Below are 56,733 nucleotides of genomic sequence, written 5' to 3' on the forward strand. Positions count from 1 at the left end.
TGTTCAAATGGCTATTCTACGTTTGATTGGTTTTGGAAAAAAAGAAGAATTTAAGAAAGTGCTAGCAATTTTAAGAAAGAAAAAGCCTGATAGGACAAGGATCCTATGAAATTTGTCGTGTACAGAGGTGTGATTTATAGAATTTTCACTGATTTATCTGCCTGACAAGTATAAAGCAAACTTCTATATAAAAATGAAAAATACAGGCTCACATTTAGTTTTTCGATCTTTCTAGGTAAATCAGAGATGTTGTGAAGCGTTTATTAATAACTCAATTTTATTCGTTTTATAAATTAAAATTAACAATCAAATCGTTTATACGACTAAAAATGATAATTTACCGATCAAACAGTTTGGTTTTGATCAAAATCGTTGGCTGTATTCTCATATAAACTGCAAAATATTATCGTATTTATCTCCCAAATTATTCAGAACTTTTTGTCATGGCGGATTCAGTCTGTCTGCAACATTTGTTCGTGGATGACTGTGGGCTTTTTTCTCCCAAATCTGACATAAGAGCTGATGTATGAAAAAGATTAAGGTGAGCCTTGCCTGGCAAATCGTGATTGCTCTCATTCTAGGTATACTTGTTGGTGCTTTCCTACACTATTCTCCTGAATATCGTGATGCTTTAGTTAATAACTTTTTGACGCCTTTGGGCTCAATTTTTATTAACCTCATTAAGATGATCGTTATTCCGCTTGTTGTGTCGATGCTTATTTTAGGTATTGCCAATACAAGTCACGATAGTAACTTAGGTAAACTAGGTTTCAAAACAATTATTTATTTTGAAATCATTACCACCGTTGCTATTTTAGTCGGTTTAGTTGCAGCCAACGTATTCCAACCTGGTGCCGGCATTGATATGTCTGCATTGACGCAAGTCGATATTTCAAAGTATCAAGAAACAACACATGAAGTCAGTGAACATTCTCATGGTTTGATTCAAACAATACTTTCACTTATTCCATCTAACTTTTTTGCAGCTTTGACTAGTGGTCAAATGCTCCCAATCATCTTTTTCTCTGTGATGTTTGGCGTAGGTTTAGGTGCGCTTGATCAGGAAGTAAAACAACCTTTAATTAAAGTGTTGACCGCTGTTTCTGAAACGATGTTTAAAGTTACGCATATGATCATGATGTTTGCACCTATTGGTGTATTCGGCTTGATTGCTGCAACTGTTGCGAATTTCGGCTTCAGCTCTCTTGTGCCACTGCTTAAGCTCGCAGTTTTAGTTTATGGTGCAATCTTCTTCTTTATTTTCATTGTATTAGGTGCAGTTGCTAAATTCAGTGGCTTCAGTGTTTGGGCCATTATCAAGATCTTAAAAGATGAATTGATTCTCGCGTATTCAACTGCAAGTTCTGAAACTGCCCTACCCCGTATTATGGAAAAAATGGAAGCTTATGGTGCTCCGAAACCGATTACCAGTTTCGTAATTCCAATTGGCTATTCATTTAACCTCGATGGTTCGACCCTATATCAAAGTATTGCGGCTATCTTTATTGCTCAGCTTTACGGGATCGATCTGACAATCACCCAACAAGTGATTCTAGTACTGACCTTGATGATTACCTCTAAAGGGATTGCAGGTGTACCTGGCGTTTCTTTCGTGGTCTTGCTGGCGACTCTTGGCAGTGTCGGTATTCCTCTTGAAGGTCTGGCATTTATTGCGGGTATTGACCGTATTTTAGATATGGCACGTACTGTACTGAATGTAATTGGTAACGCGCTTGCGGTACTGGTGATCAGTAAATGGGAAGGCCAATTTGATACTGAAAAACAAAAAAATTATGCTGCTAATCTAAAAGATGCCGCTTAATTTTATGTCATAAAAAAGGACGCTTAGGCGTCCTTTTTTACAGCTTTTTTTTATTTTTTACCTAATTTTATTTATTTTTTTCACCAAAAACTGAAATATTAAAATCTCGAATTTTGTTACTTCCTGCGGGTTTATCAAAACTTACATCATACTGTACTAGGTTTTTATTGGTATAACCGTACTCATAAGTGACCGTATATAAAGACGGTTTTTCAGTCGATTTTTCAATGTGCTTAGCCACTATATTTTTGCGTGAGTAATCTTGTTTCGGAATACCTCGTGCAAATTTACGCAGCTCTTTTTCATTCTGTTCAAACTTCGCTTTGAGTTCTGGTTCAAAGTAAGTGTACAGCTTATCAAAATTGCCTTCACGTAATTGATCATAGGCAGCTTGGGCAACTTCAGTCTGTTCAGCACTTGGGTCTGGTATTGCATTTAATGCTTTTTGGCCAATTTGGTCACAACCTGACAACGCTATGACACAACCTAGTAACAAAAAATTTGCCTTCATAACCACACTTATTCCTAATTTAAGCTTTTGAGTATATATAAAACTTCAAAGTTGATATTAAAATTAAGATATCTCTTTAACTTTTCTCTTTCCAACTTGTTGACAGTACATTAAATTAAACTCTGTTCACTTACGCAAGGTAAATGAGCTTCACTTTTTATGTATTTAAATAAAGTACCACTGAAAATTCTAAGGGTTTATTTAAGTACCAACTTTAGATGACTACCGATAATTTTAGCCAAAGGATCATCTTGTTTAAATAATACGGTGTAAAATACAGTTTGCTGCTCGTATTCATACTTAAGGTTTGCTTCAATTAGTTCACCATGCACACTATTTTTAATACTTTTATATTCCAACATTTTATAATCTAAAACTTTTTCAAAATATGGAATATATGAAGATATTTCTGGCAATAATGTTGGATCTTCTAACAAAGCTTGATAAAACTTCTCATCTGTTATTTTCTGGATTTGATCTAAATCTTTATCACGTATAGCAACATACAATTGCTCAATGTGTTTAAGTTGCAAAGGTGTCAGCTTATAAGGAATAGATGATTCTTTTTTATACCTTCATTAAACTCTACAGACGTCGGCTCACTACATCCCATTAATGCAAAACAAATGACTATTCCTTTGGTTCTAATTAATTTTTTGAAATACATTTAAGTCACTATTCTTGTTTATATAAATTTTTGTTAATACTATTCATCTATCAAAAAGGACGCCGTAGCGCCCTCTTTTCTCAATCTTCAATTAGTCTTCTTCAGGCTCATTGAAATCTGATTCATTGTCATTTTGATCAATAATCGTTGAGTCATCTACAAGTTGCTCAGTTTCGATTGCTTCCACTTCTTCAAAAGTTTCGTCTTCTTCAACTGCTTCGATCGCCACAACACCGACTAAGATTTCGCTTTCACCTAAACGGATCAAACGAACACCTTGAGCATTACGACCTGTTTGTGCCACTTCAGACGCACGTGTACGAACCAACGTACCGCCATCTGAAATTAACATTAGCTCTTTAGACGCATCAATCGCTACCGCACCAACAAGTTCACCGTTACGTTCAGATGTTTTGATTGCAATAACACCTTTACCGCCACGTTTCTTGGTTGGGAAGTCATCTACTGGTGTACGCTTACCATAACCATTGGCTGAAGCACAAAGCACTTCACCTGTTTCTGGAACAACCACCAATGACACAATACGGCTAATGAGAGCTGAATCAGAGGTATCTTCATCATCAGACTCCACATCCGCATCCTCAGCGTCTTCTGCTTGAGCAGCGGCACCAATGGTCACGCGCATACCACGAACACCTTTGGCAGAACGACCCATTGAACGCACGTCAGTTTCTGCAAAACGAATGGCTTTACCTTCGTTTGAGAACAACATGATTTGTTGTTCGCCGTCGGTAATGGCAACACCGATTAAGGTGTCATCACCATTAAGTTCAATCGCGCGTAGACCGTTTGAACGAACATTCGAGAATTGTTCTAACTCAACACGTTTAATCGTACCGTATTCTGTTGCCATAAATACGTAGAAGTTTTTACGAACGGCTTCCGCTTGCTGTGCAAAGTCATTGATGATTTCATCATCAAGATCAGTCGTAGATAACTCTAGACCCAATTGTTTCAACTGAATACGAAGTGCGTCAGATAAATCATCTGCGCCGTCTTCAGTCTCAGCAAGCGCAGCTTCTAAGCCAGCAAAATGACTATTAATCACTTCATTGGTTTGTAGCTGTGCACTATTGGCTTTAACAAATGCTTTAAAGTCCGCCAAACGTTCTTTAAATTTCTTCGGCGCATCGACCACAGGTAAAATAGCGGTGATGGTTTCGTTTTCATCTAATGGCAATAGGTTAACCATTGGACGACCTTTCGCACCACGAGATGCTTGAGGTACTTCATAGACTTTCAGACGATAAACTTTACCTACATTGGTAAAGCAAAGCACTGTTGCGTGGTTTGAAGTCACGATCAAATGTTGGATGTAATCGTCTTCTTTCATTGAAGTTGCAGACTTACCACGTCCACCACGACGCTGTGCAGCGTAGTCTGACAATGGTTGAGTTTTTGCATAACCTGATTTAGAAACAGTCAGTACCATTTGCTCTTCAGGGATTAAATCTTCACGAGAGAAGTCGATACGTGATTCCACGATATCGGTACGACGTGCATCGCCATATTGTTGAAGGATTAAAGCCAATTCTTCTTTAATCACGTTCATCAACAAGTTGAAATCGTTCAAAATTGCAGTATATTCAGCAATTTGACCAAGAATTTCTGTATATTCAGCTTGTAACTTGTCTTGTTCTAGACCGGTTAAGCGATGTAAACGAAGTTCTAAGATCGCACCTACTTGGGTTGGAGACAGACGATAAATATCACCTGTTAAACCAAATGGACGTGCTGGATCTTCGCCTTCAATTTCATCTGGTCGGACAGATACCGCGCCTGCTTTTTCAAGCAAGGCAACAACACCACCGCCTGCCCACTCGCCCGCTTGTAAACGTTCACGTGCTTCGCTAGGGTTTGCAGATGTTTTGATGGTTTCAATGATCGCATCGATATTTGCGAGTGCAACCGTCAAACCTTCTAAGATATGTCCACGTTCACGTGCTTTACGCAGTTCGAACATGGTACGGCGTGTAACCACTTCCTGACGGTGACGGATAAACGCTGCAATAATATCTTTCAAGTTCATTAACTTAGGCTGACCATTATCGAGGCAGACCATGTTAATGCTGAATGAATTTTCTAATTGGGTATTTTGGAATAAGTTATTTACAATCACTTCAGCGTTTTCACCACGCTTCAAGTCAATTGCAATACGCATCCCTTCTTTATCTGATTCATCACGAAGTTCAGAAATACCTTCAAGTTTTTTCTCTTTGACCAACTCAGCAATACGTTCAATGGTTTTTGCTTTGTTGACTTGATAAGGAATTTCAGTGAAGACAATCGTGCTACGACCCGATTTTTGGTCTTCTTCAATGTGATATTTACCACGGATATGCAAACGGCCTTTACCAGTACGGTACGCATCGACAATGCCAGATTTACCGTAAATGATACCGCCTGTAGGGAAGTCTGGACCAGAAATGTGTTCCATTAACCCTTCAATACTGATGTGCGGATCGTTGGCATAAGCAAGACATGCATTAATAACTTCTGTCATATTATGCGGAGCCATGTTGGTTGCCATACCTACAGCAATACCAGCTACACCGTTAATCAACAAGTTAGGCACACGTGTTGGCATGACTTGTGGAATACGCTCAGAACCGTCGTAGTTGTCTTCCCACTCTACGGTATCTTTCTCAAGATCCGCTAAAAGTTCGTGGGTCAATTTACGCATACGAACTTCGGTATAACGCATTGCTGCTGCACTGTCACCATCGACAGAACCGAAGTTACCCTGACCATCAACCAATTGATAGCGTAAGCTGAAATCTTGAGCCATACGAACAATAGTTTCGTATACAGCTAAGTCACCATGTGGGTGATATTTACCGATGACGTCACCGACTACACGGGCAGACTTTTTGTAAGCTTTGTTGTAGTCATTGCCCAATTCGTGCATTGCAAAAAGCACACGACGGTGAACAGGTTTGAGACCATCTCGGACATCTGGCAACGCACGTGACACAATCACGCTCATTGCATAATCGAGATATGAGCTCTTCAGTTCATCCTCAATGGCAATCGGTCTAATTTCCGATACGCTCATGCATACTCCTTGTTATACAAGCAGAATTCTGCCCGCATTTATATATCGTAAATCTGTAAAAATTAGTTCAAAAAACACTGAACCAATATCAAAAATCAAGTCGGACAGTATAGCATAAAAACCCTGATTTTTGTGCCAATCATCTTGCACTAGAACCATGATTTTTTGTATTTATTTTAAGCATTTTGATTTTATTTGCTGTGAAAAAAACCTCTACGAATAGAGGTTGTTTAATGTTCAAAATATTTCTTTTCGAAGCTTCAAATTTAGCCCTATAAATGTGATAAAAATCACACTTTATGATATTGCATGACTTCTAATTCTTGAGGTACATGATCCTGCTGCATCCATGGGTATGCTGTTAAAAACAAACCTAAAATAAGCGGAAACTCATAAACTTCTTCGATGAAATCTTTATAAGCCAAATCGTACAAAAATAAAAAACTAAGACTTCGACTATGCTCAACTGCATCAGAAATAAGTAAGCCCAATATCACCAAGCCTAATGGACAAATTGGCAAAGCCAAGGTTTTTAGTTTATGTACAATTTCTTGACGCAAATAAGGCGAAAATAGCATAAAGACGACTGGTGCAATCATGAATACCGAAATTAAACGAAAATACGGTTTAGGCGCATCAGGGAAATAGTCACGCCCCCCAGCTAATGCTACGACCAAATAGCAACAACCACCATGCGACAGCCCACAACCAAAATTGTTTCTTTCCATCTTGCATTTCAAGTGGTCGAATATAGAAAAAAGTAAAAATCGCAAAAAACAGCAATAACAATGCTTGGACCGATTCAACTGCTGTAACAGTCATTCCATCAAATAAAGGAAAAGAGATACTTTGTAAAACAGGAAAAAGTAAACAGCAGATCATCAGCACCAATACACTGACTGGTAACTGAAAATCAAATTTCAAAGGGAGACTCAGCCTAAAGGGCAAGTTCAATAAAAAAGCAATGTTAACACAAAATATACAATCCTTTAAGCTTGCTTTAAGTTTAAGATTCAAACTTGAAGGATAAATTTTTATTATTTTATTTTAAATCTTTGTATTTTTTATAATTTATTAATTTCCATCCTATTACCAAGCGATTGCGCCTGCTTACTTACCATTTAAGTTTTAACATACAAATACCTTACGCTACAGTAGTGTCTAATACCAATAATAAGAAACACTATATGAATTTTGAACTACTAAACTAAGAATCCACTACCCTCATAAGCATGAAACATCTAAGTGCAATTTATATATGTACATTTACGTATAATTAATCGATTAAACATTGCCAAGAAGACCTACTAATTCTTCAAACAATAAAAACGCCCCTAAACCATAAGCTTAGGAGCGTTTTGAACTGCGTTCAGAAATTAGATTTTAGATACTAATTCTGGAACTACAGTGTTCAAGTCACCCACTAACCAGTAGTCAGCTACTGAGTTAATTGGCGCTTCTTCGTCTTTGTTGATCGCAACGATCACTTTAGATTCCTTCATACCTGCCAAGTGCTGAATCGCACCTGAGATACCTACAGCGATGTACAAGTCAGGAGCAACGATTTTACCTGTTTGACCCACTTGCATATCGTTTGGTACGAAACCAGCATCAACTGCTGCACGAGATGCGCCTTGCGCAGCACCAAGCTTGTCCGCTAATGGATCAAGAACAGTGTGATAGTTTTCACCTGAACCAACACCACGACCGCCTGAAACAACAATACGCGCAGCTGTTAATTCTGGACGTTCAGATTTCACGATTTCTTCAGAAACGAACTTAGAAATACCAGCATCACCAGTAGATGCAACAGCTTCAACTGCAGCAGAGCCGCCTTCGCTTGCAACAGCATCAAATGCAGTACCACGAACAGTCGCAACTACAACAGACTCGCCAGACTCTACAGTTGCAATCGCGTTGCCTGCATAGATTGGACGTTTGAAAGTTTTAGGACCTTCAACAGCAATGATGTCAGTGATCATGCTTACGTCAAGTAGCGCAGCAGCACGTGGAAGTACGTTTTTTCCTGTTGTCGTAGAAGCAGCAAGGATGTGAGAATATCCCGCACCGATAGAAGCAACTAATTTAGCAACGTTTTCAGCCAATTGATTAGCATAAGCTGCGTCGTCAGCAAGCAATACTTTGCTTACACCCGCAACTTTAGCTGCTTGGTCTGCAACTGCTTGAGCGCCTGAACCAGCTACTAATACAGTGATATCACCACCGATTTTTTGCGCTGCAGCAACAACGTTAAGAGTTGCACCATTTAGTGCTTTGTTGTCGTGCTCAGCGATAACTAAAATACTCATGATTTTTATCCTTCTGTATTAGATCACTTTCGCTTCGTTTTTCAATTTATCTACAAGCTCGTCTACAGACTTCACTTGTACGCCCGCTTTACGTTCTGCAGGAGCTTCAACTTTAACAGTTTTAAGCTTAGTCGCAGGTGAAACGCCATAATCAGCAGGTGACTTAGTATCAAGCGGTTTTTTACGCGCTTTCATGATGTTTGGAAGAGCAGCATAACGTGGCTCATTCAAACGCAAGTCAGTGGTGATAATTGCAGGAAGTGCAAGTTCAACAGTTTGTAAACCACCGTCAATTTCACGAGTCACTTGTACTTTGTCGCCTTCAACTTTAACTTCTGAAGCGAAAGTACCTTGGCCAGCACCTAAAAGCGCGCCAAGCATCTGACCAACTTGGTTAGAGTCGTCATCAATTGCTTGTTTACCAAGAAGGATTAATTGAGGTTGTTCAGCGTCTACAACACCTTTTAGGATTTTTGCAACTTCAAGTGCACCTAACTGGCTGTCGTCAGCTTCAACAAGGATACCGCGGTCTGCACCAAGCGCCATAGAAGAACGGATTTGTTCTTGAGCTTCTTTAGGACCAATAGAAACAACAACGATTTCTGAAACAGTTCCTTTTTCTTTTAAACGAACCGCTTCTTCCACTGCGATTTCACAGAACGGGTTAATTGACATTTTAACGTTCGTTAAGTCAACACCACTGTTGTCCGGCTTAACGCGAACTTTAACGTTGGCATCAACCACACGTTTTACAGCAACAAGAGCCTTCATGTAATCCTCGGCTGTTTTAGCAAATGTAAATGTTGAGAAAAGTTATATTAACTCTTCACTTTAAATTTTTTAGGTGCCCTATCTTGCAATGTGTACGGCATTTCGGTCAAGTCACAATTATCGAAAGACCTGTAAAAAAGCGTAATTTCCTTGAACTTATCGTTCACATTTTTTAAAGAATGCTTCAGTTATTCAAAAAAACGCATTATTCAGTTATTTTTTAAGCATTGATTTTTATTATTTTTTTACTTGATTTAGCTCATCAAAAGATCTGATTTAATATCAATTTTCGATCAATCTTTCTGAAATAGAGCTTTCCCTCTACACATTCGGCAACATATCTAAACTTGTCATTTAAGATAGAAGCATAATGAATTTAGTGCTGATTTCACTTTTCTGAAGCTAATTGGCGTGTTTTTCTCCATTTATCATTCTTAATATCTGTCAAAAGTCAGCACATATAAAAAACCTTCGCTTTCACGAAGGTTTTAGTTAAGGCATTTATTTCTATTTACATTTGCTGTTTTTAATTGGCAATTAACCACGTCGCAGCAAGAGCCAATAAACCGCCTGATGTACCATCGATCCACTTTTGTTTGCGTTCATCAATTTCAGTTTTTTGTGTAATACGTGCAAAGACTACACTCAAACTACAATACACTACAAAAATTAGCCCAATAAAAATGAAGGACAAAATCAAACCTTGACTCACGGTACTCGCTGATTTATCGATAAATTGCGGCAAAATTGCAAAATATATCAACATTCCTTTCGGGTTCAGTAAAGCCGTAAAAAAGCCTTTTTTAATCGGGTTGGACGCTGACTTTTTCTCAATACTTAATTTTTTACTGCTAAATACTGAACGTAGCAAATGCGTTGCCAAATATAAAAGATAAGCAATCCCCAACCAGCGGATTATTTCAAAGAGTAGTGGAAATGACACGATAATCGCAGCAATACCCAATGCCACCAAAATCGAGTGAACCAAGTAACCTGAGCATACCCCCACTGTTGCCATCATGCCTGCTTTTGCATCCTTACCCATCACTTGTGACAGGATAAAAAGCATATCGGGTCCTGGTGTGAAAATAAGGGGAATTACCGTTAAGGCAAACAAAGCAAATACAGACATTTCAATTTTCCCTTTCTATGTCCTGAAAGTGAAATTAGTATGTTTGAATCGCTTTAAAATAGGATATCAAATATTCTATAATAGATATTATTTTTAGAATTATATTCTATTTTATGAAGACATCTTCTAAGTCAATTCTAGTTAAACTAGATCGTATTGATAAAAATATCATTCGCGCACTTCAAAATAATGGCCGCATGCAAAATAATGACTTAGCCAAGGAAATTGGACTCTCGCCTTCTTCTTGTTTACGTCGGGTCAAATTACTCGAAGAAGCAGGTGTGATTCAGAATTACACCACCGTGGTCGATCCACAAAAGATTGGCTTTCAATTGATTTTATTCTCTCGTATTTGGTTGACTGGGCAAGATGCTGAAACCATCGATACTTTTATCGAAGCGATGAAAGAACTTCCTCAAGTCATGGAGTGCTACATTATTTTGGGTGAGTGCGATGCAATGCTCAAAGTTGTAGTTCCTGACCTAGAAAGTTACCGTAAATTTCAGTCTACTCACTTAACCAAGAAAAATGGCATCACTAGTGTAAAGACTGATTTACCTAGCCAAATCATCAAACAAAGCTTCCAGTTACCGTTAGAAGATTTGTAACCAAACAATTGATCTGCCAACGAGCAACTCAAGCATTAGAAACGACGAGGCTGATACTACAAGAATGACAACGTAGTAACGCAGTTATTCACAGCCTCGAATGCAAAAACCTAGCTATGCGGTATTTCATTATATTTTAAGCAAAGAAAAATAATGATTTGCGGCAAATGAACGAACACAATCTAAGGAGCCTTTGAGCTTAATTTCTTAAACAAGAATACGACTGATTGGATTTACAGGCTCTCGCTATCAAAACTGAGCGAATTGATTACTAAGCAGCGAAACGGATTGGCATTTAGAAATTTTTGTTTAGGCAACTAAGCTATGCAAAGAAGATCAATACTCTAACGCGCTGCACAAAAGCAAATCAAGATGTCATGCTGTAAGTAATATAAGGGCTAAACATCCAAATCCAATGAAGATAGCCCATGAGTTGTATATTTTCCGGATAGTTTAGGCTGGCTGATTTTCCAAAAAGTCACGATGGATGTGGCTTAGGTCAATAAGTTCATATTGTGCCAAATCAAAAATACGCCAAATGGTGAGGGCATCTTCTTTACTGTCAAATTTAGCAGTTGCTTTATTGGTAAGCTGCCATTGTTTATCCGAAATCCAAATAAAGTATTGGCCCGTCGCCGCATTAAACGCCTGAACTTTACCATCGGCATTAATCCCTTGTAGCTGCGCACCTTCAGGCAATACAGCTTCTACTTCAGGCAAACTGATTTCAACAAAGTGTTTGATCTGGCGTAAGCCGTATCCTGCAAAAATTTCTTTTTGCTGACCATTTAACTGGTCATATTTTTCTTGAATATCTGAAATCATGGTATGGCCTATATATTTTTAACGGTACAGCAATTTAGTAAATGGCGAATTTCACTTCGGCACTTACGTCAATTCAATAATGGACAATTTTTATACCCGATAATTTGAATTTTTATAATGCGACAATAGTTCAAAATGTCGGTCAATTTTACCAATATTTTTTCACATCCTTGTTTAATTTTCATGAAGTAGACCACTTTAGGATGCAAAATGTGAAATCTAGCCTGTGAATTTAAGCAAAATTTAGACCACTGAGTACCAAAGTCGTTTTTGCAATTGTTACGAATCTTTATGCTGTGCCCTTGGATGGGCCTGATCATACACTTGTGCCAATCGATCAAAATCCACATGGGTATAAATTTGTGTAGTGGTTAAATTACTATGACCCAACATTTCTTGTACAGCACGCAAGTCACCGCTATTGGACAACATATGGCTAGCGAAGCAATGTCGTAATAAATGCGGATGTAAATCGACATTTACACCTGCACGTCGAGCTTGAAATTTAACTCGATTTTCTATTTGTCTTACCCCCAGTGGATTACCTTTTTGAGTGATAAAAACTTGGGCTTCTGGGACAAAATCACCATGCCATGCAGGATATAATTGCAACCAATGCATCACAGCCTCTTTGGCTTTAGAACCAAAAGGTACAATGCGCGTTTTATTCCCTTTACCCGTAATACGTAACAGTTGGCGATTAAAATCAATATCTCGAATGGTTAAGCCCTGCACTTCAGCCAAACGTAAACCACTTGAATAGAGCAGCTCCAAAATCGCTTTATCACGTATCCAAAGCTGCCGTTGAGTTTCACTTTCCGGCTCAGGCTGTTCCATTATTTGTTTAATGGTTTCAATATCGACCAATCCAGGTAAAGGACGTGATTGGCGTTTGAGCTGAAAATCATCTGCAGGATTAAAATTGAGATAATTTCCTTGTTCTGCCCATTTCATAAATTGGCGTATCGAAGATAACATGCGCTGCAAACTACTTGGACTGAGCTGAAACTGTTCCACTTTATGAGCAACAAATTCACGCAGATCTGACTTTTCGACATCATGCAGTGGCAAGTTGCGTATTGTACAAAATTGGAGAAAATCACTGACATCGCGCTCATACGCTTGCAAGGTATGTTTAGACTGATTTTGAATTTCACGTTCCTTCAACCACATAGCCAGTAGTTGACTCTGATCCATCGTCACCTGTCTTCTCCCATTTCAACATGTGCTTTAGCGTTGTGGTACGTTCTCTAAAGCGATCTTACATATCTGTTTTATGAAAAGAGTCTAGCAAAGAACCCCTTAGGCTTACCATCAACACGTTGGTAAAAAGCTTGCGTTTCATTAAGCAAATACCCTTCTACACCATCGACACTGTGCGGATTGACATGGATTAAATCCACTGGGCATTGCTCTTTTAAACTGTCCTGTGTGATACGATCAATTTTACTGTGCAATTCTTGAATTTGTTGTTCAGATAATCCTGCTTCTAAATCTAATCCGATCAACAAAGTCGGTGAATCATCTCGAGCTTGATTCAGCATTTGCGCTAAATAAGCAGCTTTTACCACACGCTCTGTGCCGAAAAAAATGCTTAATTGATCAATCATAAACTGCGGATATTCCGCCGGCTGACCAATTAAAACTTCCGTATCTTCCGTAACTTCATAGTTTTCTGAGGGCTGAATATACTGCCCGTTCAGCAAATGTTGAATTTCTTCTGGTACAAAGTCCTTCGTCGCATCAGGTGATTGTGGATTCAATACAAGCCTTGCTCCTAAAGTCATTTCAAATAATGCCTTGGTTGGTAGCCGGATATACGACTCCTCTTCAGATATTGCTAAACGCATTTTTTCCAAGGACGTAAAAAATGGAATGACGCAATCATATGTTTCATCTTCCCATGATTTCAATTGAATACGGTCGCCTTCATCCAAGATCAAATCTTCGGCAATACGTGAATCACGTCCCCCTGTTGTTCCCACACAATACACATTGGCTGCCAATAACTGAGCTAAAAATTCGGGTCGATACGCGGGTTCATGTAAGGCTTTATGAAAAAGTTGTTCTAAGATTTCTTCTTTTATTTCTTCGTTTATTTGTTCCATGTTGATTCCAATCCCATTGAATTATAATTTTTTATTCACTTTTTATTTTATGAAAAAAGCCCTGAATGAATCAGGGCTTTGATTTTAACCTTGGAAGTAACTTAAATCTAAGCGTCCTTCGTAAACTGTTGCAGTTGGTCCAGTCATCCAGACTACACCACCTTCTTGCCACTCAATCTGTAGCTTACCACCTGCCAACTCAATTTCGACTGAATTGGCTAATAAACCACGACGCATACCTGATACTGCCGCTGCACAAGCACCTGTACCACAGGCCATCGTTTCACCGACACCACGTTCAAATACACGTAAGCGTGCATGTTTCTCATCCACAATTTGCATAAAACCAGCATTTACACGCTGTGGAAAACGCTCATGCGATTCGACTTGTGGACCAATTTTAGCGACGTCTGCAGTAATGACATCAGGAACGATCGTCACTGCATGCGGATTACCCATACTCACTACATCAATGGTGAGCTGTTCATTATTCGCCAATGTAATGTCGTATAAGTTTTCAGGCTCTTCCGCAATAAATGGAATTTCATGCGGCAAAAAGCGTGGATAACCCATATTGACGCGCACCCAACCATTTACACCTAATTCAGGCTCTACGATACCTGACTTGGTTTGTACTTTGATTTTGGTTTTGCTGGTCAACTTACGTTCATGCACAAAGCGCGCAAAACAACGTACGCCATTTCCGCATTGTTCAACTTCCGAACCATCTGCATTAAAAATACGATATTTAAAATCGACATTGGGTAAATCAGGTGGTTCTACAATCAAAAGCTGATCAAAACCAATACCAAAATGACGGTCGGCCAAACGCTGAATCGTCACTGTATCTAAATAAGCTCGTTGGCTAATCAGATCGACCACCATAAAGTCATTGCCAAGGCCATGCATTTTGGTAAATTCTAATAACATCTCGAATTTCTCCTTAAGGCAATAAACGTTCACGTTCCCATAATGATTCGATGGTTTCACGCTCACGAATCAAATGAGACTGATCACCGTCAACCATTACTTCAGCAGCACGTCCGCGGCTGTTGTAGTTTGAACTCATGACAAAACCATAAGCACCTGCACCCAATACTGCAAGCACGTCATTTTCTTGAATCGCCAACTGACGTTGCTTTCCTAGGAAATCGCCAGTTTCGCAAATCGCGCCAACAACATCCCAGTCTTTCTTTTCTGTATCAGTACGAGGCGTTACTTCCTGAATATCCATCCATGCTTCATATAAAGCAGGTCGGATTAAGTCGTTCATAGCAGCATCAATAATGGCAAAATTACGATGATTGGTCGGTTTGAGTAAATCAACTTTAGTTAACAACACACCTGCATTTGCAGAAATACTACGCCCCGGTTCCATATACACCTTAAGCCCTAATTTTTCTAAAGCCGGACGCATTGCCTGAGCATATTCTTCAACGGTTGGCGGAACTTCGTCTTTGTACGTTACGCCTAAGCCACCACCAATATCAATGTGTTTCAGCTGAATCCCCATCTCTTTCAGTTGATTAATCATCACAATGACACGATCAAGTGCATCAACAAAAGGCTGAGTTTCAGTCAACTGTGAGCCGATATGACAATCAATCCCGATAATCTCAAGATTTGGCAATGATGCCGCATACGCATAAGTTTCAAAAACGCTGTCTGAAGGAATACCGAATTTATTTTCTTTTAAACCCGTAGAGATATAAGGATGGGTTTTAGCATCCACATCTGGATTTACACGCAATGAAATCGGTGCTTTCTTACCCATTGCAGCAGCAACTTTTTGGATTCGATCCAACTCTGCATGTGATTCAACGTTAAAACATGCAATACCCACGTCCAATGCTTTTTGGATATCGGCTTCAGTTTTACCCAAACCTGAGAATACAATTTTAGAAGCTTCACCACCGGCTTTTAACACACGTGCGAGTTCTCCACCCGTCACGATATCAAAACCAGCGCCCTGCTTGGCAAGTACGTTTAACACCGCAAGATTAGAGTTTGACTTTACCGCAAAACAAATTTGATGGTCGATAAAGCTAAATGCACGATCCATATCTGAATAATGCTTTTCAAAAGTAGCTTTTGAATAAACATAAAGCGGTGTGCCATATTGCTGTGCAAGCTGTTGTAAAGAACATTGCTCTGCATGCAATACCCCATTCGTACGGGTGAAACTCATGAAAGTATCCTTTCTATAAAAGCATTAAGGTGTAGGGTTAGAATTTGATGATTCCGATTCAGTTGCAACAGGAGCCGCTTGTTTTTCCTGCTTTTGCTGTGCAGGCGTATCTGGATAAATCAGATATTTTGCGCGCTTATCTGCATTTGCATCTGAAGGTAAATGCAATGCACCAGACTGACCACAAGCGGTCAGCAGCACAGCACTTGCTAATACAATAATTTTATAATTCATAAAACGATACATAAACGTACCTAATGAAAAGATTTTTCCGAGTATAACGTGATCAACCCGCGGATAAAAGAAAAGCCCTGTAATTCCAAGTGAGCTTTTTGCCATTCTGCACTAAATTTAAGCAAATTTTGATGGTGCTATTTTCAATCCTTATTTGTCTTTATTTCTAGCTCGATCAGGCTATTGATTTCACTGAAATAGCATATCAATTTGAATGCTATTTAATACAAATCGAAACGCTAATAAACAGTCTGTTTTAACTTAAAATAAGTCCATATCCAAATAAAAAAGCTGCCCCCTCAGGAACAGCTATTTATGTTTTTACATCAGATCAAAAATGTAAATTAATGGTGCTTTTTCTTATAAAAACCCAAATAACCAATAATCAAAATGATGAACCAAATTGGGCTCACCATGAGCGCTTTCATGGTATCTGCTTCTAGCGACAAGACATAAATCATGCCGATGAAGAAGATAATCACAAGCCAGCAAGTATATAAGCCACCTGGTAATTTAAAGGTTGATTTCGCATGCAGCTCAGGACGAGTTTTATAGTAAACGATATAGCTCCAGATAATCATGAGCCATACGCAGATAAATAAAATCGTAGAAAGTGTGGTTGCTAATGTAAAGGCTTCAACAGTGTTCGGTACGAAATACTGTAATGCAGCACCTAACAACAAACAAACTGCCGAGAAATATAACGCATTTGCCGGAACTGCACGTGAGTTTAGACGGCCAAACGCTTTTGGACCTTGCTCTTCACGAGATAAACCAAACAACATACGTGAAGTCGAGAACACACCACTATTCATCGATGACATAACTGATGACAACACAACCAAGTTCATAATAATCGCAGCAGCAGCAATACCGGCTTGGCTAAACAAGTTCACGAATGGTGAAATGCTTGGGTCAATGGCATTCCATGGCGTAACGGACATCACAATCACAAGTGCCAGCACATAGAAAATAATGATACGAATCGGAATCGAGTTCACAGCTTTAGGCAAGTTGTGTTCTGGATCTTTGGTTTCTGCTGCCGTAGTACCCACGAGTTCTACGCCGACAAAGGCAAAAATGGCGATTTGGAAACCTGCCAAGAAGCCAGTTACTCCTGTTGGGAATAGACCACCATGTGACCATAAATGTGTGAATGATGCGATTTCACCTGTCGATGAGGTAAAACCGGTAAGGATCATCCAAAGACCGACACCAATGAGCACCACGATTGCAATAATCTTAATCAGTGCAAACCAGAACTCTAATTCACCAAAAAGTTTAACCGTAACAAGGTTTAACCCCATGATAAATACAATGGCGGCAACACTGATCATCACCCCTTCTTCGGGCGAGAACGGGTTACCTCCATTAAAGAATTGCAGGTAATAAATGATGGCCGATAAATCAGCAATCCCTATAGTGATCCAGCACAGCCAATAGGTCCAACCCACAAAATAACCTGCCCACGGCCCGATTAAGTCGGTTGCAAAATCGATAAAAGATTTATATTCAAGATTTGATAGTAATAACTCGCCTAATGCACGCATGACGAGGAAAACCATAAAACCAATAATCATATAGATAATAAGGATGGACGGACCAGCTAAACTGATGGTCTTTCCTGACCCCATAAATAAACCTGTACCAATCGCACCACCAATCGCAATCAATTGCAGGTGTCGGTTGGACAAGCTTCGTTTCAAATCGCCGCTATCAGCGTGCGATCCATGAATTTCATTTGACATTATTTAATTCAACTTCGCGTTCCAATTGCGACAAATTAACGTAAAAATTTCAGAAAATACAAAATTATTTCTCATCATCTATATTTTCGGATTAAGTGACAAAGTTAATTTATTTTTCTTATATATAAAAATCTTAGCGCCAGTTCACATTTTAAAGCGACCAATAAAACAACAATTTACTTGTAATAACTTAAATTTTATGCAAAAAATATTTTACCAACGATAAAAATTTATGCCAAAAATCATGGAAGTTTCTAACAATGGCATATCAATTGCTACAGATATCAAAAATGTAGCATTCACTCACTCAGGGCCGATAAGAAGAAGATACTATGCAAGAAATTCAAAATATCATGGAAACACTCAGTGGATGGGTCTGGGGCCCATACATGTTGGTCCTCATTGTTGGAACAGGTGTATTCCTCACCTTCCGACTGCTTTTCTGGCAATTTCGCATGTTGCCTTTCGCATTCAAACAAGTCTTTGGCAAGCATCCTAAAGCAGATCAACATGATGGCGATATTTCACATTTTGCCTCACTCATGACCGCACTTTCAGCCACCATTGGTACAGGTAATATTGCCGGTGTAGCCACCGCTTGTGTGCTCGGTGGTCCGGGCGCAGTGTTTTGGATGTGGATAACCGCGCTCTTTGGTATGGCAACCAAATATGGTGAAGGTGTACTCGCTGTAAAGTTTCGTCATAAAAATGAAAGTGGCGAAATGAACGGTGGTCCGATGTATTACATCGAACGTGGACTTGGGCCTAAGTGGAAATGGTTGGCAGTGGTATTTGCCCTATTTGGTACTTTGGCATCCTTTGGTATTGGTAGCTCAGTACAGTCCAATACTGTCGCGCTTGCTGTGCAAAACAGCTTAGGGATCAGCACACTCACCACTGCAATCGTCATCACCATATTCTCTGCACTCGTTATTTTAGGCGGCATCAAATCCATTTCTAAAGCCTCTTCATTTATTGTTCCAATTATGGCTGTAGGTTATGTATTGGGTGGCTTAATCATTATTTTCACCAACCTTGAATTGGTGATCCCTGCACTAAAAATGATCTTTAGCTATGCATTTACGGGCGAAGCTGCTGCGGGTGGTGCGATTGGTGCTGCGATTCGTTATGGTGTGGCACGTGGTGTATTCTCTAATGAAGCAGGTATGGGCTCAGCACCCATTGCCGCTGCGGCTGCAAAAACTGACCACCCAGCACGTCAAGGTCTTGTCTCTATGACAGGTACGTTCTTAGACACCATCATTGTTTGCTCTATTACAGGTATCGTACTTGTGATGGGCTTCATCATGGCGGGACAAAGCTTTGGTGATCAAACCGGTGCAGTTTTGACGATTAGTGTTTTTGACAAACTACTTCCGGGCTTCGGTGGTTGGGTCGTAACTTTCGGTATTATTTTCTTCGCTTATTCAACCATTCTGGGTTGGAGCTATTATGGTGAAAAATGCTGTACATACCTCTTAGGTGAAAAGTCAGTACTGATTTATCGCTTAATTTACATCGCATCAGTCTTTGTTGGCTGTGTCGTAACACTCGATCTCGTTTGGTTATTTGCCGATACCTTTAACGGTTTGATGGCTGCACCAAACTGTATTGCACTGTTATTGCTCTCAGGCATCATTGTGAAAGAATCGAAAGATTTTATTGAACGTCGTAAATCAGGTGAGTTGTACTAATCCCTCCATCCTGCTCAACAAAAAGCCACGTGAATTCACGTGGCTTTTTTAATTCGGACTGAAAATCGATATTTACTTATTGAATCGTACCGACTTGACCATCATCGAATTTGTCGTTTTTCGTCTTGCTTTCATTGGCTGCATCATCTTTTGGATCTGATTCAGCATCTTCAATAAAGCCTTCACCAAATTGGTCACCAAACTCATTTTCAGCATATTCAGAATCTACAGCACTGGCTTCCATCAGATCAGCTTCGATTTCTAGGGCAATTTCCAAAGATAAAGAAAAGAACAATACCCCCTGAATTTTCATGTTCCCTTGTTCATCTTCAAGGTATTCACTGAGGGTTTTATATGCAGGGCTGCTTTCATCAAAAGGCACGTCAAGGTATAAATCACCTGTATAACTATCGATTAAAGACTCACCTTCTAGCCCCATACAAGGGAAATAGTCGATATTTTGCAGGTCAAACCAGTGCATAACATCATTACGCACCGTATTTTTTTCAGGATGTTGATGATCATATTCTTCAAAATGCACAAATAACACATCACGATTTTTTTCACGTGCGATGGCATCGATATGTCGTAATAGTTCAGTCATGTGGTGACCCATTTCAAAAAATATAATGCGCTATTATAAAGTGCTTACTATGTAAAAGTGCAGCTATTGAAAATAAAACGACATCAATTGACCTTCATCAGTCATTTCATGCGATAAAAACTTGGTTTTTCGATGTATTCACCGCTATGCTGTGACTCAATTTGAGTTTGTGCACAGTAAATATTATGGCGAAAGCAAAAAATGTCTATCGATGTGAACAATGTGGTGCTGATCATCCCAAATGGGCCGGTCAATGTACCGAATGTGGTGAATGGAATTCATTAGTCGAAGTCAATATTGCACCCGCCGTTACACACCGTGCACAGCCTAAAATGGGCGGTGGCTATGCAGGTCAAGCCGCTGCTGTGACCACCTTAAATCAAGTTTCTGTTTCGCATGAAACCCGAATGGCAACAGGTATTGGTGAATTTGACCGTGTGCTTGGCGGTGGACTTGTCACAGGTTCAGTTGTGCTGATTGGTGGTGACCCCGGCATTGGTAAATCCACTATTTTGCTACAAACTGCAACCTATATGGCGGCGAGTAAAAGTTCTGCCTTATATGTCACTGGTGAAGAATCCTTGTCTCAAGTGGCGCTACGTGCCCAGCGCCTAGATTTGCCGACCGATCAACTCAAAGTCATGGCAGAAACCTGTGTCGAGCGCATTTGTGAAGTATTGGCACATGAACGCCCTGCCGTGGCCATTTTAGATTCGATCCAAACCTTATACACCGAGACACTCCAGTCTGCGCCGGGGGGTGTTTCGCAAATTCGTGAATCGGCTGCACTCCTGACCCGCTTTGCCAAAAATAGTGGCACAGCATTGTTTATTGTCGGTCACGTAACGAAAGAAGGTTCTTTGGCAGGCCCTCGCGTGCTTGAGCACATGGTCGATTGTGTTTTGTATTTTGAAGGTCAGTCTGACTCGCGCTTCCGTATGATTCGTGCAGTGAAAAACCGTTTTGGTGCAGTCAACGAGCTTGGTGTATTTGGCATGACCGATAAAGGTCTGCGCGAGGTATCAAACCCATCCGCTATTTTCCTGAGTCGTTATGATGAAGCCATTCCGGGTTCCATTGTCATGATTAGCCGTGAAGGTACACGTCCACTTTTGGTTGAAGTTCAGGCTTTGGTAGATGATGCGCACGGACAACCTCGACGCGTGGCCTTAGGTTTAGAACAAAACCGTTTAAACATGCTTTTAGCCGTTATGCACCGTCATGGTGGCGTACAAACTGCAGGACAAGATGTCTATGTCAATGTCGTGGGTGGTTTAAAAATCACAGAAACCGGTTCTGACCTTGCGGTACTTTTAGCCTGCGCCTCTAGCTTAAGAGCTAAAGCCCTGCCACAGCATTTGGCAGTATTTGGTGAAGTCGGCCTTTCAGGCGAAATCCGTCCTGTACCCAATGGACAGGAACGACTCAAAGAAGCCATTAAGCATGGGTTTAAAACCATTATTTTGCCGCGTGGTAATGCACCGCAAAAACCCATTTCAGGTGTAGAAATTATTTCTGTCGCACGTTTACATGAGGCGTTGAGTCAGGCAATTACGCTGACCGATGAATCTTAGTCACGCTGAATCGTTTATTTTGAATGAATTTTCAATTTTTTACCGATGTTCTATTGAAATTCAGTACAAATGGCGGCATAACTAGATGGCTATTTTAACTTTATATAGATATAGGAAAATTTGATGGAAGTTCGACAGCGTGGTTTGATGACTGCTCTTTTAACAGCAGCCCTTTTGGTAGCGCCGATTGCAGAAGCGAAACGTGCCGGTGGTGGTAAAAGCCATGGTATGAGCCGTCAAGCTGCTCCAACTCAGTCTTATCAGCAACCTCGTCAATCTGCTCCTGTTCAACAGCATGCAACTGCTGGCGCTCCAGCAAAATCTGGCTCGAATGTGGGCGGAATGGTTGCTGCTGGTGTGGCTGGTGCTGCAATTGGTGCTGTCGCTGCAAATGCGATGGCCGATGACAATAACGGTCAAGCAGCTTCTGAAGCGCAAGCTCAACAACAGGAAGAGAAAGGTGGTATTCCAGGCTGGATCTGGATTTTACTTGCCGCTGCTGTTGCCTTCTTCATTTTCCGTAAGATGGGCGCAAAAAAAAAACTAGCCACTAACAATCCGTATGCGCCAAACAGCGGTGCAAACAATGCACCGTTTGGCCAGCAAAATGCTGCACCTCGTGCAGGTAATGACAATACGAATATTTTTGGTAATTCTGTAGGCGGTAATTCAGCAGCTTCAAATGCTCCATTTGGTGCAGCTGCAGCAACGAACGCGCCTTTTGGTGCTGCCTATACCAACAGCGGCAATCAATTGCCTGATGGTACAGAGCCAGCAACATTTTTACGTGTTGCACGTCAGCGTTTTAACCACATTCAATCGATGAATACGGCAAGCAACATTTCTGAAATTCAGCGTTACTTAACGCCTGATCTTTACCAGTCTATGTATAACGACATTATGGCGAATAAAGATGAAGACGTTGCTGAGTTTTCTAACTTAAATGCTATGGTGGTCGATTCTGCTAACGAAAATGTTCAATACGTTGTAAGTGTGCGTTTTACAGGTACGGTAAGTGAAGACTTAAATAGTTTGCCACAGCCATTTGCTGAAGTATGGCATTTTGTTAAACCTGCGGGTTCTGATCAAGACTGGTTAGTTGCAGGCATTCAACAAGAGCAATAATGTAGAAAATTAAGCATTCTTGCATTCTAAAATAGCGACTCCGGTCGCTATTTTTTCGCCTTTAATTCCCCTCTTTTTAAATCAATTTCTACTCAGCATGCTGAAAAATCAATAAATTTGTGAATATATTATTCTAATTATTAATAATAATTGTTATCATTTAGATTAACTTTAATACAATTTCCAAGCGCTTAAGTATTTTATGAATAGCTCACCACCTGAGGCACTCGTGACACCCCTCACATCTGCGCTGCCTAAAGCACGTAAAGATACCCCCTCTCTATTGACCTATCGCTTGATGATTTTCTATCGCTTTGCCCTCGCTTTAGTGGGCGGATATGTTGTCGCGATGCTATCTGCCATCGTAATCGCAGATGTGTTTAGCGAAGACCGTGGAAGTGCAGCCATGAGTGCAACTTTAATTGCATTTATCCTGTGGAGCTGTGCATTTATTTGGGTCTTTATGGTGAATAAAACCCTCAAAGCAACTTTAGGTATTGTGATCCCTGCGGTGTGTTTGTATGCCATTTACATGATGATGGGAAGCTAAAATGCGTGTTGATGCAAAAGTAGAGGGACCTCGCCAGTCCATGTCTTGGCTGCATACATGGGCCAGCCTAATCTTAGGTTGGTTGCTGTATGCAATTTTCCTGACCGGGACCCTAAGCTTCTTTAAAAATGAAATCAATGTTTGGATGACACCTGAGCTGCATCAATCTGTTCCAGCCAGTTCACAAGTCCAACAAACTGAAGTCGCACTGAATTATTTACAGCAAAATCATCCGAATGCAGGTGCTTGGAATATTTTGCTGCCAAATACGCGTCAAAATGCCACATTAATTACCGTTCGTGAACAAGGTGAAGACCCTCGCGCACGCCGTGGTGGTAAACAAATCTACATTGATAGTGCTACAGGTGAAGTGCTTGAGCCGCGCGATACGCGTGGTGGTAATTTTCTCTATCGTTTCCATTTCGAACTTTATGGTATGCCACGTATGTGGACGCGATGGTTTGTCGGGATAGCGACACTGTTGATGTTAGTTGCCATCATTAGTGGTGTGATTACTCATAAAAAAATCTTTAAAGATTTCTTTACCTTCCGTTCAGGTAAAGGACAACGTTCTTGGCTCGATGCACATAATGCAACCGCAGTATTTGCGCTTCCCTTCCACATCATGATCACCTTTAGTGGCCTGTTGCTGCTGTTATTTACGATCATGCCTTGGGGGATTGAGCGTATTTATGAAAACCGGGGACAATTTTTACAAGAACAAAATCGTGCCCTAGTTCAAGAAAATAAACCTGAAGGACGTGAATCTGCCCAAGGACGCGAAGAACGTGGCGAACGCCCACAGCAAGCCCGTGCCAATTCTGCGCAAAACCAAGGCGAAAATCGTGCTGAGGGCCGTGGTGAAGGTCGAGGAGATCGTCGCTCTAAACGTGAAGAGCAACCTGTCGTTGCTGCGCCGTTGACCAACTTAGCGCCAATCGTGACTGCGGTTCAGACTGAATGGAAAAACAATCCGATTAGTACCGTTAGCATCATTGCACCGAATACAGACCAAGCTAAAATTGAGCTACGTGCCTTACATGGTGAAAGTGTCGCGTATCGAAATGTCTATGCAAGCAAACAATTTGATGGCGTAACTGGCAAAGACTTAACTGACGAAAGTGCCAAGTTAAAGCACCCTTCTGTACCGATGGGTATTTACAATGTAGTGACCACGCTACATGAAGCACGCGGTGTAGATTTAGCACTACGTTGGCTGCTGTTTATTTCAGGGATTGTAGGCACACTGATGGTCGCTACAGGTCTCATTCTGTGGTGTGTAAAACGTGCGCCGCAACAGCAAAAACAAGGCTTTAAATCATTTGGCTACCGCACGGTTGAAGTGACCAATATTGCAGCGATTATTGGTTTGCCGATTGCCTGCGCAGCATTTTTCTATGCCAACCGTTTTATTCCCGCACAACTTGAAAACCGTTCGGAATTAGAAATTCGTAGTTTCTTTATTGTTTGGCTACTGACGCTCGTTTATGCGATGTTCCGTACGCATCGTCAAGCGTGGCTAGAACTTTTAGCTTTTGCCACAGCAATTTTTGCCTTACTGCCGATTGTAAACTTCATGACTGGTGGTCAACCGCTTTGGAATACCATGGCAAATGGCCAATGGATGATTGCATCCTTTGATCTTGCAATGTGGCTTTTGGCTATCTTGTTTGCCTATTCATTTTACAAAGTGAAAAAGCATAAAGGGCTGCCTGTTAAAAAAGCACGTGGCACAAAGGAGGTTGAAGCATGATGTTCTTTCTCCTGATTTGGACACTGAGTAGCTTAGGTTTTTTTGCCTTGGCAAGCAGCATGTCAAAACATCAAAAGCAGTTCTACAGCAAAGAGTTAAGTGTGGGCCAAACACGGTTAGCCACGTTAGTCGGCTGGGTGCTATTGATCATCGCCTTACTACTTTGCCTCTCACTTGGCACGCCGAGCAATAACATCAGTTATTGGTTTGGCGCGCTGACCATTGCGGCTTTATTTGTCGGGCTATGTATTAGTTACATCGCTGAGTATTTTTGGAAAATTATTGGTGCATTAGTTGTCATATTTGTATTGTCTGCAGTGTTATTGAAATTTTAATTCTTTAGACAACGATCTCTAAACATTGAAAGCCAATCTTCGGATTGGCTTTTTTCATGCCAACCGATTAGGCTATGCCTATTCTGCTCTTTTGGATTACACATGTCTGAACTTTCAATCTCTCCTGCTTTATATAACCGCGCTATGGCAGGCAATAAAGATGCTCAATTTAAACTGGCTGAAATTTATATGCAAAGTGAAAATGATGAGCATGTTGAACTTGCTGAAGAATGGGCACTCAAAGCAGCTCAGTTAGGTCATGTAGAAGCAATGTATTGGCTGGGTGAAGGCTATGCAGTCTATGCCAAAGATATGCTCGAAGAAGATCCGGAAGAATCTAAAACCTATTTTGAACATGCGCACCGCTGGTTAGAACAAGCGGCGAAGCATGACCATCCTGCTGCTATTTTAGAATTGGCCAATTTTTACCGTCGCGGCGATGTGGTGGAAAAAGATGTCGCTAAATCCATTGAACTGGTTGAACAATCTGCAAAATTAGGTGAAGTTCAGGCCATGCGTGATTTGGCTTTTATTTATGCCAATGGATTAGGCATCGACGCCGATGAAGAAAAAGCAGATTTTTGGAATGAAAAAGCCAATGTGGCTGAGCAGTAATCCAATTATTTTCTAAAAAATAAAGCCCATCTCATGATGGGCTTTTTGCTTTTAACAAAATGGCTCAGCTCGCTACATAGCTATTTACGTCAACAGTAATGACTTGTCGGCAAATGCCTTCCGCACCACGCTGCTGTTCAAATACGTCTGCTGGCATGGCATCAAAGCTGTCAAAGAAACTGATCTCTGTCTCATCAATGTCATACACCAAGGAATGATTCCCCACTCCGTCTAGGGTGTCGTAATAGACAATCACAAACTGATTTTGTTCAAAAGCCTGCTGGATTTGTGCATAGCCAATTGCAGGTAATATAGGCAGTTCCAATTGATCCGCTTCTGCATAGCTGCGTTTTTCACTGTCTTGCAGCTCAGGATCATGCTCTGTGTAAAACTTTACTAGAAAGCCAAACTTTTTCAGTCCTACAGCCAAACCAATGGTTGTTGTGCCATGGCCAGCTTCATAAGCGCAAACTTCGATGAGCTGCTGAATGTCTGCATCTATACCTAAGTGCTGCAACAGCATCCATACTGCAAAAATGCCGCCATTGGCTTCAAGATTGGCTAATTCTTCAGGCATTTCCAAAGACATAATAAGAACTCACAACTTAAATCTGCAGTGATAATAAACAAATCAGCGCGATTTGTACGGCAATTTTTATAAACATAGTTATGCCGCATCAAAAAAAATTTATCCCTAGTGCAGAAGTTTTTTAGGACGAAGATGTTTACTCCATATCAGGTTTAGCTTTTTACACCTTTGCCTTAGGCTTAGTCTTACTTTTTTAGCGGTCTTAGATTCTTTCGAATCAGAAAAGGCATCCCACAGCAAAATGACAACGATAAGAACTAAAACCAAGGACAGCATTTGAAGGCCGTAAATCAGCCATGCAAACCCTGAATTACGAAGTTCAAAATAGTCTTGGTTAAGAAAAAATTGTGATTGATTCGGATTTTGAGTATTTACATACACTGAATACTGCTGCTGATGTATTGCATGCTCAGTTTTGAGTGCTGCTCTGACTCTTAAATCCTGCGACGTTTCAAGAAACCAAAGCATATATTGCGGGTCAAGTTTATCTGCAACACCTGTACTTATTTGCTCATTCAGCATGTATTGGTATTGCACTCGCGTATACGCATATTGCAGTGAACGCCTTTGCCTATAATCATCAATTTCAACTTGATTAATATGAACCTGATCTGCCAAAATCCAGTTGGGATGAGTCAGTTGAAATTCTTTAATTTGTAAAAAACTTGAACTAAAAAATATGGCTAAAACAGTGCTATACAAAACAATAAAACTGAGGCCATGACACAACCAGCTCCATGATTTTTTGCTGATAAATCTAAATACTGCATACAGCAAGCCGTACAACATTATTGAAAACAGCAACAAATGCCATTTGTCATTTTCATAGAAAAAAGTATAACAACCATATAAACAGGCACACATTCCCAAGAAATATGCAGCATATGATTTAAATTTTTCTAGGCTCATTACTTTGGTTATATCTCTTGCTGGATTGTGTCTTATGACGGACGTTTACTCACAAAAATAATGTCCAAATCTTGTTTGGGCACAAAATTCTTTTCAACCATTTGAAACTGCGTAGCGCTGATTTTCTTCACTTTTCCTGCCCAGCAAAAAGAAACCAGTTCGTTAGCATCCCGCTCAATAGTCAGCTTAAAATCTTGAATAGGCTTTGCCCAATTGGCGCCTGTTTTTAAGATATAGCCCAGCGCTTGAAATGGTGCATGCTGTGATTTGGCCTTTCTGAGTCCTGCCTTAAACTTTTGATCCATACAATAACTTTGATTATATTCATCAGGATATAAAGCCACAGACCCGCCCACCAGCGGTGCATATTGATGCTGTACACGTGTGAGCGCATTGGCTTTAAAGGTTTGCTTCCAGCTGTAAATCACCTGAGATGACCATGAAATTTCTTCACTCGAATCATTGGGCAATACTTTTTGCAGCGCTGCATTTTTACAGTTTCTGAGCTTTGTCTCGAATGTTTCATATTCATCATCTTGCCTGCTCCACGGATTCAGCATGTCTTTTTCCGTAAACCCGCATTGCTTAAAACTCTCCGTCATATCAATCGGGGCTGTTTTTTCATCTTTTTGAATAAAAGTGCGCACATGCATTTCAGGCTGAATCGTTTTTCCATTCACCTGAACTTTAAAACTTTTTAGCAATTTTTCAGTATTGGCAAAATCAGATTCAAAGAAGTTTTCAACTTTTGGCAGCGGAAATAAGACCGTTTCAGTCACATCTTTATTGCTTAAATTTTTGAACTGGTAATCGACCTTGATGATTTTTTTACTAATAAACAGGTCTTCACTGAACATTTGAATATCTTTATTTTTCAGGTATTGCACACCGCCTGTTGCCACGTAGCCTGTTGAATCGTTGGCATATGTTAGTGCTGAAAAACACAAGCATATGAATGCAGTTAATTTTTTCATTATTAGCTTCCAATTTTTTATATTTAAAATTGCACTAGAATATCATCGACCATTTTTCAGGAATATACTCAGAAATTAGCCCTATCCCGATAATTATAAGGGCAATGATGCCAATCAAAATAATAAAACTCACTGCTTTTATGACTACTCTAAGGGTTAAATTTAAGCCTTTCGTATAATTTTCAATAAAGCCTGAAAATTTAAATAAGGATAAAACCCCAATCAAAATTAAAGGCAGAAAAAAAAATATCTTGTGGTGAAAAGTCGCCTCGCCTTGCTGAGACAGCTTGTGAAGATACGAGTAAAACTAGGAAAATATTAAATTTTAATATATTCATGATATGTACGTTATTATCTTTTTATTATCAGATTATTCATCTACATATTAACCAATTTTTGATTGGAACTCACTCTATTTCCAAGTACAATACACCGCTAGTCGAGGGATGCTGCGACTTTCTTATAGGCACTAAATATAAGATCGCTAGGCTCGACGATTCGGTTGGACACTCGTTCCAATCAACAACGGCATCCGCGAACTGAATGATCAATTGTTTTTATTAAGGAGATCGTGATGAACGCGGTTAATGCTTCATTTACAGATTACAAAGTTGCCGATATTTCACTAGCTGACTACGGCCGTAAAGAAATCAAACTTGCTGAAGCAGAAATGCCAGCGCTTATTGGCCTTCGTAAACGCTATGCAGCTGCTAAACCGCTTGCTGGCGCGAAAATCCTAGGCTGTATCCACATGACCATTCAAACTGCAGTTTTAATTGAAACTCTAGTTGAATTGGGCGCAGAAGTTCGCTGGACTTCGTGCAACATCTTCTCTACTCAAGACCACGCTGCTGCTGCAATCGCTGCTGCGGGTATTCCAGTATTTGCTTGGAAAGGCGAAACTGAAGAAGAATACATGTGGTGTCTTGAACAGCAAATCAATGTGAACGGTACACCTTGGGATGCCAACATGATTCTGGACGATGGCGGTGACTTAACTGCACTTGTTCACGAAAAATACCCAGAAGTAATTGCTAAAATCCACGGTATTACTGAAGAAACCACTACAGGTGTTCAACGTCTTTACGAAATGCACCGCGACGGTACTTTAAAAGTTCCAGCGATTAACGTAAACGACTCTGTAACTAAGTCTAAAAACGACAACAAATACGGTTGCCGTCACTCTCTAAATGATGCCATCAAACGTGGTACAGATATGCTTTTATCTGGCCGCCGTGCGCTTGTGATCGGTTATGGCGACGTAGGTAAAGGTTCTGCTCAATCACTTCGTCAAGAAGGCATGATTGTACGTGTAACTGAAGTTGACCCAATCTGCGCAATGCAAGCATGCATGGACGGTTTCGAAGTTGTTGCTCCGTATAAAAATGGCATTCAAACTGGCAAGAAAGAAGACATCAACCTTGACCTTCTTCAAAATACTGACTTGATCGTAACAACGACTGGTAACTACCACGTATGTGACGCAGCAATGCTTGATTCATTAAAAGCTGGCGCTGTAGTTTGTAACATCGGTCACTTCGACACTGAAATCGATACAAACTACCTACGCGGTTACAAGTGGGTTGAAGTGAAGCCACAAGTTCACCAAGTGTATCGTACAGAAAATGAAAACGATTACTTAATCCTTCTTTCGGAAGGTCGTTTGGTGAACCTTGGTAACGCAACTGGTCACCCATCGCGTATTATGGATGGTTCTTTTGCTAACCAAGTATTGGGTCAAATGCACTTGTTCGCTGAAAAATTTGCTGATCTTCCAGAAGATCAAAAACAAGCTGCAATCCGCGTAGAACTTATTCCTAAGAAATTAGACGAAGAAGTTGCTGCTGCAATGGTTGCAGGTTTCGGTGGCGTATTGACGACTTTGACTCAAGAACAAGCGGATTACCTCGGTGTTCAAGTTGAAGGCCCGTTCAAAGCTGAGGCTTATAAATACTAAGTTTTATAAATACCTCTTCCTAACCCTCTCCTGAGCGTGCTTCAAGCACTGCTTTGAAGCTCAGCGCAAGAGAGGGAACTCTTCATTGTGAAAGCAAATTTGATGTTAACTCCAAATCACTATTACTTTCATAATGGAAGTCCCTTCTCCCTCTGGGAGAAGGTTAGGATGAGGGGATTTTTTTTAAATAAAAGTATTTATAAAAAAGGATTTGAACATGTCAAAACAGATTCCTATTTCCTTTGAGTTCTTCCCGACCAAAACTGATGCGGGCGCGGAAAAACTTAAAGTTGTACACCAAGAACTACAATTATTAAATCCTGAATTTTTCTCTGTGACTTATGGTGCAGGCGGTTCTACCCGTGAACGTACTTTGTCTACATTGAACGATTTCAACGGCAAAGGCACGCCAGTTGCTCCTCACCTGTCTTGTATCGGTGACAGCAAAGAACGTATTGCTAAATTGCTAGATTTGTATAAATCACAAGGTATTGACCGCATTGTTGCGCTGCGCGGTGACTTGCCGTCTGGTCAGGTGGGCTTGGGCGAATTGCCTTATGCAACTGATCTTGTAAGTTTCATTCGTGAGCACACTGGCGATCACTTCAAAATTGAAGTGGCTGCTTACCCTGAAATGCATCCGCAAGCAGACAGCTTTGATCTCGACATCAAACGTTTCTGTGATAAAGCCAATGCGGGCGCTAACGCAGCACTCACACAGTTCTTCTTCAATCCAGATGCCTACTTCTACTTTGTAGAACGCATTCAAAAAGAAGGCGTGAACATTCCTGTCGCTCCAGGCATCATGCCTATTACCAATGCAAGTAATTTAATTCGCTTTGCTGATGGTACAGGTGCAGAAATTCCACGTTGGATTCGCAAACAGCTTGCGACTTATGGCGACGATACAGCGTCAATCAAAGCCTTTGGTCATGAAGTGATTGTAAAACTTTGCGAACGCCTGATTGCTGGCGGTGCGCCAAGCTTGCACTTCTATACCATGAACACCACTGACCCTACACGCCAACTTGTGAAAGACCTCGGTCTAGCATAAGACATTTCGACCTATTTGAGAGTAAAACTTTAATGCCACGTTTTTATATTGAAGCTGATTTAACTGTTGATACGACTGTTGAATTAACGGAAACAGTGTTTCATCACTGGGTAAAAGTTTTACGTGCTCAAGTGGGCGAAACCGCCACTTTGTTCAATGGGCAAGGTGGCGAATACCATGTTGAATTGGTTGAAATCGCTAAAAAGTCGGCTGCCGTCCAAGTTTTGCAATTCAATCCAAGCAATCGCACACCACATTTTACGGCACTATTGGGTCAAGTGATGAGCAAAGGCGACCGCATGGATTATGCGATTCAAAAAGCGGTGGAACTCGGTGTTTCTGAAATTCAACTACTCACTTCAGAACGTTGTGAGATGCGTTTGAAGTACGATCGTGATCAAAAGAAACTTGACCATTGGCAAGGCATTGCTATTGCTGCTTGCGAACAGTGTGGACTCAACATTGTTCCTAAAGTACTTCCGCCTCTTTCCCTTGAAAAATGGTTGGAAAGTGACCTACCGACAACAAAATTGGTACTCGCACCCAATAAAGATGAAGTTGATGTATTAGCTGATGCTGACCCACAATTTGCCTTACTGATAGGCCCTGAAGGTGGCTTGAGCGAAGCCGAGATCAGCGCCGCAAATGAGAAAGGTTTTGTGAACTGGTGTATCGGTGAACGTGTCCTTCGCACAGAAACTGCACCTGTAGTTGCACTTTCAATTTTAAATTATAAATTTATTTAATTTTTACTCGATGGTTCATCTGAAAGCATCAATGATGGCATCCTTGATATTGCTTTTTATTTGTAACGCAATTACCCTAGAGTCAATAAAAACAAATGATTTGTTACTAAGAATAAACAAATGCTCTCAGGAACAATACAAATACAACGATCTAAATTTGGTTAAGGCAGGGTTTTTATATTCATGACGTATAAACAAGATGAATATATCAAGCAGTACAATCATACTGCTCAAATTGCGAACACGATTCGCCATAGCCGCTATTTTTTAGTCAGTATTCTGATTATTTGCTTATATATTTTTTCGATATATCAAATTTTTTATAAATCACCATCTTTATATTTCAATATTTGGTTTATTTTTACCGAAGTTTTTGTCAGTTTATGCTGGCTGATTAGCACCGTTTATTTTAAACCTGAACAATATTCACTGATGATTGCGCATCGTTGGCTACAATTTCAGTGTTTTTCAGTCGGTACGCTTATTGCGAGCGGTATCTTTTTAATTTTTTACTATTTACCTGCGACCAATCAAAGCTTTGAACCGATTCAGGCCTTAACGCTCTCCGCCTTACTATTGATCGTGACGCAAACCTTTGGTTTGACCTATTTAACGCAAAAACTCAATTATTTTTGTTTAGCCTTTATCCCGTCTATCGTGCCCTATCTGATTGCACAGTTCTTTTTCTTAGATAGTTCAAATCACTTATTTAGCCTGAGTATTAATTTTGGGCTCATTGTGATTCTAATGTGCGCCATGACGTCATATCGGATTCACCGTCGTGTGTCGACCTTACATGCAAAAAACAACCTACTGGTTGATAGTGCCAAGCAACAAGTCAAATGGACTGATGAACTGTGTCAGCAGCTCCAAGATGAAGTCAACAAATCACGTGACATCGAATTACAATTACAACTAGGTAACCAAATCCTTGAACAAAAAGTCAAAGAACGGACCTTCGACATTGAGCAAATGAACAAGGATTTAGAAAACCAACAGGCCAATTTAGTCCTTGCACATGAAATTGCAGGTTTACGTCCTTGGGATTGGAATATCAAGGATCGTAAAATCGTTGTCACCAACTATAAGCAAGAAAAAACCCTTAGACATTCGAAAGAGCATCAGCAACAGTTACAACATGTGATCCATCCTGATGATATCCCTCATTTTAAGTCGGCAATGATTCAACATCTACGTGGATTTAAAGACCGTTATGAGGCCACCTATCGGATTCAAAACAGTCAAGGAAAATGGAGTTGGGTACATGATATTGGACGGGTCATTCAACGCGATCCAGATAATCGTAAGCCATTGCGCATGGTCGGTATTCGACGTGATATCCATCAAGAACGGACATCACAAGAACGTTTAAAACTTGCAGCTAGTGTACTCGAACAAGCCGCTGAAGGAATTTTCATTTTAAATGAAGAACTGTGCTATATCGAAGTCAATCCGTTTTACGAACAATTAACCGGATTTAACTACGACCAAATTATTGGCAAACATCTTTTTGATATCACAGCGAATTACAAATCAATTCAACGCAGTATGCACTACTCGATCATTAAACAAGTGCTGAAAATTGGTGAATATGATGGTGAATTGCACGAAAAATTTCTTTCAGGTAAAGAACTGACGCTGTGGATGCATATTAATGCCATTACCGATGATCAAAACCGCGTCACCCATTATATCGGGATTGTTTCAGACTTAACCGAACGTAAATTGCAAGAACAACGTTTATCTTATTTAGAAAACTATGACACCTTAACAGATTTACCTAACCGTTTTTATTACAACTATCAACTGCACCAATATTTAGTTTCGCAGCAAGATTCGATTAAACAGTTGGCCGTTATTCGTTTAAACATCGACCGTTTCCGTCCATTAAATGAATATCTCAGCAACAATGGTGGTGACGAACTGTTACGCCAAGTCGCACAGCGTTTACGTCTAACCAATACCGAAGCTCTGTTTGTCGCACACTTAAATGGCGATGATTTTGCGATAGTGTATGAAATTTCACACATCCGCCCTTCTGTGCAAGAGCATTGTGAACGCATCAATAAAGCCTTTAGCATTCCATTTAATATTTTTGGTCAAGATCATGTCATCACTTTATCGATGGGCGTCGCGTTCTACCCTGAGCATGGCCGTCAGCTAGATTATCTAAATAATTGTGCAGAACAAGCGCTGAGCGAAGCAAAAAATTTGGGTGGCAATACCACACGTTATTATTCCAATGAAAATACCGCATTATTAGAGCAAGGGATCTTCTTGGAACGAGACTTGCGTAAAGCCATTCAAAATAATGAGTTGGTGGTGTATTACCAACCGAAGATCAATTTCCGTGATAAAAATATTTATGGTTTTGAAGCCTTAGTACGTTGGAATCATCCTGAAAAAGGCTTAATACCGCCGGGCTTATTTATTCCTTTAGCAGAACAAACCAGTTTAATTTCGGATATCGGGCGTTTTGTCCTGCAAAAAACTGCACAGCAAATTCGTTTTTGGAACAATTTGGGTTATCAAAATATTTGTGTATCCGTCAATATTGTCGCGCAGCAACTGCGACGCGGACAATTGTTAAATGATCTCGATGAAGCGATAGATGCCAATCAAATTGATGGTGCTAGTCTGGAACTGGAAATTACTGAATCCTCTTTGGTCGAAAATCTAGATTCAGTACGTGAACTGTTGAATGAAATCAAAAAACGTAAAATCAATATTTCACTTGATGACTTTGGTACGGGCTACTCATCACTGTCCTATTTAGCTGATTTCCCAATTGATATCTTAAAAATAGACCGCAGTTTTATCTCTAAAATTGGTGAAAATAAACAATTGGCCATCGTCAGTGCCATGATTGCCATGGGCAAAGCGATGGGCATGACGGTAGTCGCTGAAGGGATTGAAACTGAACAACAGTTACAGTACCTACAAGACTTAGAATGTGATATTGCTCAAGGCTATTTTTTCTCTAAGCCATTGCCACAAGAAGAGGCAACCGTGTTCCTAGAAAATAATATCTCTTCACCTGCTTATACATACTTAATATAAGTCACTATGCCTGAGCTATAAGATTGTCTAAAAAAGACGCAACTTCGACTGTCCCAACTGTGCAACTAATGTTATATTCAAGCGGATAAAGCAAGCATTTCAGCTTTATATTGGATAAACAAAACACAATCGAGATACAGATGGACGATCAATCTTTAAAACAGCAGGCTTTGTATTATCACGAATTTCCAACTCCGGGGAAAATCAGCGTTACACCAAGCAAACAATTGGTCAACCAACACGATTTAGCCCTCGCATACTCGCCAGGTGTCGCTGCACCTTGTTTAGAAATTGAACGCGACCCATCTACTGCTGCACTTTACACAGCGCGCGGTAATCTTGTTGCTGTAGTCAGTAACGGTACAGCCGTACTGGGCTTAGGTAACATTGGTCCTCTAGCGTCAAAACCTGTTATGGAAGGTAAAGGCGTTCTATTCAAAAAATTCGCTGGTGTTGATGTTTTTGACATTGAAATTGCTGAAAATGATCCAGACAAAATCGTAGATATCGTTGCAGCATTAGAACCTACTTTCGGTGGTATCAACCTTGAAGACATCAAGGCCCCAGAGTGTTTCTACATCGAGCAAAAACTTCGTGAACGCATGAATATTCCTGTGTTCCATGATGACCAACACGGTACATCGATCATTGTGGGTTCTGCATTACTGAATGCACTTCAACTCAATGGCAAAAAAATTGAAGAAATCAAAATTGTCGCTTCTGGCGCAGGTGCTGCTGCCCTTTCATGTTTGAACTTACTTTGCGCACTTGGCGTGAAAAAAGAAAACATCGTTGTGGCAGATTCACGCGGTTTATTGACGACTAAACGTGAAGGCTTGGATGAGTCGAAAAAGGCATACGTTCAGGACATCGAAGGCTCTCAGCTTGCTGATGTAATGGAAGGTGCTGACATGTTCCTTGGTCTTTCTGCAGCAGGTATTTTGACCAAAGAAATGGTTAAAGTCATGGCGAAAGATCCGATTATCTTTGCCCTTGCTAACCCAGACCCTGAAATTCTTCCTGAACATGCACATGAAGCACGTCCAGACGTGATTATGGCAACTGGCCGTTCAGACTATCCAAACCAAGTAAACAATGCCCTTTGCTTCCCTTATATCTTCCGTGGTGCACTAGATGTTGGCGCAACTACGATTAATGAAGAGATGAAGATTGCTTGTGTACATGCGATTGCTCGCATGGCGCATGTCGAAGCTGATGCTGCATCGTATGGTGAAAAATCTGCTTCATTTGGTCGTGATTACCTGATTCCGCGCCCATTAGATCAACGTTTGATTCTTGAAATTGCACCTGCAATTGCACAAGCAGCGATGGATTCTGGTGTTGCAACTCGTCCGATTCAAGACTTCTCTGCATATCGTCAACGTTTGTCTGAGTTTGTTTATAACTCTGCATTCATGATGAAACCAATTTTTGCGCAAGCGAAAACTGATCCGAAACGCATTGCATATGCTGAAGGTGAAGATTTGCGTGTACTTCGCGCGGTGCAAATTGCTGTTGATGAAGGTTTAGCAAAACCAATTCTTGTCGGTCGTCCTGCAGTCATTGAAGCAAACATCAAAAAATTAGGTCTACGTCTTGAAGACGGCGTGAACATCACTATCGTCGATCAAGAGAAAAACCCTGATTACGATAAGTTTGCTGACGATTACTACAGCATCATGCAACGTAAAGGTGTAACACCTGAATACGCTCAGCGTGAAGCACGTCGTCGCTCTACCCTGATCGCTGCAATGCTGGTTCGTCATGGTGTGGCTGACGGTATGCTATGTGGTACTTATTCTAGCTACGACATTCACTTAGACTTCGTCAGCAATGTGATTGGTCTAAAAGAAGGCCGCAATAATTTCTTCACGCTGAATGCATTGATGCTTGAAGACCGTAACTTGTTTATTGCCGATACTTACATTAACCGTAATCCAACAGCTGAACAGCTTGCTGAAATGACTATTTTAGCGGCTGAAGAAGTACGCCGTTTTGGTATTACGCCGCGTGTAGCATTGCTTTCTCACTCAAGTTTCGGTTCTGACCAAAATGATCCTAGCGCACAAAAAATGCGTAAGGTTTATGATATTTTGTCAGAAATTGCACCTGAACTTGAAGTTGAAGGTGAAATGCATGGTGATGCCGCACTGGATGAAAATATTCGTCATTTCGCATACCCGAACTCACGTTTTAAAGGTTCTGCGAACTTGCTGATTATGCCTAATCTAGATGCAGCGAACATTTCGTTCAACTTGTTGAAATCAACTTCAGGTAGTAACGTGACAATTGGCCCAATTCTTTTGGGTGCTGCAAAACCTGTTCATATATTAACGCCAACAGCGACAACTCGCCGTTTAGTGAATATGACTGCATTAACAGTTGCAGAGATTCAAGAAAACGAAAAACTAGCACTCTAATTTAGTTGACCTGAACACACTTTGTGACTTGAGAAAACCTCTGTTCTGTAGCATGATTGCTCTAAGAATAGAGGTTTTTTCATGCAAGTTTATTTAGTAGGCGGTGCAGTTCGAGATCACTTGCTCGGGCACCCCTATCACGAAAAAGATTATGTCGTTGTCGGTGCAACGCCGGAACAATTACTTGCTCAAGGTTATCAACCTGTGGGTAAAGATTTCCCTGTTTTTCTTCATCCAGAGACCAAAGACGAATATGCCTTAGCCCGTACAGAACGTAAGTCTGGACATGGGTATCATGGCTTTGACTTTTATACCGACGTCAATGTCACACTCGAACAAGATCTCATTCGACGTGACCTCACGATCAATGCGATTGCTATGGATGATGCAGGTCAGATTTATGATCCCTACCATGGTCAACAAGATTTAGAGCGACGCATCCTTCGCCATGTGTCTGATGCCTTCGTCGAAGATCCTTTGCGAGTTCTGCGGATTGCACGTTTTGCAGCACGTTATAAAGCTTTAGGTTTTAAAGTGGCTGAAGAAACACTTGCGCTGATGCAAGAGCTTGCCAAATCTGGCGAACTTGAAGCCCTTACACCTGAACGTGTATGGAAGGAGACGTCTCGTGCATTAATGGAAGACCACGCAGATGAGTATTTTGAAGTCTTAAGAGCCTGTGGTGCTTTAAAAGTCTTATTCCCTGAAATTGATGCGTTATACGGTATTCCACAGCGTCCTGAATATCACCCTGAAATAGACTGTGGTATTCATACCATGATGTCGTTGCAGCAAGCCTGTCGTGCCAATTATTCTTTGGATGTTCGTTTTGCTGTACTTGTACACGACTTGGGCAAAGCACTCACTCCAGTGGATGAATTACCGCGCCATATCATGCATGAAGAACGTGGTGTAAAACCCGTTACCGAAGTCTGTGACCGTATGCGTGTACCCACCAATACCAAACAATTGGCCATCTCAGTGTGTAAAGAGCATTTAAAATGCCATCAAGCCTTGAGTTTAAAACCGGGTACCTTGTGGCGCCTGTTACAACGTATGGATGTGCTACGCCGTCCTGAACGCGTAGAGGCCTTTGTACAAGCCTGTGAATGTGATTCACGTGGTCGTTTAGGTTTAGAGGATCGCGCCTATCCACAAGCTCAATACGTTTTAGATGCCATGCAAGTGGTTCGTAATATTAAAGCTGCCGACCTTCCACCTGATGTATCCGGGCCGGATATTGGTGAAATGTTGATTGAACGACGTATTCAAGCCATTGCGGCACTTAAAACCAGTCAATATGCAGTCGAAGCTTAATTAGAGCACCTTCGGGTGCTTTTTTAATTTACCTTTTCTATATTTTTAAAACTTTAACTTTTGCAATATTTCACCTTGCCCTTTCAAGTATAGATAAGCTTTGAAAAATATCAGCATTCACCTTTATGCACTTTTATCTATGCTCTAAGGAAAACCATCGAGCTGACAATATGCATCCCCAAATTCGTTCGTTACAACGCCAAGAAGATCTCCTCGACTTTCATCAACTCACACTCCAATTGGGTTATGAAATACCACCAGAGCGACTCCAACAGCATTGGCAGTTGATTCATTTGGATAAGCATTATCAAACCGTGGTGATGACGGCTGATGACCGCGTCATTGGTTATGCAGGTTTTATCCAAAAATACAGTTGGGAGTTTGAGGAAGAATTTATTCGGATTTAGGCTTTTGTCATTGATGCCCGTTGCCGCGGTCAAGGTTTAGGGCGACGCTTCATGCAAGCCATTGAGCAAAGCGCTCGGTGATAAGATCTAAAACGTATTTTACTCAATAGTGGGAATCGTCCTGAACGCTATGCCGCACATGCTTTTTATCAAAATTTAGGGTTTGAAGCCTATATGGTTTGGATTTTACTAAATATTTAAATTGATCGGCCAATTTTACCATCAGCCGATCCGGACATTTTTTAAGAAATATCGGCTGGGAAACTAATGACGTTTTCAAGTTTTAACTGATTCGTTGCCACCATTAGTAATCGATCAATGCCTAAAGCTATACCTGCACACTCACTCATATGCGGTAATGCGGCAAGCAAATATTCATCAATCGGCATCACATGCAACCCAAGTTTAGCGCGCTCTGCATTATCTGCCTCAAAACGACTTCGTAAAACATCCGCATCAATCAGTTCATCATAGGCATTCGCTAACTCTAAACCTTCGATATAGAGCTCAAATCGTGCTGCAACCAATTCACCATCTTCGTCCACACGGGTTTTCGCCAAAGAAGCCATTTCCGGTGGAAAATCTGTAAGGAACACTGGCGTATCAAAACCGAGACTCGGCTCTACATAATGCGAAAACAATAAATCGATATAGCCTAAACGATCTTCACCCAGATCTAAGCTTAGCCCCACACAACGACAACAATCTTTCAGATCTTGTAAAGAAGCTTGTAACGGATTCAAATCCAAACGATCCATAAAGGCATGCTTATAGCTCAAAATAGTCGGACGAATTTCACCAAAGCGCTGTTTCAAAGTTTCATTCAATAAGTCCGTCACTTCAAACATCAAGTCTTTTAAGCTAAAACCCGGACGGTACCATTCCAACATGGTGAATTCACTGTTGTGTTTACGTCCATGCTCATCATCACGGAAAACTTTACAGATTTGGTAAATTGGCCCACTGCCACTTGCCAACAGACGCTTCATGGCAAATTCAGGTGAAGTTTGCAAATAATGCGTTTGCTTTTGTCCATTCACATGGCGCTGAGCCTGTACCGATGCTAAATGCACATCGGTGACACCCGCTTGAGAAAGCACAGGTGTTTCCACTTCTAGTACATCACGTGCCGCAAAAAACTGGCGAATTTGAGCATACATCGTGGCACGTGCACGAAGTGCAGTGAGTTCACAACTCGGTTGAAAGTTCATTTGACTCATGCTGCTGGGCCTCCATGTGCAGCCCATTCACGGCGTAAAGGATAGGTTTTACGTAAATAATCAAAGGCTTTTTGATCCACCTTACCGTCTTTTAGGCAAGCACGTAAGTTGGCATCATCACGAGCGATATCATAAATATCTTTTAAGTAACGCTGTAATACCGTCTTAAAGTCAGCACCAGTAAAATACTGCTCACAGACGGGTAACTGACTTTCAAAAGCTTTATTTATCGGTTGATTGAAAGTTTGACAGAATGCTTCATAGATCATCTGTGTGCCACGCGCTTTACCTTCCAAGCTATAGCCTGCAATATGGGGTGTCACCACGTAAATTAAATCTAACAACGCTGCTAAAATCTCTGGCTCATGTTCAAAAACGTCTAAGACCACTTTACGCTGAGTCTGTTGAATATCGGCAATTAAGGCAGCTTCTTCGACCACTGGCCCACGCGCGGAATTAATCAAAATCGCTGAAGGCTTCATAGCGGCAAGTGCAGCAGCATTGATTAAATGATAGGTTGGATATTCCCCCACTTTAGTTAGTGGCACATGGATACTAATCGCATCTGCTTTTTTTAACAGTTCTGCAAATTCAACTTGTTTCACCTGATCAGATTGCACAAATGGATCATAGCCAATGACATTCCAACCGAATAATTCTGCCATGACGGCTAAACGTGAACCAACATTACCTAAACCAACAATGCCCAAGGTAAATTGTTCATTTGCATTCAATAATTCAGGTTTAACGAAGAGCAATGCAGTAATCACATATTCAGCAACCGCTTGTGCATTACAACCTGCAGCATTTGACCAAGCAATGCCCTGCTTTTCTAGAGCGGTAATATCTAAATGATCTGTTCCAATCGTAGCACTACCGACAAATTTGAGTGTGGTCTGTTGAATTAATTCTGCATTTACCTGAGTCACCGATCGTACCAATAATGCATCGGCATCTTTGACATCTGCATGGGTCAATGTTCGACCTGCCGCTTGCTTTATTTCACCAAATTCGGCAAAAAAATACTCAGTAAATGCCAGATTTTCATCTGCAACGATTTTCATAGTTCATCTCATAGTTCCACTATGAACATGATAACGCGTTGATCAAGCCATGACTATTCTTCTGCACATAAGGCACAGTGCCTTCAATCTACAACCTTGATGATTGAAAATTATATCAACGACAATAATCTGAGTGCTGATCTTCAATTAAAGACAAGGCCGCCTGCCAAGCCGCTTGAATAATGGGCTCGGCCATCGGATTTTCAAACTGCTGCAACGTATGTTCACAAACCTTCGGACTCGGATAATGCAATGTAGCACTCGACAATGCTTTTACTTGAATTTGACAAGCTCGTTCTAAAAAGTAAATTTCATGAAATGCCCGTGCCACACTATCACCAGTCGCAAGCAAACCGTGATTACGTAAAATCATGCAGCGATAATGCCTCATATCCTGTACCAATCTTTCACGCTCTTCAGTTGAAAAGGCTATGCCCTCATATTCATGATAAGCAATGTTCTGATAGAACTTTAACGCATGTTGTGAGATTGGCAATAATCCATGTTCCTGTGCAGAAACTGCCACGCCATCCGCAGTATGCGTATGAATCACGCAATTAATATTTGCACGCGCATGATGTAAGGCAGAATGAATCACAAAGCCTGCTACATTCACCATCTTCCCTGCATCATAGGTTTCAACAATTTTACCTTCATGATCAATTTTGACCAAATCCGAAGCCGTCATTTTGTCAAAGGTCACACCATAGCGATTAATCAGAAAATGATCTGGTTCATGACTTAAACGCAGGCTGATATGGGTATCAATTAAGTCGGTCATTTTATAATAAGCCACCAAGCGATACAGTGCCGCCAATTGACAACGCGCTTGCCATTCCAGTTCATGAATAAGCTCTGGTTTCTGCATGGATGAATTCCTTTTCTAAATCGATTGATCTTGTTTTCTGTTTATTGTGAATAATTAATAGCATGTCATATCCATGCTGTATATCAGCTTCGCCTGTCGAAAAAATAATTCAAAAATTTTAGGCAAAAAAAAAACCCCAATGTAAAACATTGGGGTTTTTTGAATATGGCGGAAGCGGTGAGATTCGAACTCACGGAGGACTCGCGCCCTCGTCGGTTTTCAAGACCGGTGCATTAAACCGCTCTGCCACGCTTCCATGGCCGCTATCATATAAATAAAAATTCAGATTGGCAAATTATTTTGCCTTATTTTGAACACTTGGCGAATCGTTCAGACAAAATTTAGGCGATTGTAAAATTTTGGCTTCGAGCTGAAAAATAGATGTTCAATCAATATGTATTGAATTGAGATCAAGACAAATTGCATTGCCTAAATTTACGCACATAAAAAAACCCTGATGTTAAAAACATCAGGGTTTTTGAATTTGGCGGAAGCGGTGAGATTCGAACTCACGGAGGACTCGCGCCCTCGTCGGTTTTCAAGACCGGTGCATTAAACCGCTCTGCCACGCTTCCATGGCCGCCATCATATAAATAAATTTCAGCAATGGCAAATTATTTTGTAAAAAACACGTCTAATTGAACAAATTAAGAGCAGATTGTTATTTTTCAGTACTTTCGCCCATTTCATAACGAATTGAATTGATATACCAACATTTTTTTCCCAGCGGGGTCAGCACTTCGACCTCATCATCCACTTGCTTGGACAGGAGTGCTCGAGCCATAGGTGAATCAATTGAGATATGCTGCGGATGATGATCATAAATTTCATCCCCCCCCACGATCCTTAGCGTTTTTTGTTCACCGTCTTCATTTTCAATATCGACCCACGCCCCAAAATAGACTTTCCCTTTTTGTTCGGGTGAATAATCGATAATACGTAGCTCTTCCAAACGTTTTCCCAAGTAGCGTACACGTCGGTCAATTTTGCGTAATAATTGCTTATTATATTGATAATCCGCGTTTTCCGAACGGTCGCCAAGACTGGCCGCCCAGTTCACTTTTTTGGTAATTTCAGGTCGTTCTTCATGCCATAAATGTTGTAGTTCAGCGACCAATAAATCGTGTCCACCACGGGTAATTAAGTTAGATTTCATGATGATTTTTCGGCCTTGAGCAAGCGCTGATTTTTACAAAACATGCCTATTTTATCCTCCATTTCTACACAGGCAAAGTATATAAAATTTATTCGCAAACAAAATCAATTATTTATGTTACATATTTTAATATTTTTTCGTACAAAATTTGACAAGTATTTTTTTGCTTATTATTATGCGCACATCTTTTAGGCTTGTTTAATTTTTATCCAGTGTAGATTTTCTACATATTTCCCGAAAACCCCTAGTCATTTTTGAATGACGTCATGACTGCCCAACCCTTATTGAATTTATCAAACTTGAAAAAGTCTGAGGCGTGTTTGCCTTTGCTTTTTAGGGCATAAATTACTTGTAGCGGAGACAACATGCACAGTAGTTCAACTTCTGGGTCGAGGCTTTGCCTTAACTCTTTTAACTCTCTCCCATTTAAAGCGCTTGCACTTAGTACTCTCTTAATTCCTTTTCACAGTATTAATGCCAGCAAAACAGCTCATCAATATGATGCTGTCGTCAACAGTAATAAACTCACTGTTGTTGCCGTTGCCAATCCTGACATTGTTTTTCAGGATGGTAAACATCGACATGGTTTTGGTTACGACCTTGCACGTAACTATGCAGAAAGTTTAAATGTCCAATTAGATTTTAAAACAGTGAATGACAATGCCACTGCTTTAAAAATGGTTGCCAAAGGTCAAGCCAATTTTGCTATGACCACTGCCGAAATGAGTACCATTGAAGCCAAACACTTGACTTCATTTTCAGCCAGTTGTGGTGATACCGTTTCTTTGAAAAAAAATGGTTTAAACAGCAACTTGAACTGGGTATTTAAAAATGCAGATGATCCACTCAGCCAAACCGCGAGTGGCTTTATTTGCCGTGCCAAACAAAATGGCGCAATTGGACAGTTGGCTTCGTTCTACAACCGTAATGTAGTCAAACAAGATTCTTGGAATGTGATTCAACGTGATTTAAGTAAACGTATGCCAATCTATAAGGCAAGTTTTAAAAACACGGCCAAGCAATATGACCTAGACTGGCATTTATTGGCAGCGATTGGTTATCAAGAGTCTTACCTCAAACCTGACTCGGTATCCCCGACCGGTGTTCGTGGCATTATGATGCTGACCAACAGTACAGCAAAAGCAATGGGTGTGAGCAACCGTACAGATGCGACGCAAAGCATTCAGGGCGGTGCTAAGTACTATGACCATATGCTAAATCGTTATAGCAACATTCCCTACCCAGATCGTAATTGGTATGCCTTAGTGGCGTATAACATGGGTCCTGGTGCTGTAAGTCAGATTCAAAAGCGCATCCAAGCTCAGGGTAAAAACCCGAATAAGTGGGTGAACTTATATGCTTATCTCGACCGTAACAAAGCCAGCAATGGTCGTTATCGTCAAGCCGTGCAATATGTCACACGTATTCGTGCTTATTTGGAACATATTAAAACCACACCACAACTGGTGAATATCTAATATGCATCCATCTAACATTTACATGTGAGCGCACAAAAAAAAGCTTACCTTCGGGTAAGCTTTTTTCGTTTTAAACTTAAGCAGTTTGCTCAAGTACTTTTTTGAATAAATCTTTTTGTTCAGTACTTGGTTTTGCAGTTTGCAATGCCATCAATTGTGACATATCACCTTGTACTTTAATTTTGCCCGTCATAAATGCTTGCATCGCTGCAGCCATATCAAACTCAAGGAATACTTTACGTAACGTTTCAGCATCCATGTTCAACGTTGTTTTCGCGTTTGAAGATAAACCTTTTTTAATTGCACCACCGTCTAATGACAATTCAGTATTGCCTGCAGCGTCAGCAACCACAAGGTTAATTGCAAGATTAGCCAATGCAGGTGGTAAGTTTAAATCACCAGCTTGAGCTGTCAGAGTTTCTACAGTTGAAAACCAATCATCAGTTAAAAAAGCAGGCATGATCTTTCCTCAATTTATTTTGTTCGTGTGTGTTGCCGTTCCGGACAACATCAGTGCAAGCATATTTTGCTTGAGGCTTGTTATAGCATGATCATTTGCGAAAAGGCTAAAGTTTTTTGTACGCACCGTTCAATATTTAACTGTTTAACAACAAAATGAGAAGAATCATAAGCATAAAAAAGGCATTCCGTAGAATGCCTTTTGCGTGATGAAGTTTTCGGCTTAATCTGCCATAAAACCTAAGTTCACCATATTAATGCGTTTGCTTTCAGGCTCACCTTCTTCAGTTAAACAAGTTTCGCTATTTTTGAAGTCAAATTCGCGTTGTTCATCCAAAGCTTCAAAGTCGAATAACTCACGGTCAGCCAGTTGTGAAGGCGATACATTTTGCAACGCACCAAAAATACTGTGTAAACGTTTTGGAAATTCTTTATCCCAAGTACGCAGCATGTCATTTAACATCGCACGCTGTAAGTTTTCCTGAGAACCACACAAATTACATGGGATAATTGGGAACTTACGCATTTCTGCATATTTGATGATGTCTTTTTCTTCCACATAAGCCAGTGGACGAATCAAAATGTTCTTTTTGTCAGAAGACAATAATTTCGGTGGCATGGCTTTTAAGCTACCGCCATGGAACAAGTTCAAGAAGAACGTCGCCAAAATATCATCACGGTGATGACCTAAAGCCACTTTCGTCGCCCCAATTTCTTGAGCAAAGCCGTATAACGAACCACGACGTAAACGTGAGCATACTGCACAATACGTTTTACCTTCTGGGGTTAAACGTTTAGTAATGCTGTAGGTATCTTTTTCTAAGATGTAATACGGAATTTTGTTTTCTTCTAAATAACGTGGCAATACTTCTTCAGGGAAACCCGGTTGTTTTTGGTCAAGGTTGACCGCAACCACATCAAAATTAATCGGTGCAATACGCTTAAACTGCAACAAAATGTCGAGCAAGGTATAACTGTCTTTACCGCCTGAAATACAGACCATCACCTTGTCGCCCTCTTCGATCATTTTAAAATCACGAATGGCATGACCGACCTGACGGCGTAGCTTTTTCAATAAACGATAATACGCAGAGCTAGTTGGTAGTTCTGGTTTGAAATTAAATCCTTGTTCGGACTCAACTGGCGAGAACATAGACGAGTTAAACCTAAAAAAAAATACCGCGCAATTTTATCCGATTCGCAGACTTCTCGCATCAAAAGAATGTAATTTCCGAAAAAAGTAAAAATACTGTCATGATCACGTAATCCTCAGCGCATTATTTTATACGGTCGAGTTCATTTTTTAGGCGAAACGCTTATCTTTTGGACTTTTCCACAGTTGTCCACAAAAGCTGTGGATAACTTTGTGGATTTTAAATGACTTGACAAGGTGAGCTGCCCTTATTTTAAGGCTTCTATTTAAATTGACCATTTTTTGATCAATTTATTATCCCTTACTTATCAATGCTTTAGATGTGTCAAGTTATGCTCATTAAAAAAAAATAAATATTTTTTTTGATTATTGAATCATCAAAATGACTTGATTTTTACAAAGTAAAGAAGAAATCAGCCCTCGAAGCCTTTTCATCTGATTTTTTTTTGATAAACTCTATTTTAACTGTTTGGGGACAGAATTTTTTTCTTCACAATAAAATGAAAAACAATACTTGGACTTTGGGGCTGTTATTAAGTGGAAGTGTGGCTATCAGTTTAGCTGCACCGAGCATTTTTGCCGGCCAAACGATCTATCAATTACGTGAAAGTAACGGCACAACGCTACTAACCAATAAACAAGGCCGCTATAGCAATCTGAAAGTCGAGAAAAAAACCTACTATCCGGACAGTAATATCCATAGTTATAGTAACTGGGGCTCAAATGAAGCGTCTGTGTTACCAAGTTATAGCCGTAATAAAAATGCCTTTGACAATATTATTAAACAAGCCGCGGCCCAGCATGGTGTATCCGAAGGTCTAATCAAAGCGGTGATGCATACCGAATCAGGTTTTAACACCAATGCACGCTCGCCTGTCGGTGCGCAAGGTTTAATGCAACTCATGCCTGCTACTGCACGTCGCTTCAATGTATCAAATGCCTATGATCCACATCAGAACATTATGGCTGGTGCGCGCTATTTATCTTGGCTGCTGAAACGTTTTAATGGTAACACCTCACTTGCCTTAGCAGGTTATAACGCAGGTGAAGGCAATGTCGCAAAATATGGTGGCATCCCTCCTTTTCGTGAAACTCAAGACTATGTCCGCCGTGTCACTAGCCGCTACAGCAACCTATATGCTGGTAGTTTAAGTGTCTCGGGTTCGAGTAGTTCAAATAGCACTTCAAATAGTGGTCGGATTATTGCCAGTTCGGACAATTATCATGCCGCTGCCCCTACTGTAGCCAAGTCTCCAGCACGTCAAATTATTCAAACGGACAATGGTAGTTTTACCGATGCACCTTCAGGTTCATTTGCGACAGCAAATGCTTCTGCCTCAGCGCGCATTTATTTCAATGAATAAAATCACTGATTTTGTAAAATTGCATCTGTTTTACTAATTTTTCCTTGAAATTTTAAGACTTTCACCTCATATTGAGTTTAATGATTTTTATTTGTAAATCAGATCATTTTTCTATAATAAGAGGATTTACCCAATGATGCGGATTGGTTTGTTCTTGCTGACCAACCTCGCGGTACTGGTTGTAGCTGGCATAATCTTGTCACTCTTCGGTGTCGGTAGTTACCACGGTGCAGGCGGCTTAAACTTAGGCAACTTGCTCGTTATCTGTTTTGTGTTCGGTATGGTGGGTTCGATGATCTCACTATTCATGTCAAAATGGATGGCGAAAAAAACCACGGGTACAGAGCTGATTGACCCTAATGCACCACGTAGCCAAGCTGAAGCATGGTTACTCAACGAAGTTGCGCAACTGGCACAACGTTCTGGTATCAAAATGCCAGAAGTGGGTATTTTCCCATCGTACCAGTCTAATGCCTTTGCAACAGGCTGGAACAAAAATGATGCTTTAGTGGCGGTTTCTACCAGTCTATTGGAGCGTATGAACAAAGATGAACTGCGTGCCGTACTCGCTCACGAAATTGGTCACGTAGCCAATGGTGACATGGTGACCCTTGCTTTGGTGCAAGGTGTAGTCAACGCCTTTGTCATGTTCTTTGCACGTGTAGCAGGTGACTTTATCGACCGTAATGTCTTCGGTCGTGAAGATGGTGAAGCACCGGGTATCGCATATTTCGTCATTACGATTGTATTAGATATTGTCTTTGGTATCGCAGCGTCTGCCATTGTGATGTGGTTCTCTCGCTACCGTGAATACCGTGCCGATGAAGCTGGTGCGCGTCTAGCAGGTAAACAAGCGATGATTTCTGCCCTATTACGTTTACAAGCAGAATCTGAAATGCCAGATCAAATGCCAAAAGAAATGAAAGCCTTTGCAATTTCTGCGGGTCAAGAACAAGGTTTCAGTTTAGCTGCATTGTTCCAAACACACCCAACGATTGAACAACGTGTTGCGGCATTACAACAATTAGATTGCCCATAATCGAGCATCTAATGTATGTCGTAAAAAAGCCTCCCTATGGAGGCTTTTTTAAGTCTAATTTTTTCCGAACATTTACTGTCTTATCAATAATCTTTCAGTTGAACGATCTTTCAATTGAATAGCCTCTCATTGATCGCGCTCAAGCAACAAGGCATTTCTATCTACAATACTCCATTAGCCTTTAACCATTGCCAAAGCAATGAACCACCCATATAAATTGCAAAGATAAAGACTAATAAGAAAATCATCCCGAATATATCTGGGATATGGATCCATATCCATGCAACCACAGGGTTGCGCCAAAAAGCAGATTGCTGTTGTTTCTGTTCTAATTTTTCATGTAAAAACGGATGTACCACATGTTGATCTGTACTGATTTGATATTCTTCACGAATGTGCGTATGTACAACATCTAAAGCTTTACGGCTCGGTCGAATAAACACATCAAAGATCGTCCCTGCAACAGGAATAAACCCCACGACAGCATCTATAACTGCGAGTTTCATCACACCATTTAATTTGGCTTGTGGTACGCCAATCTGTTTGGCTTTATAGACGGCATAACAGGTCAAGACAAATCCTGCGATATCACCAGCTACGGGAATGGTACTCAACGCTGCGTCCGCACCTACCCCTTGTCGAGTAAATGGAATCCGAACCACGGAGTCCATCATATTGGCAAACTTTGCGAGATCGCGTTCAAGACGAATGACTTCTTGCTTTGACATTTTTTGTTTTAATGGTTCAGTCATGTTTTATCCAATAAAAACCGTGTAAATCACTGAGATTAAAACATATTAGAAGTCTTCAATCTGTAGCAAAATGCTAATCTCTATAAATTAAGCAATTGCGATGCAATCATCAAATACACCACCACGCCGGTCGCATCACAAATCGAGGTTACCAATGGTGCAGATGCACTTGCAGGATCGAGCTTTAACTTGTTGAGTATAAAGGGCAAACTCATCCCAATTAAACAACCGAGCAATACGATGCCCATCATACTTAAAGCCAAGACTAAAGCGACGGTTGCATCACCACGGTAGTAGCCTAAAATCGATACAGCAATGGCCATGGTTCCGCCGAGGCAAAGTGCGACGAGCGTCTCCCGTCCCAACAAATAAAACCAATCTCGAATTTTTACATCCCCTGTGGCAAGCGCTCGCACCATTAAAGTCGCAGACTGTGAACCTGCATTGCCTCCACTTCCGACCAGTAAGGGTAAGAAAAAAACCAAGACGATATGTGCGGCAATGATGTCTTCATAATAGGAAATACCTAAACCGGACAATAAGCTGCCAAAGACCAATATCACCAACCAGAACACCCGCTTTTGATACAACTTTAAAATCGGTGCTTTATTAATGCTCATACCTGGTTCGGTACTCACCGCACTGGCTTTTAAAAAGTCTTCAGTGGTTTCAGCCTGTACCACATCCATCGCATCATCATAGGTGACAATCCCCATCAAACGCTGGGCATGATCCACAATCGGTAAGGCCATAAAATCATATTCAGCCAGTTTTTGCGCAATACTCTCTTGGTCTTCATCTATCCAGCCGGTCACCACATCTTTGGTCATCACCTGTTGAATCCGCGAATCACGATCGGCCTGCAAAATTTGCCGCAGTGAAATCACCCCTTCTAATTGAGACTGCTCATTGGTGACATAAATTAAATATAGGGTTTCACGGTCATGCGGTTCATGGCGCAAGGCCTCTATGGCTTGTTGCATGGTAAAGTCAGCAGGCATACTGACATAGTCTGAGCTCATGATTGCGCCTGCAGACTCTTCTGCATATGCAGATAACGCCTTTAGATGCTCTTGGGTATCTTGATCAAGTTGTTGATAAATCCGATCTTGTTCTGCATCAGTTAAACTTTTATATAAGTCCGTTGCATCATCAGAATGCATATCATCAAATAGTTCAATTTGTAGACGCAGTGGATAACGTGAAATCAGCTGTCGCTGTGACTCAAACGGGAAAAACTCAAATACCAAGCCTTGATGGTCTAAACCTGAAAGTAACTCGATTTGATCTTCGATTGGAAATTGCTGAATTAAACGGGCCTGATCAGCGTAGTTCAGAGGCTGTAAAGCGAAAACTGCTGCTGCATAATTTTGTTGTTGCAGCAAAGCGGAAATTTCACGCTGTCTTTGTATTAAATCCGCCATTCAACTCACTCTTATTTTAATCTTTCTATGTAGAGCACATTTTGAAGGATAAACTAAAGAGTTTCAAATCTCTTCAATATGTTCTCGGTGAACGTTCTTTGCGAAAATTCTCTGTGAACATTCCCTGTCGAAAGTTTGGTGACATAAATTTGGCGACATAAAAAGCCACCGCGATGTACTCAAGCTTTCACGGTGGCTTTTACTAGAGCTATACACTGTGCGTGAATTATTTCTAAGTTTCAGACACCGGTTTGATTTTAAAAATAGAGCGGACCATCACATACATAAACGGAATAAAAATCAGTACCAAGACCGTACCGAATATCACCCCACCGAGTACGCTCACCCCAATCTCTTGACGACTGGCTGCACCTGCACCAAAAGCAAGAACTAAAGGAACCACTCCCGCACCAAAAGCCAAAGAGGTCATCAAAATAGGACGCAAACGAAGTGCTGCGCCTTCCATTGCAGCTTCGATCACATGTTTGCCTTTTTCTTGTGCCATTGCTGCAAACTCTACAATCAAGATCGCATTTTTACAGGACAGACCAATGGTCGTCAGCAAAGCAATTTGGAAATAGATGTCATTTGGAAAACCGGTCATGTAGCTAAACAAAATATTACCGCCAATCCCGAGTGGAATCGCACTCATGACTGCGGTTGGAATGCTCCAACTTTCATATAGGGCGGCAAGACAAAGGAAAATAAATCCAATCGAGACCAAATACAGCCAAATCGCTTGATGACTTGATTTTTGCTCTTCAAAGGATAAACCACTCCATGCCACGTCCACACCAGGCACCTGATCGACTAAGGCTTTCACATCATGCATGGCTTGTCCACTTGAGACATTTTTGGCTGTATCCGCTTCCATTTGTAACGCGGTATACCCCATAAAGCGATTGACGACTTCTGGACCGCCACTCCAGCCAATGGTTGAAAAATTACTAAATGGAATCATTTCATTTTGGTCATTACGTACATGCCAATAAGCCAAATCTTCTGGTTTAGAACGGAATTCGGCATCTGCCTGCATCATGACGCGTTTAATACGTCCACGGTCAATGAAATCGTTGATATAACTGCCGCCCCATGCACTACTCATGGTGCTATTAATCGCATTTTGCGTTAAACCCATGGCCATCGCTTGTTTTTGATCAATATCAACTTTCAGTTCAGCTTTGTCTGGGTTAGAGCGTTTGTCTAAATTTTCGAAACTACTGTATTGTGCGGATTTCTCTTGCAAGCTTTTAAATTGCGCATCGAGATAAGCTCGACCTTCACCATTCATATCTCGCAGCCAAAACTCCAGACCATCGGTTTGACCAAGACCACTGACTGAAGACGGCATGCTGACATTGATTTGTGCATTGTTGAACTTTTTAAAATGTTTCATAGCACGTTCACGAATCGCTTGCGCTGAATTGTGTTGTCCTGAACGTTCATCCCAATGCTTCAGTGCAATAAAGCCTTGCCCTAAGTTTTGACCCGTACCAGAAAAATTTCGTCCATAACGAATCATCACCAAATCAACATTTTGCTTTTCTTCAGTTAAAAAGTACTGCCGAATTTGTTCACCGACCTCACGACTTTTCGACATCGGTGCACCTTCTTGTAATTTAAGTTGCACACTCAAAATACCCTGGTCTTCACTAGGAATAAAACTGGTCGGCAAAGCACGATAAAACAAAGCAAATACCGTAATGAGCCCCGCAAACAAAACCACCGTCCATAAGCGATAACGAACCGTGGCTTGTGCAAGTGCTAGATATTTGGTTTTTAAAGTCTCTAATTTGGTGTTAAACCAAATCGCCCAGCGCTGTGGTTTCGGATTGGGTTTTAAAATTAAGGCACATAATGCAGGGGTTAAAATCAGCGCAACCATCAGTGACAAGCCCATGGCAGCCACAAGTGTGATGGAAAATTGTCTATAGATCACGCCCGTTGAGCCACCAAAGAACGCCATGGGAATAAATACAGCGGTTAATACCAAAGTAATCCCGATTAATGCCCCACTAATTTCATGCATCGACTCTATAGCCGCTTGTTTTGCTGTTAACTGTTGTTCATGCATTAAACGTTCGACGTTTTCCACCACAACAATCGCATCATCGACCAACAGACCGATGGCCAATACCAATGCAAACAAGGTGAGCGTGTTAATGGTCATGCCCAAAGCATATAAAATCGCTAAAGTCCCTAGAATCACCACAGGCACGGTAATCGCAGGTATCAGCGTTGCTCGCCAATTTTGTAAGAAGATAAACATCACCAAAACCACCAATAAAACGGCTTCGAATAACGTTTTCACCACTTCTTTAATCGATTCTTGTACAAATGGCGTGTTATCCCGTGGATAAACAATTTTATAACCGACTGGTAATTGCTTCGTTAACTGTTCAATTTCTTGCTTAATTAAGGCTGAGGTTTCAAGTGCATTTGCCCCAGAAGCCAATGAGATCCCCATCCCTGAAGATGGATACCCGTTAATGGTATTCACCCCTGAATAATTTTCCGCACCCAATTCAACACGTGCAACGTCTTTTAAATAGACAAAACTGCCATTTCGTGCAGATTTGACAATAATATTTTCAAATTCTTCAACTGACTTTAAACGTGTACCTGAAGTGACTTTTGCATTGAGATATTGATCCGAAACACTGGGCAATTCACCTACGGCTCCGGCTGCAACCTGCGTATTTTGTGATTCAACAGCCGCACGGATATCACTGGGCATAAGGCTATATTGCTTTAACTTCAGTGGGTTGAGCCAAATACGCATGGCAAATTGCGAACCAAAAACATCGACTTCACCAATACCCTCAATTCGAGCAATGTCCTGTTCTAGATGAGTCATCATATAGTCACCAAGTTCGATATTCGAACTCTTGCCAGTCTCATCATAGAGGCCGATAACCATATGGGTATCACCCAAAGATTTATAGACATTTACCCCTTGGCGCTGCACATCTTCAGGCAGCCGATTGATTACTCCATTTATGGCATTTTGTACTTGTACTTGAGCGGTATCTGGGTCAGTGCCATTTTCAAAACTGATGCTGATCCGGCTTCGACCTGAAGAGTCGCTGCTTGAACTAAAATATAAAAGATGATCAATTCCTTTAATTTGTTGCTCAAGAACTTGTGTGACACTTTCCTCGACTGTTTCTGCTGACGCACCGCTATAACTTGCACTGACCGTAATTCGTGGTGGTGCAATATCTGGATAGCGCTCTACCGGTAAATTGAGCACAGCAAATAGCCCGAGCGCCATGACGATGATCGCCAAGACACCTGCAAAAATCGGTCGATAAATAAAAAACTTAGACAGCATCAGTCCATGTCACTTTTCAATTAATGAAATAAAATATGTTGATTGATTTTTTCAAAAAATCTTATTGATAATCAATCACAATGTGCTTGATTACAAGCCTAGACTACATAAAAACCTTGCTTGAAGCGAAATATGTAGAAAATATGGAGAGCCTCCACTTCAGCTATTTTAGTAAATTTATGTGACAAAACCGCCTCTGTCATGAAGTCTTAGCCACTGCCCTGCAATGTATGCCTGCAACTTCATTCATTTAAATAAAAAGATGCCGAGGCAGCCATGCAAAAACAATTAACAAAACAGTTAAATCTAGCCATAACAAGCAAAGTGAAATCCTCATGGGGCGTGTCTTCACTGCTCCTTTTTAGCGTTTTTGGTTTATCTGCATGTAATTCGGATGACGATAAAACCCATGTCACCAAGCCCCCTATTTTGCCTGATACAGGTTTTGTCATTGTTGGGCATCGTGGTGCCAGTGCTTTGCGACCTGAGCATACTCTTGCCGCATATCAAAAAGCGATTGACGATGGTGCGGATTTTATCGAACCCGATTTAGTGCCAACCAAGGATGGCTATCTGGTTGCGCGCCATGAAAGTGAAATTTCAGGGACAACCAATATTAGTACGCTGTCACAATTTGAGGATCGAAAAACCACCAAAAAAATCGATGGTATCGACTATACAGGATGGTTTACGGAAGACTTTAGTTTGAATGAACTGACTCAAAATGTAAAAGCACGTGAGCGTATTGCTCAATATCGCCCTAATAACACTCAATATAATGATCAATACAGCATCCCAACGCTCGAACAAATCATTGAACTTGCCGACGCTCATTATAAAAAAACTGGGAAAATTGTTGGTTTATATATTGAAACCAAGCATCCAACATTTTTCCAACAGCAAAATCTAGCCATGGAAGATCGCTTACTCACAACGCTTGCCAAATACAGTTATACACGTGATATCGCACCTGTATATTTACAGTCCTTTGAAACCACCAATCTTAAATACTTACGTGATCAACTCACGCAAAAGAAAACCCTCAAACATGGCAAAATTATTCAATTATTAGATAGTCCAACTGCCATACCGGGTGACTTACAGCAACAAAGCTCACCTCAACATTATGCAAGCTTAGCAACAGCAGAAGGCCTAAAATCAGTTGCAAAATATGCAGATGGTGTAGGCCCAAGTAAAACGTATATCTTTTCAAACACTGAATTTAAACAAACCAGTTTTGTCAAAGATGCCCATGCTGCTGGTTTGAAAGTCCATCCTTATACGCTCAGACCTGAAAATGGTTTTTTACCTGACTATTTAAAATGTAACTCAGTGGCAACCGAACGTTGTGATACCGGTGCGGCTAAAGAATTTGAGAACTTCTATAAAGCTGGTGTAGATGGTGTATTTGCCGATGATCCAGGACTGGCACGTAAAACCTTAACGCAACTGCAAAAGCCCTAATATTCCTAAAATGAAAAAAGACGCCGAGGCGTCTTTTTTATTGTTTAATGGAAATCTTAAAGCGGGTTTGCCAAATATTCTGCGGCTGACTGCGTTGCCACTGGCTGAGGTGCTGGAGCTGTCGGAACTGTCGGAACTGTCGGAACTGTCGGAACTGTCGGAACTGTCGGAACTGTCGGAACTGTCGGAACTGTCGGAACTGTCGGAACTGTCGGAACTGTCGGAACTGTCGGAACTGTCGGAACTGTCGGAACTGTCGGAACTGTCGGAACTGGG

At 40.8% G+C, this 56,733-nt stretch carries 47 protein-coding genes, 2 tRNA genes and 1 pseudogene; 21 read left to right on the plus strand and 29 right to left on the minus strand.

Annotated features, from left to right (window positions below; all coding sequences use genetic code 11):
• The first annotated feature begins 526 nt into the window (after nt 1-526).
• Entirely contained in the window at nt 527-1,822 is a 1,296-nt protein-coding gene (gene gltP / locus FTT85_RS09290; RefSeq protein ID WP_180183395.1) for a glutamate/aspartate:proton symporter GltP, read from the plus strand.
• A 67-nt stretch (nt 1,823-1,889) separates the two neighbouring features.
• Here gltP and FTT85_RS09295 read toward each other — a convergent pair whose 3' ends face one another.
• The 7 genes from FTT85_RS09295 to FTT85_RS09325 form a co-directional block, all read right to left on the minus strand.
• Nucleotides 1,890-2,333: a DUF3887 domain-containing protein gene (locus FTT85_RS09295; RefSeq protein WP_180106435.1), complete on the minus strand. Its 444-nt coding sequence runs from the start codon at nt 2,331-2,333 to the stop codon at nt 1,890-1,892.
• Between the two features lie 197 nt (nt 2,334-2,530).
• Complete coding sequence (locus FTT85_RS09300; RefSeq protein WP_180106433.1) at nt 2,531-2,866, minus strand: hypothetical protein; 336 nt, start codon at nt 2,864-2,866, stop codon at nt 2,531-2,533.
• Nucleotides 2,867-3,091: 225 nt separating this feature from the next.
• A complete protein-coding gene (gene gyrA, locus FTT85_RS09305; protein ID WP_180183396.1) occupies nt 3,092-6,076 on the minus strand; it encodes a DNA gyrase subunit A in 2,985 nt (994 codons plus the stop codon).
• Nucleotides 6,077-6,366: 290 nt separating this feature from the next.
• Nucleotides 6,367-6,804: a hypothetical protein gene (locus tag FTT85_RS09310; RefSeq protein ID WP_257232137.1), complete on the minus strand. Its 438-nt coding sequence runs from the start codon at nt 6,802-6,804 to the stop codon at nt 6,367-6,369.
• A gap of 648 nt (nt 6,805-7,452) precedes the next feature.
• Nucleotides 7,453-8,385 carry an FAD-binding protein gene (locus FTT85_RS09315; RefSeq protein WP_180009984.1) on the minus strand — a complete coding sequence of 311 codons (933 nt, stop codon included), beginning with the start codon at nt 8,383-8,385 and terminating at the stop codon, nt 7,453-7,455.
• Nucleotides 8,386-8,403: 18 nt separating this feature from the next.
• Nucleotides 8,404-9,156, minus strand: coding sequence for an electron transfer flavoprotein subunit beta/FixA family protein (locus tag FTT85_RS09320; protein WP_078192067.1), 753 nt, complete (start codon nt 9,154-9,156; stop codon nt 8,404-8,406).
• A 526-nt stretch (nt 9,157-9,682) separates the two neighbouring features.
• On the minus strand, nt 9,683-10,288 hold the full coding sequence (locus tag FTT85_RS09325; RefSeq protein WP_180003342.1) for a LysE family translocator: 606 nt from the start codon (nt 10,286-10,288) through the stop codon (nt 9,683-9,685).
• 113 nt (nt 10,289-10,401) lie between these two features.
• On the opposite strand from FTT85_RS09325, the gene FTT85_RS09330 reads away from it, so the two are divergent.
• Nucleotides 10,402-10,896: an Lrp/AsnC family transcriptional regulator gene (locus FTT85_RS09330; protein WP_078190405.1), complete on the plus strand. Its 495-nt coding sequence runs from the start codon at nt 10,402-10,404 to the stop codon at nt 10,894-10,896.
• A 453-nt stretch (nt 10,897-11,349) separates the two neighbouring features.
• On the opposite strand, the gene FTT85_RS09335 is transcribed toward FTT85_RS09330, so the two are convergent.
• The 7 genes from FTT85_RS09335 to FTT85_RS09365 all read right to left on the minus strand — a co-directional run bounded on the left by FTT85_RS09335 (nt 11,350) and on the right by FTT85_RS09365 (nt 17,999).
• Nucleotides 11,350-11,721, minus strand: a complete 372-nt coding sequence (locus FTT85_RS09335) for a hypothetical protein (RefSeq protein ID WP_218949190.1) — start codon at nt 11,719-11,721, stop codon at nt 11,350-11,352.
• A 279-nt stretch (nt 11,722-12,000) separates the two neighbouring features.
• The gene (locus FTT85_RS09340; RefSeq protein ID WP_180026696.1) at nt 12,001-12,918 is read right to left on the minus strand and encodes a tyrosine recombinase XerC; all 918 of its coding nucleotides are present in this window, start codon (nt 12,916-12,918) and stop codon (nt 12,001-12,003) included.
• Between the two features lie 77 nt (nt 12,919-12,995).
• The gene (locus tag FTT85_RS09345) at nt 12,996-13,829 is read right to left on the minus strand and encodes an enhanced serine sensitivity protein SseB C-terminal domain-containing protein (RefSeq protein ID WP_180183397.1); all 834 of its coding nucleotides are present in this window, start codon (nt 13,827-13,829) and stop codon (nt 12,996-12,998) included.
• A gap of 84 nt (nt 13,830-13,913) precedes the next feature.
• A complete protein-coding gene (gene dapF, locus FTT85_RS09350; RefSeq protein ID WP_180039625.1) occupies nt 13,914-14,759 on the minus strand; it encodes a diaminopimelate epimerase in 846 nt (281 codons plus the stop codon).
• A gap of 13 nt (nt 14,760-14,772) precedes the next feature.
• Nucleotides 14,773-16,017 carry a diaminopimelate decarboxylase gene (lysA, locus tag FTT85_RS09355; RefSeq protein ID WP_180008336.1) on the minus strand — a complete coding sequence of 415 codons (1,245 nt, stop codon included), beginning with the start codon at nt 16,015-16,017 and terminating at the stop codon, nt 14,773-14,775.
• A gap of 24 nt (nt 16,018-16,041) precedes the next feature.
• Nucleotides 16,042-16,251, minus strand: coding sequence for a lipoprotein (locus tag FTT85_RS09360; protein ID WP_372491094.1), 210 nt, complete (start codon nt 16,249-16,251; stop codon nt 16,042-16,044).
• Nucleotides 16,252-16,595: 344 nt separating this feature from the next.
• Nucleotides 16,596-17,999, minus strand: coding sequence for an amino acid permease (locus FTT85_RS09365; protein WP_180183398.1), 1,404 nt, complete (start codon nt 17,997-17,999; stop codon nt 16,596-16,598).
• A gap of 332 nt (nt 18,000-18,331) precedes the next feature.
• On the opposite strand from FTT85_RS09365, the gene FTT85_RS09370 reads away from it, so the two are divergent.
• Complete coding sequence (locus FTT85_RS09370) at nt 18,332-19,693, plus strand: sodium:alanine symporter family protein (protein WP_180183399.1); 1,362 nt, start codon at nt 18,332-18,334, stop codon at nt 19,691-19,693.
• A gap of 247 nt (nt 19,694-19,940) precedes the next feature.
• On the opposite strand, the pseudogene FTT85_RS09375 reads toward FTT85_RS09370, so the two are convergent.
• A pseudogene (locus FTT85_RS09375) lies at nt 19,941-20,297 on the minus strand (hypothetical protein); the annotation flags it as partial.
• 185 nt (nt 20,298-20,482) lie between these two features.
• Between FTT85_RS09375 and radA the strand changes: the two are divergent.
• The 6 genes from radA to FTT85_RS09405 all read left to right on the plus strand — a co-directional run bounded on the left by radA (nt 20,483) and on the right by FTT85_RS09405 (nt 26,249).
• Nucleotides 20,483-21,871, plus strand: a complete 1,389-nt coding sequence (gene radA, locus FTT85_RS09380) for a DNA repair protein RadA (RefSeq protein WP_180183400.1) — start codon at nt 20,483-20,485, stop codon at nt 21,869-21,871.
• Nucleotides 21,872-21,994: 123 nt separating this feature from the next.
• A complete protein-coding gene (locus tag FTT85_RS09385) occupies nt 21,995-22,996 on the plus strand; it encodes a Tim44 domain-containing protein (protein ID WP_180183401.1) in 1,002 nt (333 codons plus the stop codon).
• Between the two features lie 202 nt (nt 22,997-23,198).
• Nucleotides 23,199-23,546 carry a hypothetical protein gene (locus FTT85_RS09390; protein WP_180123748.1) on the plus strand — a complete coding sequence of 116 codons (348 nt, stop codon included), beginning with the start codon at nt 23,199-23,201 and terminating at the stop codon, nt 23,544-23,546.
• Between the two features lies 1 nt (nt 23,547).
• Complete coding sequence (locus tag FTT85_RS09395; protein WP_180123747.1) at nt 23,548-25,299, plus strand: PepSY domain-containing protein; 1,752 nt, start codon at nt 23,548-23,550, stop codon at nt 25,297-25,299.
• Nucleotides 25,296-25,634 carry a DUF3325 family protein gene (locus tag FTT85_RS09400; protein WP_180183402.1) on the plus strand — a complete coding sequence of 113 codons (339 nt, stop codon included), beginning with the start codon at nt 25,296-25,298 and terminating at the stop codon, nt 25,632-25,634. Before FTT85_RS09395 ends, FTT85_RS09400 begins: the two co-directional genes overlap by 4 nt.
• 102 nt (nt 25,635-25,736) lie before the next feature.
• Complete coding sequence (locus FTT85_RS09405; protein ID WP_180183403.1) at nt 25,737-26,249, plus strand: tetratricopeptide repeat protein; 513 nt, start codon at nt 25,737-25,739, stop codon at nt 26,247-26,249.
• A gap of 64 nt (nt 26,250-26,313) precedes the next feature.
• On the opposite strand, the gene FTT85_RS09410 is transcribed toward FTT85_RS09405, so the two are convergent.
• From FTT85_RS09410 to FTT85_RS09420, 3 genes are all read right to left on the minus strand, one after another.
• Entirely contained in the window at nt 26,314-26,838 is a 525-nt protein-coding gene (locus FTT85_RS09410; RefSeq protein WP_180183404.1) for a peptidase C39, read from the minus strand.
• 105 nt (nt 26,839-26,943) lie between these two features.
• Complete coding sequence (locus FTT85_RS09415) at nt 26,944-27,747, minus strand: hypothetical protein (protein ID WP_180183405.1); 804 nt, start codon at nt 27,745-27,747, stop codon at nt 26,944-26,946.
• A 32-nt stretch (nt 27,748-27,779) separates the two neighbouring features.
• Complete coding sequence (locus FTT85_RS09420; RefSeq protein ID WP_180183406.1) at nt 27,780-28,721, minus strand: DUF4424 family protein; 942 nt, start codon at nt 28,719-28,721, stop codon at nt 27,780-27,782.
• 574 nt (nt 28,722-29,295) lie between these two features.
• On the opposite strand from FTT85_RS09420, the gene ahcY reads away from it, so the two are divergent.
• The 7 genes from ahcY (at nt 29,296) to FTT85_RS09455 (ending at nt 39,682) form a co-directional block, all read left to right on the plus strand.
• Nucleotides 29,296-30,678 carry an adenosylhomocysteinase gene (ahcY, locus tag FTT85_RS09425; protein ID WP_180008360.1) on the plus strand — a complete coding sequence of 461 codons (1,383 nt, stop codon included), beginning with the start codon at nt 29,296-29,298 and terminating at the stop codon, nt 30,676-30,678.
• A gap of 217 nt (nt 30,679-30,895) precedes the next feature.
• Complete coding sequence (metF, locus tag FTT85_RS09430) at nt 30,896-31,732, plus strand: methylenetetrahydrofolate reductase [NAD(P)H] (RefSeq protein WP_180183407.1); 837 nt, start codon at nt 30,896-30,898, stop codon at nt 31,730-31,732.
• A 32-nt stretch (nt 31,733-31,764) separates the two neighbouring features.
• Complete coding sequence (locus tag FTT85_RS09435; RefSeq protein WP_180183408.1) at nt 31,765-32,478, plus strand: 16S rRNA (uracil(1498)-N(3))-methyltransferase; 714 nt, start codon at nt 31,765-31,767, stop codon at nt 32,476-32,478.
• Between the two features lie 183 nt (nt 32,479-32,661).
• Nucleotides 32,662-35,538, plus strand: coding sequence for an EAL domain-containing protein (locus tag FTT85_RS09440; protein WP_180183409.1), 2,877 nt, complete (start codon nt 32,662-32,664; stop codon nt 35,536-35,538).
• Between the two features lie 140 nt (nt 35,539-35,678).
• Complete coding sequence (locus FTT85_RS09445) at nt 35,679-37,958, plus strand: NADP-dependent malic enzyme (RefSeq protein WP_078192090.1); 2,280 nt, start codon at nt 35,679-35,681, stop codon at nt 37,956-37,958.
• A gap of 81 nt (nt 37,959-38,039) precedes the next feature.
• Entirely contained in the window at nt 38,040-39,275 is a 1,236-nt protein-coding gene (locus FTT85_RS09450; RefSeq protein ID WP_180183410.1) for a multifunctional CCA addition/repair protein, read from the plus strand.
• Nucleotides 39,276-39,445: 170 nt separating this feature from the next.
• Nucleotides 39,446-39,682, plus strand: a complete 237-nt coding sequence (locus tag FTT85_RS09455) for a hypothetical protein (RefSeq protein ID WP_180183411.1) — start codon at nt 39,446-39,448, stop codon at nt 39,680-39,682.
• A 242-nt stretch (nt 39,683-39,924) separates the two neighbouring features.
• Here the strand turns inward: FTT85_RS09455 and epmA are convergent, their stop codons facing one another.
• From epmA to greB, 6 genes are all read right to left on the minus strand, one after another.
• Nucleotides 39,925-40,893 carry an EF-P lysine aminoacylase EpmA gene (gene epmA, locus FTT85_RS09460; protein WP_373886884.1) on the minus strand — a complete coding sequence of 323 codons (969 nt, stop codon included), beginning with the start codon at nt 40,891-40,893 and terminating at the stop codon, nt 39,925-39,927.
• Nucleotides 40,894-40,898: 5 nt separating this feature from the next.
• Nucleotides 40,899-41,966: a 4-phosphoerythronate dehydrogenase gene (locus FTT85_RS09465; RefSeq protein WP_180183413.1), complete on the minus strand. Its 1,068-nt coding sequence runs from the start codon at nt 41,964-41,966 to the stop codon at nt 40,899-40,901.
• Between the two features lie 115 nt (nt 41,967-42,081).
• Nucleotides 42,082-42,834, minus strand: coding sequence for a class II aldolase/adducin family protein (locus FTT85_RS09470; protein ID WP_180165174.1), 753 nt, complete (start codon nt 42,832-42,834; stop codon nt 42,082-42,084).
• A 166-nt stretch (nt 42,835-43,000) separates the two neighbouring features.
• Nucleotides 43,001-43,090: transfer RNA gene (locus FTT85_RS09475), tRNA-Ser, on the minus strand.
• A gap of 229 nt (nt 43,091-43,319) precedes the next feature.
• Nucleotides 43,320-43,409: transfer RNA gene (locus FTT85_RS09480), tRNA-Ser, on the minus strand.
• A gap of 86 nt (nt 43,410-43,495) precedes the next feature.
• On the minus strand, nt 43,496-43,990 hold the full coding sequence (gene greB / locus FTT85_RS09485; RefSeq protein ID WP_180113919.1) for a transcription elongation factor GreB: 495 nt from the start codon (nt 43,988-43,990) through the stop codon (nt 43,496-43,498).
• A 365-nt stretch (nt 43,991-44,355) separates the two neighbouring features.
• Between greB and FTT85_RS09490 the strand changes: the two genes are divergently transcribed.
• The gene (locus tag FTT85_RS09490; protein ID WP_180183414.1) at nt 44,356-45,468 is read left to right on the plus strand and encodes a transglycosylase SLT domain-containing protein; all 1,113 of its coding nucleotides are present in this window, start codon (nt 44,356-44,358) and stop codon (nt 45,466-45,468) included.
• A gap of 76 nt (nt 45,469-45,544) precedes the next feature.
• Here the strand turns inward: FTT85_RS09490 and FTT85_RS09495 are convergent, their stop codons facing one another.
• Entirely contained in the window at nt 45,545-45,928 is a 384-nt protein-coding gene (locus FTT85_RS09495) for an SCP2 sterol-binding domain-containing protein (RefSeq protein ID WP_078190434.1), read from the minus strand.
• Between the two features lie 222 nt (nt 45,929-46,150).
• Nucleotides 46,151-47,080, minus strand: coding sequence for a tRNA 2-thiocytidine(32) synthetase TtcA (ttcA, locus tag FTT85_RS09500; protein ID WP_180183415.1), 930 nt, complete (start codon nt 47,078-47,080; stop codon nt 46,151-46,153).
• A gap of 500 nt (nt 47,081-47,580) precedes the next feature.
• On the opposite strand from ttcA, the gene FTT85_RS09505 reads away from it, so the two are divergent.
• Nucleotides 47,581-48,444, plus strand: coding sequence for a lytic transglycosylase domain-containing protein (locus FTT85_RS09505; protein WP_180007505.1), 864 nt, complete (start codon nt 47,581-47,583; stop codon nt 48,442-48,444).
• Nucleotides 48,445-48,577: 133 nt separating this feature from the next.
• Nucleotides 48,578-49,483: a protease HtpX gene (gene htpX, locus FTT85_RS09510; RefSeq protein WP_180183416.1), complete on the plus strand. Its 906-nt coding sequence runs from the start codon at nt 48,578-48,580 to the stop codon at nt 49,481-49,483.
• 161 nt (nt 49,484-49,644) lie between these two features.
• Here htpX and FTT85_RS09515 read toward each other — a convergent pair whose 3' ends face one another.
• The 3 genes from FTT85_RS09515 to FTT85_RS09525 form a co-directional block, all read right to left on the minus strand.
• Nucleotides 49,645-50,235, minus strand: coding sequence for a DUF4112 domain-containing protein (locus FTT85_RS09515; RefSeq protein ID WP_180049076.1), 591 nt, complete (start codon nt 50,233-50,235; stop codon nt 49,645-49,647).
• A gap of 80 nt (nt 50,236-50,315) precedes the next feature.
• Nucleotides 50,316-51,659, minus strand: a complete 1,344-nt coding sequence (gene mgtE, locus FTT85_RS09520; protein ID WP_180183417.1) for a magnesium transporter — start codon at nt 51,657-51,659, stop codon at nt 50,316-50,318.
• 232 nt (nt 51,660-51,891) lie between these two features.
• Nucleotides 51,892-54,993, minus strand: coding sequence for a multidrug efflux RND transporter permease subunit (locus tag FTT85_RS09525; RefSeq protein WP_180183418.1), 3,102 nt, complete (start codon nt 54,991-54,993; stop codon nt 51,892-51,894).
• 276 nt (nt 54,994-55,269) lie between these two features.
• Here FTT85_RS09525 and FTT85_RS09530 point away from each other — a divergent pair, with 276 nt between their 5' ends.
• Together FTT85_RS09530 and FTT85_RS18555 are read left to right on the plus strand one after the other, a co-directional pair.
• Nucleotides 55,270-56,457, plus strand: a complete 1,188-nt coding sequence (locus FTT85_RS09530) for a glycerophosphodiester phosphodiesterase family protein (RefSeq protein ID WP_180183419.1) — start codon at nt 55,270-55,272, stop codon at nt 56,455-56,457.
• A gap of 10 nt (nt 56,458-56,467) precedes the next feature.
• The coding region (locus FTT85_RS18555; protein WP_218955461.1) for a hypothetical protein at nt 56,468-56,733 on the plus strand (266 nt) is incomplete at its 3' end.

The sequence above is a fragment of the Acinetobacter sp. YH01020 genome (genome assembly GCF_013420275.1).
GTDB lineage: Bacteria > Pseudomonadota > Gammaproteobacteria > Pseudomonadales > Moraxellaceae > Acinetobacter > Acinetobacter amyesii.

Excerpts from the sequence above, each read along its gene's own strand:
- FTT85_RS09310 (WP_257232137.1), bottom strand. The coding sequence starts at position 6,804 with ATGGAAAGAAACAATTTTGGTTGTGGGCTGTCGCATGGTGGTTGTTGC.
- FTT85_RS09345 (WP_180183397.1), bottom strand. The coding sequence starts at position 13,829 with ATGGAACAAATAAACGAAGAAATAAAAGAAGAAATCTTAGAACAACTT.
- ttcA (WP_180183415.1), bottom strand. The coding sequence starts at position 47,080 with ATGTTCTCGCCAGTTGAGTCCGAACAAGGATTTAATTTCAAACCAGAA.
- FTT85_RS09435 (WP_180183408.1), top strand. The coding sequence starts at position 31,765 with ATGCCACGTTTTTATATTGAAGCTGATTTAACTGTTGATACGACTGTT.
- FTT85_RS09330 (WP_078190405.1), top strand. The coding sequence starts at position 10,402 with ATGAAGACATCTTCTAAGTCAATTCTAGTTAAACTAGATCGTATTGAT.
- FTT85_RS09455 (WP_180183411.1), top strand. The coding sequence starts at position 39,446 with ATGCATCCCCAAATTCGTTCGTTACAACGCCAAGAAGATCTCCTCGAC.
- FTT85_RS09420 (WP_180183406.1), bottom strand. The coding sequence starts at position 28,721 with ATGAAAAAATTAACTGCATTCATATGCTTGTGTTTTTCAGCACTAACA.
- FTT85_RS09410 (WP_180183404.1), bottom strand. The coding sequence starts at position 26,838 with ATGTCTTTGGAAATGCCTGAAGAATTAGCCAATCTTGAAGCCAATGGC.
- FTT85_RS09405 (WP_180183403.1), top strand. The coding sequence starts at position 25,737 with ATGTCTGAACTTTCAATCTCTCCTGCTTTATATAACCGCGCTATGGCA.
- lysA (WP_180008336.1), bottom strand. The coding sequence starts at position 16,017 with ATGAGTTTCACCCGTACGAATGGGGTATTGCATGCAGAGCAATGTTCT.
- gyrA (WP_180183396.1), bottom strand. The coding sequence starts at position 6,076 with ATGAGCGTATCGGAAATTAGACCGATTGCCATTGAGGATGAACTGAAG.
- FTT85_RS09465 (WP_180183413.1), bottom strand. The coding sequence starts at position 41,966 with ATGAAAATCGTTGCAGATGAAAATCTGGCATTTACTGAGTATTTTTTT.
- FTT85_RS09315 (WP_180009984.1), bottom strand. The coding sequence starts at position 8,385 with ATGAGTATTTTAGTTATCGCTGAGCACGACAACAAAGCACTAAATGGT.
- mgtE (WP_180183417.1), bottom strand. The coding sequence starts at position 51,659 with ATGGCGGATTTAATACAAAGACAGCGTGAAATTTCCGCTTTGCTGCAA.
- FTT85_RS09390 (WP_180123748.1), top strand. The coding sequence starts at position 23,199 with ATGAATAGCTCACCACCTGAGGCACTCGTGACACCCCTCACATCTGCG.
- dapF (WP_180039625.1), bottom strand. The coding sequence starts at position 14,759 with ATGTTATTAGAATTTACCAAAATGCATGGCCTTGGCAATGACTTTATG.
- FTT85_RS09490 (WP_180183414.1), top strand. The coding sequence starts at position 44,356 with ATGCACAGTAGTTCAACTTCTGGGTCGAGGCTTTGCCTTAACTCTTTT.
- FTT85_RS09530 (WP_180183419.1), top strand. The coding sequence starts at position 55,270 with ATGCAAAAACAATTAACAAAACAGTTAAATCTAGCCATAACAAGCAAA.
- FTT85_RS09450 (WP_180183410.1), top strand. The coding sequence starts at position 38,040 with ATGCAAGTTTATTTAGTAGGCGGTGCAGTTCGAGATCACTTGCTCGGG.
- FTT85_RS09365 (WP_180183398.1), bottom strand. The coding sequence starts at position 17,999 with ATGTCAAATGAAATTCATGGATCGCACGCTGATAGCGGCGATTTGAAA.
- gltP (WP_180183395.1), top strand. The coding sequence starts at position 527 with ATGAAAAAGATTAAGGTGAGCCTTGCCTGGCAAATCGTGATTGCTCTC.
- FTT85_RS09525 (WP_180183418.1), bottom strand. The coding sequence starts at position 54,993 with ATGCTGTCTAAGTTTTTTATTTATCGACCGATTTTTGCAGGTGTCTTG.
- FTT85_RS09445 (WP_078192090.1), top strand. The coding sequence starts at position 35,679 with ATGGACGATCAATCTTTAAAACAGCAGGCTTTGTATTATCACGAATTT.
- FTT85_RS09335 (WP_218949190.1), bottom strand. The coding sequence starts at position 11,721 with ATGATTTCAGATATTCAAGAAAAATATGACCAGTTAAATGGTCAGCAA.
- ahcY (WP_180008360.1), top strand. The coding sequence starts at position 29,296 with ATGAACGCGGTTAATGCTTCATTTACAGATTACAAAGTTGCCGATATT.
- FTT85_RS09495 (WP_078190434.1), bottom strand. The coding sequence starts at position 45,928 with ATGCCTGCTTTTTTAACTGATGATTGGTTTTCAACTGTAGAAACTCTG.
- FTT85_RS09395 (WP_180123747.1), top strand. The coding sequence starts at position 23,548 with ATGCGTGTTGATGCAAAAGTAGAGGGACCTCGCCAGTCCATGTCTTGG.
- FTT85_RS09320 (WP_078192067.1), bottom strand. The coding sequence starts at position 9,156 with ATGAAGGCTCTTGTTGCTGTAAAACGTGTGGTTGATGCCAACGTTAAA.
- radA (WP_180183400.1), top strand. The coding sequence starts at position 20,483 with ATGGCGAAAGCAAAAAATGTCTATCGATGTGAACAATGTGGTGCTGAT.
- greB (WP_180113919.1), bottom strand. The coding sequence starts at position 43,990 with ATGAAATCTAACTTAATTACCCGTGGTGGACACGATTTATTGGTCGCT.
- epmA (WP_373886884.1), bottom strand. The coding sequence starts at position 40,893 with ATGAACTTTCAACCGAGTTGTGAACTCACTGCACTTCGTGCACGTGCC.
- metF (WP_180183407.1), top strand. The coding sequence starts at position 30,896 with ATGTCAAAACAGATTCCTATTTCCTTTGAGTTCTTCCCGACCAAAACT.
- FTT85_RS09385 (WP_180183401.1), top strand. The coding sequence starts at position 21,995 with ATGGAAGTTCGACAGCGTGGTTTGATGACTGCTCTTTTAACAGCAGCC.
- htpX (WP_180183416.1), top strand. The coding sequence starts at position 48,578 with ATGATGCGGATTGGTTTGTTCTTGCTGACCAACCTCGCGGTACTGGTT.
- FTT85_RS09360 (WP_372491094.1), bottom strand. The coding sequence starts at position 16,251 with ATGAATTATAAAATTATTGTATTAGCAAGTGCTGTGCTGCTGACCGCT.
- FTT85_RS09370 (WP_180183399.1), top strand. The coding sequence starts at position 18,332 with ATGCAAGAAATTCAAAATATCATGGAAACACTCAGTGGATGGGTCTGG.
- FTT85_RS09515 (WP_180049076.1), bottom strand. The coding sequence starts at position 50,235 with ATGACTGAACCATTAAAACAAAAAATGTCAAAGCAAGAAGTCATTCGT.
- FTT85_RS09440 (WP_180183409.1), top strand. The coding sequence starts at position 32,662 with ATGACGTATAAACAAGATGAATATATCAAGCAGTACAATCATACTGCT.
- FTT85_RS09505 (WP_180007505.1), top strand. The coding sequence starts at position 47,581 with ATGAAAAACAATACTTGGACTTTGGGGCTGTTATTAAGTGGAAGTGTG.
- FTT85_RS09340 (WP_180026696.1), bottom strand. The coding sequence starts at position 12,918 with ATGGATCAGAGTCAACTACTGGCTATGTGGTTGAAGGAACGTGAAATT.
- FTT85_RS09325 (WP_180003342.1), bottom strand. The coding sequence starts at position 10,288 with ATGTCTGTATTTGCTTTGTTTGCCTTAACGGTAATTCCCCTTATTTTC.
- FTT85_RS09400 (WP_180183402.1), top strand. The coding sequence starts at position 25,296 with ATGATGTTCTTTCTCCTGATTTGGACACTGAGTAGCTTAGGTTTTTTT.
- FTT85_RS09295 (WP_180106435.1), bottom strand. The coding sequence starts at position 2,333 with ATGAAGGCAAATTTTTTGTTACTAGGTTGTGTCATAGCGTTGTCAGGT.
- FTT85_RS09415 (WP_180183405.1), bottom strand. The coding sequence starts at position 27,747 with ATGAGCCTAGAAAAATTTAAATCATATGCTGCATATTTCTTGGGAATG.
- FTT85_RS09470 (WP_180165174.1), bottom strand. The coding sequence starts at position 42,834 with ATGCAGAAACCAGAGCTTATTCATGAACTGGAATGGCAAGCGCGTTGT.